The following is a 57,671-nucleotide window of genomic DNA, read 5'->3' on the forward strand; positions in this document are numbered from 1 at the left end:
ATTTGCAAATAACAAGAGTGTCTTTTTGTCTGGTGACAATTGAAAACTCTGCACTTCCAGTGGTGAGCGTTGTCCTGTTGGAGTAAGGTCTTTGGCCGCAAGAAATACTTCTCGTTTGTTGGCGTGCAATAGGTCGACAATGGCAATACCTTCTTTAGAGAAATCGTAGTATCCGTTACCATCTTCAGTCCATTGCATTTGCGCTGTTGCCGACAATAGACAAAGGAGTTGAACCGCGAATACAGCGAGTAAAATGCGTGTGATCTTATTGTACATGATTGGTTCTATAGTTTTCTATATCTTCTACTGATTTGATTAACTCGGGGCCCAACAGGCGGAAACCGTCATTGGTAATTAAGAAATTATCTTCTATCCGTATGCCCCCAAAATCGCGGTAGGACTCCAGCAGATCATAGTTAATGAACTGGGACAGCTTATTTTCTTTCTTCCACCTATCGATAAGTTCCGGTATGATGTAGATCCCCGGTTCGATAGTCAGCACGAATCCTGTTTGTAGTTCACGTCCCAGGCGTAGTGATTTAAGACCAAATGTACTCGTATCCTTAGGCTCTTGCTCGGTGTATCCTACATACTGCTCGCCCAGATCTTCCATATCATGTACATCGAGGCCCATCATATGGCCTAATCCACACTGGAAGAATAGGGTGTGTGCATGTGCCTGTACAGCCTCTTCTGGATCTCCCTTCATCAGTCCTACGTCCACAAGACCTTCAACAAGATGTCTTGCCGCAAGCAGATGTACATCCTTAAATTGTACCCCTGGTTTCAGACGCTCTCTTGCGCCCTCGAAAGCTTTTAGTACGACATTATATAAGTCCCGTTGGCATGCGGTGAAGTGCCCCGAAACTGGGAAAGTCCGGGTGAGATCTGCGGCATAGCCCATTGCCGTCTCCGCACCCGAATCGTTCAGTATCATATCGCCTTCTTTTAGGAAGTTCTGTTGATAAGCATTGTGAAGAATCTCTCCATGTACGGTCATTATTGGTGGATAAGCAAAATTACAGTTGTGGTCATACGCGTAGTGTTGGATGGCAGCGGCGATATGGCGTTCCTGTATACCGACCTGAGCCGTACGCATAGCTAATAGATGCATTTCTGTAGACACTGCCAATGCTTTTTCGATTTCAGCTATCTCTTGGTTCTCTTTGATCGATCGTTGTGCTACCACGGCTTTGATAAATGGAACAGAGGGATTTATTTCCTTCGGGTTGACCTGCAATAATTCGCCGAGCAATAGTTTGTTGCTGGATTGATACGGCGGAAGGTAGTGTATAGTCCTATCGCTTTTTTTAGCTTGTTGTAAGTATGATGCCAATTGTGCGAAAGGAAGAGTTTCCTGCACCCCACATTTTAAGGATTTGTCTTTCAGCGATTCCTGCTGTCCGGTCCATACGATATCATCTATACTCAGCTCATTGCCAAAAATGATCGTTTTATCATTGTCTATATCGATAATGGCAGCTAGATAAGGAGCAGGGATGCCAAAGTAATATAAAAAAGTACTATCCTGACGAAAAGGATAGGTGTTATGCTCGAAATTAATAGGATTCTCAATATTCCCTAAGAAGAGCAGGACGCCACTGGACACTTGCTTTTGAAGCGTTGATCTTCGGGATTGATAAGTCTGTACTGAAAACATAGTAATACCTGGATTAAGTGTTTGAAATAACGGAGGTAAAGTTTGGAAAAAAAAGTGAGACTTATAGTCTATATATCAAACACGACTTCCTAAGTAAACTTACCTGAAAATTTACTAAGGCTTGCCCCGTGGTGAGTTTTTAACTCCGCGATTATAAAGTAATAGTTATATTCGTACTTGGTTTTCTCGTAATGGATATAAGTAATCAGATCGAATTTTGCCAGAAAGTCTATAACAGCTATCCTGAATTCATAAACAGGCTCTTCATACCTAATAGATGTTGAACTCCATAAGCTGCTTAATGTACATCTATTCCGTCAAAGTAGATTTCCGTTATTGCGGTGTCATTGTGTTTGTCTCCTCTGTAAACCTCCATGATCTCGAATTTTAAAACCAGATCCGTTCCATCGCTATTATGACCGAGTGTCCCTACTTCGAAAGCCTGATCTGTCCGGCTGTCTTCTAAGTTTAAGATGCCGATTGTTTTTCCATTAGCATATAACCTCAACTTTTTTACGCGATTGTTGTTTTTCCAAGCCGCCTCAGACTTCATATAGCCATTCGAGATGATGACCTTTGTAATTCTTGGACTTTTGTTCTTAAAATAGTATTCTAAATACTCTCCAATTCCTTCATCGGCTTTTCCTTCCCCCCATGCTGTTTTATAGTTTAGGTCATTTGCGCTGGACGCCTGATAGGAGATTCCGTTTTGTTCACGCAGTGATGAAGATGCTTTGACAAGATAATTTCCTCCGCCACAATACCAACTGCATCCTCCATCTATAACATCCCATATACTCTCGACGACTTCGCCGTATTTGTCTAATAAGATATCCAGTTCGGCCTGTTCTTTTGTGCTTAGTTCAGGTTGGAGTAAAAGCTGATTTTGTCGATTGATTTCCTGTTCTGTCTTTGCACTAAGATCGACCTTGACGATCTCTTGTGGAAAGTAATTTTTTATCCCCTGTTGTGCATGGGCAAAATGAAGGATAAATAAGTTGATAGGAATAAAGAATAACCTCATGTGACTATGTAAAACTCATTTTTTTAAACTGATGAGCCTCTGTGAGATTCAAGTTCAAAATAGTTGCTTTTGACTTTGCAAATAAAATGCCATAGTTTACTGTGATGCTTTGTTTTTTAGAAAAGATATACGAAACTTGCTGCGGTCTGATAATTAGGTGTATATATACTTAACAATTGTTATCTTATAAAAGTGTGTGTAAAGCTTCTTATCGAATTGGTTAAGCAGACTTCGGTAGAACTTGAGAATGATAAAATCAGCTGTGCGGAAGTCTCTGCCAAGGTCTCGCGCAAGCGTATCATTGCAGATTTTCGTAGCAAAGAGAATGCATTGCTTCTGGCCGAATATTTTGTTTCAGACTGAATGATTCTAATTTTTAATAATTTCAAATTACTAGTTTAAATAAAAGCCTTTATATTTTTGACTAGCTTTGCATTTGTGAAGAAAATGTTTGCTATATTGTTTTTAATCACGTACATGCTTTCTACAACAGAGCTTATCCAGTTGTTGAAGTTGCCTGTACTGATAGAGCATTTTGCAGAACATAAAGCGCAGAATCCTGATATAACGTTTACAGCTTTTATCACGCTCCATTATAAAGGTGATCATTTGGACAATCATCCTGAGGACGACGATTATGATCAAGATAAAAAACTTCCATTTATCACCCATAGTAATGTGCTGACAATCTGTTGTACCGGAGTACCCAACTTCTTATTTGAGGTAAGGAAAAGAATTCCCCAATCTGGTACGTTAAAGAGACAGGTTCATAACGATCTTTTTAAGAGCAACACCTACTTGTCTGCAATCTGGCAACCGCCGAAATACGCTTAGTTTTTTATTGGATTGAGTTACACTCAAATTTGTTGATATCGTCTTATATAGAGGAGATGGTAGTTGCATAGTTGATTAAACGAATAATCTACTACCTGCTCCGACTTATATCTATTACAATATCAGCATCGCATTATTCCATTTTATTACTAATAGTATACAGATAATATGTTACATCAGATTATTGAGTTTTCCATACGGAACAAACTCATCATCGGGCTGTTGACGCTTGCTTTGGTCGCTATAGGCCTGTATGAAGCAACGAAGCTACCTATTGACGCTCAGCCCGATATTACAGACAACCAAGTTCAGATCATCACTGTAGCCCCCTCATTGGGTGCTACGGATATTGAGCGTTTAGTTACATTTCCCATAGAGCAGTCCAATAGTAATATCAGCGGTATTAAAGAAATCAGGAGTTTCTCCCGCTTTGGACTTTCACTGGTCACCATTGTATTCGATGATAATACCGATGTATATTGGGCTAGGCAACAGGTGTCGGAGCGTTTGCAAGCTGTTCGAAGTGAAATCCCTGAAGAGATCGGAGTTCCTGAGTTAGGCCCTATATCTACTGGTCTAGGCGAGATCTATCAGTATGTGATACGTGCTAAAGAGGGGTACGAAGATCGTTACGATGTTACGGAATTACGTAGCATTCAGGATTGGATTGTGAGGCGTCAGCTTCTTGGTGTAAAAGGAGTTGCGGAGGTGAGTAGTTTTGGGGGAAAGCTTAAGCAATATGAAGTTGCTGTCAATTCCAACCAGTTGCAGGCCCATGGTCTGACCATCTCCGATATATTCACTGCATTAGAAAATAACAATCAAAATACAGGCGGTGCTTATATAGAAAAAGGGCCTACTGTATTATACATCCGCAGTGAGGGGCTGATCGGAAATAAAGAAGATCTGGCTGATATTGCCATAACCTCCCTGAGCGACGGTACACCTATTTTGCTGAAGGATGTTGCTGAAGTGAAAATAGGCTATGCGACACGGTATGGAGCAATGACTTATAATGATAAAGGCGAAGTATCTGGTGCTGTAGTCATGATGCTCAAAGGGGCGAATAGCAGTGAGGTCATTAAAGATGTAAAAGAACGCATCGAAAATATCAAAAAGACACTGCCGGAAGGCGTGGTGTTGGAACCATTTTTAGATCGGACGAAAATGGTAAATAATGCAATCGGTACGATAGAGACAAATCTTGCCGAGGGAGCTTTGATCGTCGTCTTCGTGTTGGTCCTGTTTCTCGGCAACTTTAGAGCAGGTTTATTGGTTGCTTCGGTTATTCCTTTATCCATGCTCTTTGCTATCATTATGATGAATCTATTTGGCGTCAGTGGCAATTTGATGAGCTTAGGTGCATTGGATTTTGGACTGATAGTCGATGGAGCTGTCATTATTGTAGAAGCGGCTCTACATCAGCTTCATTATGATAAGAAGTTTGTCGGTACCAGAGCCATTTCGCAATCAGAAATGAACAAAGAAGTAGGTACATCAGCTACTAAGATGATCAGTAGTGCCGTGTTTGGACAGGTGATTATTCTCATCGTATACCTTCCGCTATTTACACTGGATGGTATTGAGGGCAAGATGTTTAAACCTATGGCACAGACTATAGCCTTTGCACTGATGGGAGCTTTTATTCTTTCCTTGACCTACGTACCTATGATGACCTCCCTGATTTTAAGCAAGAAAATAAAAGGAGAGCCCACCTGGTCTGATAGGGTAATGAGACGTATTGAAGCAGGACATCAATATTTACTGGATAAGGTGCTACACTTCCCTAAGTTGATTATCAGTGTTGTTCTTCTCCTGTTTACAGGGGCAGTCATTGTCTTGTCCAATCTTGGAGGGGAGTTTATCCCTGCGCTTGAAGAGGGTGATTTTGCGGTGGATACTCGGGTGTTGACAGGAAGCAACCTTCAGACTACGATAGCATATACACAGAAAGCTGCTCACCTGCTCAAAGAGCAGTATCCAGAAGTAGAAAAAGTCGTTACGAAAATAGGAAGCGGTGAGGTACCTACAGATCCGATGCCCATGGAAGCCAGCGATATGATGGTTATTCTAAAGGATAAGAAAGAATGGACTTCGGCCAAATCATTTCCTGAGCTCGCTGACAAGATGAGTAAATCGTTGGAAGCTATTCCAGGTATCAGTACAGGTTTTCAGTATCCTGTGCAGATGCGGTTTAATGAGTTGATGACAGGCGCTCGTCAGGACGTCGTCTGCAAGATATTCGGAGAAGATCTAGATAGTCTTAGTCACTATGCTTCCCGTTTTGGAGAGCTTATCAAGACTGTAGAAGGAGCGCAGGACTTATATATCGAACCCATAACGGGGATGCCGCAAGTTATTATTAGATATGACCGTGCGCGTATAGCCCAGTATAATTTAGATATAGCTACCGTTAATAGGGTTGTAAATACCGCATTTGCCGGACAGCGGGCTGGAATGATTTATGAAGGTGAGAAGAGATTTGATCTAACTGTTCGGTTGGGGGAGAATCAGCGCGAAAACCTAGAGGATATCCGTAATCTACTCATTCCCCTGAATAGTGGGATGCAGGTTCCATTGTACCAGCTGGCCGATGTCAGCATAGAGAATGGACCTGCCCAGATTCAACGTGAGGATGCCAAGAGAAGAATTGTTGTAGGCTTTAATGTTCGAGGTCGAGATGTACAGGGGATTGTTCACGAGCTTCAGGCTAAAGTAGATAGACAGATGAAGTTCTCACCTGGTTACTATGTCACCTACGGTGGTGCATTCGAGAACCTGAATAAAGCAAAGGATAGGTTGATGGTTGCTGTTCCGATATCACTCATTTTGATTTTTGTTCTTTTGTATTTCGCTTTTCACTCCGTCAAATACAGTGTCCTAATCTATAGTGCTATCCCTTTGTCAGCTATCGGAGGTATTTATTTTTTGGCATTGCGTGGCATGCCTTTCAGTATTAGTGCAGGTGTTGGTTTTATTGCCTTGTTTGGTGTTGCTGTGCTCAATGGAATTGTGTTGGTGACCGAGTTCAACCGTCTCAAGGAAAATGGCGAAACTGATTTGAGCCATATCGTTATTCGAGGTACCTGTATCCGCTTGCGTCCTGTATTGATGACTGCATTCGTAGCATCGTTTGGTTTTCTGCCCATGGCTATCAGTAATGGGGCAGGGGCTGAGGTACAGCGCCCATTAGCGACAGTAGTTATTGGAGGATTAATGGTGGCTACATTTTTAACCTTATATGTCCTTCCTATTTTATACATTTTGTTCGAACGGTTCGACTTTTCCAAAATAAAAGTGCGTTTTGGCAAGCGGACATTAGCTGTTTTCTTTTTTGTAGGGATGAATCTAAGTCTTTACAGTCAGGATATCTTATTAGACAAAGCATTGGAAATAGCAGCAAGCAATAATCTGTCTACCAAAAGTCAGGTCTTGCTGGCAGAATATCATGCCAAACGAATTGCTACCGCGAATAGCCTTCCACAGGCGGCTCTACGTACGACATTTGGAAAAATCAATGGGACGGTTTTCGATAATAATATCGGTCTATCGCAATCCATCAGCTTTCCGACTGTATATACACATCAAAGAAGGGTCCTACGTGCAGAGTGGGATTCGGCTGTTATCGGTGTAGATCTTAGTATCCTTGAGGTCAAAAGAAATGTAACGCTGTTATTTTACTACATCCTCGTGTTACGCGAAAAAGAGAACATGTTAAAAGAGCTGGATCACATATATGTTCGTTTTTTAGAAAATGCTGATTTACAGTTGGAAAAAGGATTGAGCAACCAGTTGGAGCGAACTACAGCTGTGATACAACGCGAAAATATTCTTGTCCAGTGCAAGATGTTATCTGCAACAATTGAGACAGCCAAAATTCAATTACAGTTACTATTAAATAGTGATACCTGTTATGAACCGTCAGCTTCTGATATAACCTATAAGGCAGCGATAGGTGGCTCCGATTCAGTTTTGGCCCGGCATCCTCAGTTATTGCTGCAAGTTCAAGAGATTGAAAAATCAAAAGCAAATGTAAGATTAGAGAAATCAAGGCTTTTGCCGGAGTTGTCTGTGGGTTATTTTAACCAAAGCTTCAAGGAACTAAATCGGTCACGATTTAGTTCGGTAGAGGTAGGGATCGGTATTCCTCTATTTTACGGAGGACAGAAAGCGCAGATTAGAGCCGAGGAGCAAAGAGTAAGATATGCGGAAAACGAGCTTTATACAAAAAAAATGCAGTTGGAGAGTGAGTATGCTGTACTGTTGCAACAATTTAAGACTCAACTCGCTGTAGTGACCGTATTTGAGCATACTCAATTGCCTGCAGCAAGACAAATAACTGCTCTTTCTCAGGAACAATTTAAAAATGGGGAGATCAATTATCTAGAATGGGTAATGCTCAATAATCAGTCTGTCCAGATACAGAACGATTACTACAATGCTGTCCTGCAGTTCAACGAAACTGCGATTCAGATTCAATATATCATTTCAAAATAAACAAACGATGAAATATTTAGCACGTATTTTAATAATTGTACTGTTCTACAGTTGCAATGGGAAACAGGTTACTGATGAATCAGCTGAAATGACCGAAGCCGAAAATATCCTTGAGCTTTCGGATACACAGTTGGCATCTTTTACCTTGTCATCAACCATGATACAGGAGAAGAAAATTACACAGACACTTAAACTAAATGGTAAAATAGAGGTTCCTCCTCAAAATTTAGTTTCTGTAAGCAGCGCATTGGGCGGCTATGTCAAATCGACCAAGTTATTACCAGGGATGTTCTTCAAGAAGGGTGAAAGAATTGCCGAATTAGAGGATAATCAGTTTATTCAACTTCAGCAGGATTATCTCATTGTGAAAAATCAAATGGAAAATGCTGAATCAGAATACCTCCGTCAGCGCGATTTAAATCAGAGTAAAGCCAGTAGTGATAAAGTATATCTACAGGCTAAAGCCGACTATCATACACTATTGATCAACCGACAGGCATTAGCTCAAAAGCTAAACCTCATTCATATCAATCCGGATCAGTTGACGGTTCATAATATTAAGCAGACAATATCAATCTATGCACCATTTGATGGATTCGTGTCGCAAGTATTCGTCAATACGGGCAAATATGTGTCACCATCAGAGGTTCTGTTTGAATTAGTAAACCCATCTGATTTGCACCTCAATCTAAAAGTCTTCGAAAAAGATTGGGACAAAATGAAAATCGGGCAACAATTGACAGCATATACCAACAGTGATCCGACTAAGACGTACGCAGGGCAGGTTATGCTGATCGGAAAAAACATCTCAACAGATAGAGCCGTAGATGTCCGCATTCGTCTTAATGGAGGGGGCACAGCCCTTATTCCAGGGATGTATATGAATGCTGATGTCGTGATTCCAGAAAGCACAGCTCATGCGCTTCCAGAAGAAAGCGTAGTCGATTTTGAAGGAGGCAAGTATGTTTTTGAGATAATAGATAATCACAAGTTCAAAATGAGAGCTGTACAATGTGGAGAGCAAGGTGATGGTTGGATCTCGATCACTAATAGCGAGCAGTTGGACAAAAAGAAAATTGCAGAGCAGGGAGCATACACCCTACTAATGGCACTAAAAAACAAAGGCGAAGAGTAGTATGAAAATAGGAATGATTTTTATTGCTTTGATCGACATAGGGTTGGTGATATCTCTTTAAAGCCACTTGGTCGTCGCAACTAAGAGGAAAGGGTCGTAGAGAAGCATCAGATGAGGAAGATTTATCGGTAAAGGGGGCATTGCTGCTGAACAATAATTGTAAAGATATCAAGGGAGGTTATATCATCTATAACCTCCCTCGTGTATTTAGAATCGGTAGCCTACAGATAGTCCAATGACTCTATTTTTGGCATCGAGCTCTTTGCTGAGTTTGTTGATACCGTGGTTGTATTTTAGATCGATGGAGAATTGCTTGATATCGGTGCCGATATTGATCAGACCATCGTACGTTATATTATTGAAATTATCGGTATATGCCTTGTTTTTCTTTAACTGATAGTTTAGCTGTGCTCCGATAGCTGTTCTCAAGGTAATATTGTCTGTTTCTATAACGCGATACCCCAGTTGGATAGGTAGGTTCAGTTGATAGAATTTAGGAGCGTATTCCGTATTGTCGATCTTGTAGGCGTATTTGTATAGGGATATTCCAAGATCTACCTGCCCGTAAAGACGTTCTTTGGTACGTACGAATGCGCCTGCCTGAACACCGAACTTCGAATCAGAGCTCTTTACTATACCCGAGCCAAAAGATGGCATATGGTACTGACCACCGATTTTAACACCAAAATCCACTTGTTGTGCTTTTGTTTCCTGATTAAGACCGAATCCCATTGCTGCCAGAAGCAGGCCATACGTTAATTGTTTTTTCATTGTTATTGATTTAATATATTTTTCTAATCTGTTTATATATATGATGCTCGAACTAAAGTATACCCTTAGCTTTTTTTTATTTTTATTTCCATCGCTTGTGTGACCATAGCCACCAGCTGGGATCCTGCTGTATGCTCTTTTCCAGTTTTCGGGTATAGGAGGTGGTGATATGCCCGTCGGGACTATCTGTTGCACGCAGGCAGATGGGCTGTAGGTTGGCTTTCCATTTGTGGTTGCCTATGGCCTGTAGCTCGATGTAGGCCACGTATGCATCAAGGCGCTTGGCAATACGCTCGGGACCCATAAACATATAGGAAGGCTGCTGTAAAAAATCAATGGCCAGCCCATTGGCTTGCCCCGGAAACTGATCCGCTATAAATAGTGTAATAGAAGGGTGGCCCGTTTGGTCTAGGAGGATTTTGGCAGCCTGCTGGGAGGGAAGTAAGCGTAATCCGTATTGGCCCCGTCTTCTTTGTAGGAAGCGGTCTACCCAGCGGTTTTTTTGAGGTTTGTACAGCGACTGTATGGGGAGTCCTAGCTGTAGTGGCAGTTTGCCCAGTATCTCCCAATTGCCATAATGGCCAAGCAGTAGAATGATCTGGCGATCCGCACGGTATTGCTGGTGCAGTGTACGGTACAGATCGGCCGAAAGGATGAGTTCTGGACGGCTAGGGAGTAATAGCTCTACGATCAGACGGCACATATTGCGGTAGAACCGCTGATGTTGCAGCGATAGCTCCTTGTAATCCGACAGTGGAAAGGAGCGGGCGAGATTCTGGGTGACGACTGCGCTACGGTAGCGTAGTATCTTACCAATCAGAAATCCTCCAAAATTATATATCCTGTTCATAAGTGCCTTAGTTTTCGCTAAACTCATGTACCATACGGATCAATAGGGCCAGAAGGTAGGTCACCATACCGAAGAGGAGTACAAGGATCGTGATAAAGAAGAGTAGTAGCATAAGATTACTTTTTATAGTTTTGACAATTAATAGCAGCTATACCCTTACTTTTATTTTGAAAAAGTGCGGAAAGATGATGGAAATGGAAGAACAGATAAAAAAAAGTAAAAAATAATAAGGGGGTAAGCGCTATAGACTGTCTTAGCTATGTAAGTTGTAGTAAATGACTAATTAAATTGAATGTATGTCTTTGCAGAAAGAAACAAAGTTTGAGCAGGTATTCCGGGAGCATTTTAAGGCTTTGCATGGCTATGCCTACAAAATTCTAGAAGACTCGGATGCTGCGGAAGAAGCTGTGCAGCAGGTTTTTTTACGGTTTTGGGAAAGGGACTGGGAAAATACCATCCATACTTCCGTCAAATCGTATCTCTATAAATCGGTTTATTACGAATGTCTGAATGTCTTGAAAAGGGGTCAGTTGAAGCAGCGCTACGAGGCTTATCAACAGCGGAGCGGAGGGTTGGATACGCATATCGACGGTACAGATACCGAGCTGAAGAAGCAATTGCATGTCGCACTGGAAAAATTGCCGGAAAAAAGCAGAGCGGTGTTCGAGATGAGCCGCTTTCAGGAGCTGAAATACCATGAGATAGCCAAAGTGCTCGAGTTATCGCTGAAGACTGTCGAAGGACATATGACGAAAGCGCTGCGGCACTTGAGGGTTCATCTGGCGGATTATTTAAATGTTGTTGTCTTTTTGTTAATCAATGGATTATGAATAAGGAAGAATTGATAAAATATATAAGTGGTGATTTGAATGCGGAGCAGCAGGTTGTGGTAGAAGCGTGGATCAGGGAGAGTGCCGAAAACGAAAAGGAATATACGGATATGAAAAAGATATGGGAGTGGAGCGGTGCTTCGGATCAAAGTCCGGAGGTGGACGTGGATCGCGCCTGGGCCGATTTTGTAAAGCTCCGGGACGAACAGCCCACTAAGGTGCTGGTATTAACGGAGGAGAAGCGCTCCAGAGGCTGGAGGCCATGGATGGTGGCGGCAGCGATAGTGATGCTATTGATGTCTTCGGTAGCTGTTCTGAAATGGACATTGTCTACTGATCTATCCCTGGATTCGAACGATAGGTTGCAACAGGCAGGACTGCCGGACGGTAGTACGGTGTACCTTAATAAGAAGACGGTATTGGATTATAAAAAAGGCTGGCTGGCCAAAGAGCGTACCGTGGTGCTTAGCAAAGGTGAGGCTTTTTTTGATGTGAAACGGGATACGACACAGCCTTTTGTTATCCAGAGTGGGAATAGCAGGATTACGGTGCTGGGTACAAGTTTTCATGTGCGCAGAGCGGATGGCGAGACGGAGGTCATTGTCTCTTCGGGATCGGTACGGGTGGATCATGCCGGCAATAGCGTACGCCTGAAGCCTAATGATAGGGTGCTGATCCAAGATACGGCACGTACGAAAGTGAAGGTGGATACAGTGGAGGATCAGCTCTACAAGTATTACATCCATCAGCAGTTTATTTTTGAGAATACACCACTGAGCCGCGTGTTTGAGGTGCTGGGTAAGGCGTTCGACCAAAAGTTTGTTGTGGTGGATGATAAGACCAAAATGCTGCGCTATACAGCATCATTCGAACGGCAGACATTGAACGAGATGCTGGACGTGATATTGAAAACTTTTGAATTGAAAATTGAGAAAAAAGGTAATGTATATTATATTAAAGGATAACCCGGTTATGTTCCAGTTTATTAAAAGCTTTAGGTTGATGCTTTATTTTATCCGTAAAGCGAAGTTATTTGTGGCCCTGTCTCTCTTAATGATAACTCAGACTGATGCATTTTCACAGGCAAAACTAGCGCAGGTGGTCAAGATGCCTGCTTATGGAAAGACTTCTGTAGGACAGCTCTTGGAGCAGCTACAGCAGGACAAGGGGCTGTTATTTTCTTACAATAGCCAATTGATTGACTTAGATAGCGTGGTCCAGGCGAATGCGCATAATGGGGTGTTGATCGATTACTTGGAGCGCTGTCTCGGTCCACGGTATTCCTTTAAGGAGACGGCTTCGCATATTATTATCAGCCGCTCGGATTGGCGGATGGTGGTCGAGCAGGTGGATATCGATCTGAAGCAGCATAATAAAACCATGATCTCGGGGTATGTGCGTGATCTGCGTAGCAATAAGCCTTTGTCTTTTGCGAGTGTATATGATAAAGGGACCTATCTGAATGCAACGTTGACGAATAAGGATGGATTTTTTGAACTAGACGTCAAAAAGCCGGACAGTAAGGTGATCATCGGGCTTAATAAGGAAAACTATAGGGATACTACGTTGATTCTTTTGTTGCCGATCGATGTGTCCAAAGACAGCAAAACGAAGAAAGTGGGCTATTATGTATTGGTGGATTCGAACCGTAATATCTACAAGACTTTCTTAGGTGCAGCATTCAGTAATGCATCGCAGCGCATACAAAGTGCTAATCTGGGTGGGTTCTTTATCTATAGCCCGTACCAGATGTCGTTGACGCCGGGATTGAGTACGCACGGTTTCTTTAATTCGCAGATTGTGAACAAGGTGTCTATCAATATATTGGGTGGATATACAGCCGGTGTGGATGGTGTGGAATTTGCCGGGGGCTTCAACCTTAATCAATACAAGGTAAGGGGTGTACAGATGGCCGGAGGGGTGAATGTAGTCGGCGGGGATGTGTCAGGTGTGCAGATCGCTGGAGTCGGCAATGTGGTGTTGCGTAATGTGAAGGGGGTACAGATGGCCGGTGGCTGGAATAAAGTGGATACCGCCCGGGGGCTACAGCTCGCTGGAGTGATCAATATGGCGAAAGAGGTGAAGGGCGGACAGCTGGCCGGTGGAGTCAATTATGCAAAGGATACCGTACAGTACCAATTGGCCGGGGTAATGAATAGCGGAGGTGTAGTGAAGGGGATACAGATGGCGGGAGGGATTAATATTGCGACGGAGACCGCGGGAAACCAGATGGCAGGGGTTATCAATATAGCCAAGAAAGTCAAAGGTGTACAGGTCGCTGGTTTAATCAATATTGCAGATAGTAGTGATTACCCTATTGCGCTTTTTAACTGGATAAAGAATGGAAGGAGGCAGCTAGGGCTGTTTGCCGATGAGAGTGGCTTTATAGGTGTAAACTTTAGATCGGGAGGCCGGGTTATGTACAGTATCTTGGGGATGGGTACCTATCTGGATCATGATGCTTATAAATATGGGGTGGAAGTCGGATTGGGGGCTACTCTGCTGGAACGCCACAGATTTGCCCTATCGGTCGAACTGTCGCAACGGATGCATATGGATAAGGATATGGGATGGAAGGATGCTTCGCGCAGTTCGCTGCAATTGATTCCATCGTTGTTATTGTCTTCACACTTCCGTGCTTATGTCGCGCCATCTCTCAATTATTCGCAGGCTGCGGAGGTTGCCGACCAAGATGGGAAACCGCTGTGGAAGCTGTGGAAAGCGGATGCGAAAAATAATACATTCCATGGTGGACTGACCGCTGGTCTGGTCTATCAGTTTTAATGTTAATAAATCCTAATCATTTGGTATTGATTAAATTATATTCGTATATTATCCGTTGAGAAATAAACCCTGTATTAGCAGGTTTATACGAATTAATAAGACTATACGCTGGTAGCTAGTGCTGGCGTATAGTCATTCAATATCCAATTATATGATAAACTCTCCAGGGCTTCTTTTTAGGGAAGCTATTGAAAAGGAAAAACCTTTGCAGGTGGTCGGGGCTATCAATGCCAACCATGCCCTGCTGGCCAAACAGGCCGGATTTCAAGCTATTTATTTATCGGGAGGTGGCGTTGCTGCCGGTTCATTGGGGATACCCGATCTGGGTATTACCAACTTACAGGATGTTCTTATTGATGTAGACCGCATTACGAATGTATGCGACCTACCGCTTATGGTGGATATTGATACGGGGTTTGGTCCATCGGCATTCAATGTGGCTCGTACGATCAAGTCGCTGATAAAAGCAGGGGCCGCCGCCGTACATATGGAGGATCAGGTCGGAGCCAAGCGCTGTGGGCACCGCCCGGGTAAGGAGCTGGTATCGGCTACCGAGATGTGTGATCGTATCAAGGCGGCTGTAGATGCAAAAACGGATGCTCATTTTGTGATCGGTGCCCGTACTGATGCTATCGCTTCGGAAGGGGTAGACAGGGCGATAGAGCGGGCACTGGCTTATAAGGAGGCAGGAGCCGATTTTATCTTTGCCGAGGCGGTACGAGATCTGGCGGATTATCGGTCTTTCGCATCAGCAACAGGGCTACCGATACTGGCTAATATTACGGAATTCGGGCAGACGCCGTTATTTACCGTCGAACAGTTGCGCGAGGCAGGTGTTTCGATTGTTCTGTACCCGCTATCAGCATTCCGGGCGGCGAATAAAGCGGCAACGCAGGTCTATAAACATATCCGTAAAGATGGAGGGCAGCAGGCTGTACTCCAGGATATGCAGACACGCGAAGAGTTGTACCGCAGTATAGACTATTATGCATATGAAAACCGATTAGATAACCTTTTCAAAACTAAATACGATGAACGAGACTAACGAACAAGGATTTAAACCGAAGAAAAGTGTCGCACTATCGGGCGTGGCTGCAGGAAATACGGCCCTGAGTACCGTGGGGAAGACAGGTAATGATCTGCACTATAGGGGATATGATATCCTGGAGCTCGCGGATGGGGCTACTTTTGAAGAGGTAGCCTACCTGTTGATCTACGGTACACTGCCCACACAGGCGCAGCTTAATGCGTACCAGACCCAACTACTCAGTCAGCGCGGATTGCCTATTGCGATACAAAAGGTACTAAAGCAGTTGCCTACGACATCGCATCCGATGGATGTATTGCGTACTTATGTTTCAGTATTCGGGAGTCTACAGCCGGAAAAGGATAGTCATCCGCTGGCAGGGGCCCGTGATATCGCTAATCGGTTGATGTCTTCGATGGGATCGGCATTGCTGTACTGGCACCATTTCAGTCAAAACGGACGTGAGATCGCTGTAGAGACCGATGATGCGACATTGGGAGGGCATTTCTTGCGCCTGCTACATGGCACAGTACCGCCGGATTCTTGGGTTCGTGCCATGCAGATATCACTCAATCTCTACGCCGAGCACGAGTTTAATGCCTCGACATTTACCGCTCGCGTGATCGCAGGTACGGGGTCGGATATGTATTCTTGTATAGCAGGGGCAATAGGTGCGTTACGAGGACCTAAGCATGGAGGCGCCAATGAGGTCGCCTATGAAATACAGACCCGATATGCGAATCCGGATGAAGCGGAAGCAGATATACGGCAGCGGCTGGCCAATAAGGAGGTTATCATCGGGTTCGGGCACCCGGTGTATACGATTTCGGATCCACGCAATGAGGTCATCAAACGTGTCGCCCGTGAGCTATCAGAAGAAGCTGGGGATATGAACCTGTACTATATTGCTGAACGATTGGAAAAGGTGATGTGGGAAGAGAAGCGTATGTTCCCTAACCTGGACTGGTACTCGGCAGTATCCTACCACCTGATGGGCATACCTACGGAGATGTTTACGCCTTTATTTGTGCTGTCGCGCATTACGGGCTGGTCGGCTCATGTATTCGAACAACGGCAGGATGGCAAGATTATACGGCCTAGTGCAAATTATGTAGGCCCAGAAAATAGAGCTTTTGTGCCTTTAAATCAACGTTAATTCCTGTTTTAATTATATTTAGGGGAGCTCATAAGCTCTGTTTTCACTTTTTTAATTTTCACTTTTTTTAATTTTTAATATGTCTTCTATACTATCGAATGAAAGACCTCAACCTGATCAGGTGTTGGTGGATATTGCAGATTATGTGCTGGATTATAATATAACAAGTACGGTCGCCAAAAGGACTGCTTTTTACTGTTTTTTGGATACGCTGGGATGCGGCTTTGAAGCATTGACTTATCCGGCCTGTACGAAGCTTATGGGGCCTATGGTCGAGGGGACGATGGTACCAAACGGGGCGAAGGTGCCAGGTACGAACTATCAGTTGGATCCTATACAGGCGGCATTCAATATCGGTGCAATGATCCGTTGGCTGGATTTTAATGATACCTGGCTGGCGGCTGAATGGGGGCATCCGTCGGATAATCTAGGAGGAATCCTTGCCGCTGCGGATTGGATAAGCCGTACGAATGTGGCAAAAGGGAAAGCTGCGCTTAAGACGGATGTTGTTCTGGATGCGATGATTATGGCGCATGAGATCCAGGGTGTCCTGGCATTGGAAAATGCCTTTAATAGGGTTGGGCTGGATCACGTGTTATTGGTCAAGGTGGCCTCGACAGCAGTAGTCGGTAAGCTGTTGGGACTGGATCGTGAAGAGTTGATCAATGCGGTGTCCTTGGCATTTGTGGATGGGCAGGCACTGCGTACCTACAGACATGCTCCGAATACCGGAAGCCGTAAGTCTTGGGCAGCAGGGGATGCAACCTCGCGCGCAGTACGTTTGGCATTGATTGCCAAAACAGGGGAGATGGGGTATCCTTCGGTGTTATCTGCACCTATATGGGGTTTTTACGATGTGTCATTTAAAGGGCAGGAGTTTAAATTTCAACGGCCATACGGCTCTTATGTAATGGAAAATGTGCTGTTCAAAATTTCATTTCCGGCCGAGTTCCATGCGCAGACAGCGGTGGAATGTGCTATGCAGTTGCATGCGCAATTGGAGTCTTATGGACGGTCGGCAGCTGATATAGCGCGTATCACTATCCGTACACATGAGGCGGCTATCCGTATCATTGATAAAAAAGGACCATTGCATAATCCGGCAGATCGGGATCACTGTATACAGTATATGGTCGCTGTGCCTTTGTTGTTCGGTAGACTTACGGCCGAGGATTACGAAGATGCAGTGGCACTGGATCCGCGCATAGACGAGTTAAGGGATAAAATGGTCTGTGTGGAAGATCCACAGTTTACAAAAGACTACCATGATCCAGAGAAACGCGCTATCGCCAACGGGATTACGGTAGAGATGAAAGACGGAACGGTATTGCCTGAAGTGATTGTGGAATATCCGATAGGGCACCCTAGACGCAGAGAGGAAGGGATACCTAAACTGATCGAAAAGTATAAACGTAATCTAGCTCGGATCTTTTCCGAGAAGCAACAGCGGCAGATCTGCGAGTCAACCTTGGATTATGACACCTTCATCGCGATGGACGTCAATGATATGGTTGATCTGATGATGAAGTAATATTATTTATTGCAGACTTGAGGAACGAAGATAATAAGCGTCCTTGCAAATGAAATGAAGCAATCTCCTTGTGGTAAGGGATTGCTTCGCTTTATGCTATTTCGCTATCAATGGTGTAGTAATATCATTTATTGCAGACCTGAGGAACGATGATAATAGTCGTCATTGCGAATGAAATGAAGCAATCTCCTTGTGGTAAGGGATTGCTTCGCTTCATGCTATTTCGCTCGCAATGACGTAGTAATTATCGATAACTCGTTAACTTCATAACTTCTTAACTTGTTAACTCGATTAACCTCTCTCCCGTAAAGAATCCGGAATCTCCCACTGTTCACCTTTATCGGCAAATTGCTCACATTCCTGAACGAACTGAGGCAAGCCTACCTGATCGATATGCTGGAATACACCGCCGGTATGACGGGGATACCCGATGCCTAGTATAGAGCCTGTGTCCCCATCGCTTGTACTGTCCAGAATACCTTCTTTTAGGCAGCGGTAGCTGTCCAGCGCCATTACGTGCAAGAGTCTTTTCGCTATTGTTCCCTCATCGATAAGGGGAGCAGACGTTGGCAATGTCGGGTCTTTCCATAGGGCTTTTGATTCTCCGTAGTTATAAAAGCCCTTACCTGTTTTACGCCCCGATCGGCCTTGAGCAATCAATGTTTCTAAATAGCGGTATGCTCGCCGTTGGCTGTTACTCAGTGATGGGAGTTGGTCATAGACATGCAGCATCAGCGGAAGGGAGATCTCATCCAACACCGCGAGTGGGCTGGCTCCGAATCCCGCCTGACGGGCTTCTGCCTCAATCATTTCGGCAGGTATACCCTCCAGTAGCATGCTGATGGCTTCAAGCAGGTAGTTGAAAAAAACGCGTGAGGTATAAAAACCGGGACCATCGTTGACGACGATTACCGTTTTGCCCAATATATGGGCTAATTGTGTAGCCTTTTCTACCGTTTGTGGACTTGTTTCCTTGCCACGGATAATCTCTACGAGTTTCATCCGGTCTACAGGTGAGAAGAAGTGCATGCCTATAAAGTTTGTCGGATCTTGACTTGATTCGGCCAGCTCACTGATAAGAAGGGACGTGGTGTTGGAAGCAAAAAAGGCTCCGGGCCGAAGACCGGACTGCGATGCTTCAATCACCGTCTTTTTCAGGTCCATATCTTCGAAGACAGCCTCAACGATCATATCCAGGTCGTGGAATGTATCGTAATCGGCCACGGGGTGGATATTTGCTAAGAGTGGTGCCATTTGCTCGGCCTGCATTTTTCCGAGTTCGATGAGCTTTAGGCAGACACGTTCGGAATAGGATTTGCCCTGTTGTGCCTGCTCGATGGTTACATCTTTGAGCAATACTTGGATACCGGCCTTTGCCGCTTCGAAGGCAATTCCGGCGCCCATCATACCAGCACCAATAATACCTATACGGGAAAAATTAAATGGAGTGTGTGACATAGCGTTATGTATTGGTCTTGGGTTGATACTGGATGTCATCAATGGCTATCTTAGCAATGATTTCGAGCATGATCTCGGATGTGCCACCGATGATGGTCCCTACGCGTACATCGCGGTACAGTCGGGCTATCTTATAATCTTCGGTAAAGCCATAGCCACCGAATAGCTGTAAACACTGACTGACGACTCTGACAGCGAGTTCACTGGCCTGTAATTTGGCAATGGAACATTCTTTAACAGCATATTCACCCTGTTGCTGTAGGTCGCAGCAATGCTGTATAAATGCTTTGGTCGTCGTGATATCGGCTACCATCTGAGCGACACGGTGACGTAGGGCCTGAAACTCCTGTAGCTTTCTGCCAAAGGCTTCGCGTTGTCGCATATAGTCCAAGGTGTAGTCCAGAGCAGATTCTGCGGTGGCTAAACTGTGTATGGCGGCGGTGAGGCGTTCTAACTGTAGTCCGCCCATTAGATATTTGAAGCCGGCGTCTTCCTCTCCGATGAGATGGGAGACCGGTACTTTGACCTGGTCAAAGCCGAGCTCGGCAGTATCAGAGGCCAGCCAACCCATTTTTGTGATTTTGGTAGCTGTTACTCCGGGGCTGTTGCGGTCGATAAGGAGCAGGCTGATTCCCTTGTGTCCTTTTTCGGGACTTGTTTTTACAGCGGTAATAAAGAAATCGCCGTAATAACCATTGGTGATAAAGGTTTTTGAACCGTTGACTAGATAATAGTCTCCTTCCCGACGTGCTGTTGTTTTGATGTGTTGGACATCCGATCCGGCTCCCGGCTCGGTGATAGCTACGGCACTGATGAGATCGCCGCTCAATACCGGACGTAGGTATTTTTGTTTCAGTTCTTCGGATGCATGTTTCAATAGGTAGGGGGCCGACATGTATTGGATGACTAGGGCGGATATGGTAAATCCACCCGAAAAGCAATAAGACAACTCTTCGCAGAGTATCATGGAAAAATAGAAGTCCAGGTCGAGTCCGCCATATTCTTCGGGATAGTTGAGCGCCATAAAGCCCATATCGCCCATTTTCTTCCAGATCTCGCGATCTATCTGTGCTTGCTGTTCCCAACGATCGACGTGAGGAAGGATTTCTTTACGTATGAATGTACGTAGTGTCTCTCGGAATGTTTCGTGTTCTGCTGTCAATAGTGATGCCCGCATATACGTTTAAGTTTACTGGTTATAACCTCCCGATGGTGTTTTGTTAATAATTCGGGATAATTGCTAATTTAGCCAAAAAGGTTTTGTATTTCCTATTTATTTTGATATTTAATACTAAATTTGTTGCTTATCACAATGGAGCGCTTCGTTTGCACACTGTGAGTGTTGGGGCAATCCCAATTATAAACTTTTAAATAATCATATATAGGGTTTTACGTTATGTCAAGAAGAGTATTTATCGTTGCTGCACAGCGAACTGCCATAGGTGGTTTTGGAGGTGGATTGTCCGGTCTGTCGGCCACAGATCTGGGTGCTAAAGTCGTCGAACACATTTTAAAAGATATTCAGGTGGAAGCCAATGAGGTGGATGAATTGTTGATGGGAAACGTTATACAGGCGAATCTAGGTCAGGCTCCGGCAAGACAGGTTGCGAAAAAAGGAGGACTGCCTGATCATGTGCCGGCAACGACCATTAATAAGGTCTGCGCGAGTGGCATGAAAGCAGTAGCATTGGCAGCACAGGCCATTCGATTGGGAGATGCCGATACGGTACTGGCCGGTGGGATGGAGAGTATGAGTCAGGCGCCATACTATGCGACATCAACAAGGTGGGGAGCCAAGTTTGGCGATCAGACACTGGTGGATGGACTTCAGAAAGACGGTCTCTCTGATGCATACAGTCAGGATGCGATGGGGGTATTTGCAGAGTTGTGTGCGGATAAATATTCGATAACACGGGAGGCGCAGGATGCCTATGCTATTTCTTCATACCAGCGCAGTAAGGAGGCTTGGGAAGCGGGTAAGTTTAAAAAGGAAGTTGTCCCGGTGACGATACAGGGACGTAAGGGGGATGTGACGGTAGGACAGGACGAAGAGTTTGGTCAGGTGAATTATGATAAGATTCCTTCGCTGAGACCGGCTTTTAAAAAGGACGGGACGGTTACAGCAGCAAATGCATCGACAATCAGTGACGGTGCCGCGGTGTTGCTTTTGATGAGTGAAGAGAAGATGCACGCTTTGGGACTGAAACCATTGGTGGAGGTGATTGCCTGTGCGGATGCAGAACAGGCACCGGAGTGGTTTACGACTACGCCGAGCGTAGCGACGGAGAAGGTGCTGAAAAAGGCTGGATTGACGATTGCTGATATTGATTTCTTCGAGTTCAACGAGGCTTTTTCGGTTGTAGCTTTAGCTAATGCGCAGCTATTGGGTATTGATCTCAACAAGGTAAATATATACGGCGGAGCGGTATCTTTAGGACATCCGCTGGGGTGCTCGGGTGCTCGTATTCTCGTGACGCTGAGCAGCGTGCTGGAGCAGGAGCAGGGGACCTATGGTCTAGCCGCGATCTGTAATGGTGGTGGTGGTGCTTCGGCGATGATCCTGAAGCGCGTATAATTAACCAAGGGTGTCTGAACTACTTTCAGACACCCTTGCTTTGTTCTGCTTCTTAATCGTTACCAAGTTGTCTTGTTGTAGGCTGCGTCCCAAAACTTAAATTCCATCCGGGAGGCAGTTACGTAGGCGTCCAACATTTGCTTACGAATAGCGTCTGTAGTACGCTCGGCAGCAGCATTGACATAACCTAATGCTTTTTGTACACCTATACCAAATTCAGGTCCACTGTAGGTATCGATCCAGTTTTTGTAGGGATTGTCTGCACGGGTCTGTGCGCTGATGATGTAATCACCGACTTCTTTGTAAATGACAAAGCAGGGCAGTACCGCTGCCAATGCGACCTCTAGAGGATCAAAGGCCGCTGTGCTTTTTAGAAAATGTACATAATGGTGGCATACGGGTTCGAGATCGGCTGTTACGCTATCTTTAGGAATGCCAAATTGTGTAAAATAGCTTTCGTGGAGCGCTCGCTCCACTATCAGTGCATTCTTGCCGAAATCGAAAAAATCCAATGCCTGGTCGTTGTCCGTGCATTTGCTGCCCATGTAAGCAAGTACACGGCCATAGTGCTCGAGATAGCGGGCATCCTGTTGCATGTAAAACTGAAACTTAGCTAATGGTAGTGTGCCGTTTTTGAGCTCGTGTATAAAAGGCATGTCCAATATTTCCTGATATAAAGGCTGTATGGTTTGCCAAGCTTGATTAGTCCATGTCATATGATATGAGTTTCTGAGGGTTATGAAAATGATTGAGGGGGCCGCTGCCGTGACCTATAGCGAGGTGCTGGCTGCCCTGTATGGCTTTGTTGACATAGTCAAGCGCATTGCTGACAGCGGTCGGAAGGTCCTCGCCAAGTGCTAAATAGCTCGCTATGGCCGAAGACAGGGTGCAGCCCGAACCATGGGTATTGCGTGTTTTTATTTTTGTGGTGTCAAATTGGATGTCCTGATCTGCACGAAGGAGTATGGAGGAAAGGTCATTGCCCGGAAGATGTCCTCCTTTGACAAGCACAGCCTGACAGCCCATTTGAAGGAGCTTTGCTCCGGCCGTACGCATCTTTGCCAGACTGTCCACGGGTTCGTTGATCAGGACAGCAACTTCGTCCAGATTGGGCGTGATCAATGTGGCTAGCGGAAATAACCTATCAATACAGGCCTGTATGGTGTCTGCTTGAATCAGGCGGTGTCCACTGGTGGATACCATTACCGGGTCAAAGATAATCGATCCTCTGTAGTCTTTTAGAAAATCAGCGATAAGTTCTACCAGAGCGGTGCTGTGTACCATACCGATTTTGATAGCAGTAGGATATATATCTTCAAATATGGTCTCGAGTTGATCTTTTATCGCTTGGGTAGGTATCTCGTAGATGCTTTTTACGCCCTGCGTATTCTGTACGGGTAGGGCTGTGAGTACATTCATGGCGTAGCAGCCTAATGCGGAGATGGTTTTGGTATCTGCCTGTATGCCTGCACCACCACTGCCGTCAAAGCCGGCAATGGAGAGTACGGAGGCTACGGTGTATTTCTTTGTTTCCATTACAATAGCTAGTTTTTGATTTTTTGCTTTAAGGCGAATGCGGCCTCTCTGGGATTGTCACTGTGGCATATAGCGGATACGACGGCCATACTGGAGGCTCCGGCCTGGTGTGCCTGGGCAATGTTGGATTCGTCGATATGGCCAATGGCGATCAGTGGTAATGGTGTCAGAGTCTTCAGCTGCCTGATGCCGGAGATACCCCATTCGGTAATCGTGTCTTTTTTTGTATCTGTACGGAACACGGGGCTCACCCCTAGATGATGTACATACTTGATCTCGGGAGAATCCAACTGTGAGAGGGATTCTATAGACCATCCAATGCGAAATTTGGTTCCGTATCGGGCTACAATCTCACTGGGAGGGGTATCTTGCTGTCCGACATGTATGCCCCAAGCATCCACGGCAGCGGCTATATCAACAGCATCGTTGATAACCAGGGGTACTCGGTACCGATCTGTTATTTCCTTTAGCGCCTTTGCTTTTTTAATAAACTCCTGATGATCTGCATTTTTTTCGCGCAGCTGTATCATATCGACACCACCAAGGATGGCCTCCTCAGCAACCTGAAGCCAAGGTAGGTGTATGCAGTCCTGTTCGGAGAGAACCAGATACAGGGGGTACGGAAAGTTAATCTCTTCGGGCATAGCGCTGTATACTAAGTTCGCGTTGTAAGGTGGGGGTATCCAGATTGTACAGGGCGTCTAACAAATGCATTTGTAAGCTTCCGGGACCTTTAGCGGTTCGTGCGGCTAGCTCGCCTGTCAGGCTTAGTACAGCGACTCCGGCAATAGTTTCTTCGACGGTATCGTTGCGGAGACCCAAAAAGGCCCCGATGAGCGCCGAGGAGGTACATCCCAGTCCTGTAACTTTTGTCATCATGATATGGCCATTGTGGACTTCGATGATTTCGTTGGCAGAGACGATATAATCAATCTCTCCGGAGACACATATGATGGCATTGTAGCTGTTCTGAAGCTTAATAGCCGCTTGGAGGGCGGTGGAACTGTGGGCAGTACTGTCTACGCCTTTTGTGGTAGCCTGGCTGAAGCCGGCTAGAGCCAGTATTTCGGAAGCATTGCCCCGGATGACGGTCGGTCTTAGGTTCAAGAGCTGTTGGAGCGCGTCATTACGGAGTGCGGAGATGCCGGCACCGACGGGGTCGAGGACCCAGGGGCATCCTATGATTGTGGCATGGGATGCGGCTTGATACATGGATTCGATCCATGATGCGCTAAGTGTGCCTATATTGATCACTAAAGATCTGGATATTTCTACAACGTTTTTGACCTCGGCAGGACTGTGTGCCATGACTGGAGATGCGCCCAATGCCAGTAAGGCATTGGCGGTGTTGTTCATCACTACCAGATTAGTGATGTTGTGTACCAGAGGATTGAGTTCTCTTAGTTCCTCTAGTTGTTTAATGATAGAATGTGCCATGCGTAAGCCTGATTTAAAAAGATATATGTTTTTAAAGGCTTTAAGGAATTGTTGGCAGCAATATAATATATTGTGCCTTTTGGATAGGTTCTTGCTTTTCCCTACGACGGTACCAACCGTGTCAGGTTCAAAGGGTCTATCTCAGTCCATAACAATGGACACCCCTAAAGCCAAGGTAAAGATAGCCTTTTTTAGGAGGAGTCGGTACTTATCTCTGTCATATTGGAGTCAGTTCGCTGGCGGAATGATATCAGAAATCACTGGAAGCAGGGAGGGAAGAAGCTAACGGAAATTGTTATTTTTGTAGCTATATGATGTACTGGAGAATGGTCTTATTGCTACTGGTTGCATGTTGTGCTAAGGTGAGCGCACAGGAAATAGATGTCGCTGGGTTGATCGGTGTATGGAAATTGGAACGGTCGGGCTTTATCGAGGCGGGAACGGAGGTGATTAAGGATTTTGATGCATGCCGTCTGTCTCGGAATTTTGTGTTTAGATCGGATAATACGGTGGACTATACCTACTATGAGGGAAATCTGGATACCTGTTATGTAGCGGAGGTGGAGACGTATCAGTGGAAGTTGGAAGGGGATACATTGGTGCTCGAGTCGCGGGGATATGTTGGATATTATCTCTTGAAGATGGAGGAGAAGGGGGACCTAAGGATGGAGGCTGTCAAAGAGGAAAGCACGGCAACGGGGGATGAAATGCTAGATAAAATGTTGAATACGGTACATTTTGATGTGTATCGCAAACAATCAAAACCTGTAAACTGTGCGGACTGCCGGGTGGTTTTGAAATTATAATGTAAGGTAAAATAGATATGAAGAGACTGTTTTTTTGTTTGGCCCTGATGTGTGCATTGGGTCTTGTGAAAGCGCAAAAGTTGGAGGTTAAGATCGTGCAGGATGGTGCAACGGTGTTGCCTAAGGATGACGTGTATGTGCTCTCTCCAAAGACATTTTCCTTTGAGATCAAGTCTGCCGGAGTGGAGGGCTTTTTGGTAGGGGTGACGACAGATGAGTATATTTATAAGTCTGCATTGGGCGAAGCCGACCTGGAGGTGATGTGGTTTGACGAGACGGGGATGGCTGAGTCTTTGTTTAATGCCGATAAGGAGGTGTTTGTCAACGATGAAGCGCCAAGCTATTGGTATTTTACTTCAACAAAAGATCATCGCTTTGATGTAGAGGCTAAAGGAAATGAGAAATTGTGGCAGGCGACCCGGACCGTCAATAGCTTCTATTTTATGGACACGCAAAAAACGGTAGCTGTCCGAAATATGAAGCGGCCGGTGTATTTGTTCTTTTATACTCCGACTTATGATGAGTCCTATAATCTACTGGACAAAACCTGTGTTTTTAAAGCGCAGCTGGTGTGGAAGTAACACGGATGGTTTTCTCAATGTGTTGTATATGATACGTTCATTGCGGCAGTGTCAAAGTCTTTCATAGATGTAGGTTTACTGCGTTTTTTAACATGCAAAAGTGAATCAAAATCGAGATTCAATAGTTCTTTGTCGACTATGTACACTCTTTTTTTGTCGGAGCTCCTTTCTCCATAAAGGGTTATTTTAAGACGTTTTTTCATATAGTATATATATAATTAATTTCATGAGCTCGCCAACGTGGTTTGCTCTTAAATTATTGTCGATTTTTTCCTATAATGTTACCTCATTATAGGATGTCTCTAATTAGGCGAAGCAGTGTTTTCTTTCTACTGATGCTATTTAGTGTTTATTAGGTTCGTATAGATTACTCGTTTTTATCATACAGGTTTTTAAATATGAAGTTGTATTTGTTTCAGCAAATATGCTTAATATTCAATTAATAAGAGCAGGTAGTATGGGTAGTATTAGGGTAGTTTGTTGCTTTTGTCCCCTTAATGTCCTTGTGTAATCATCTTCCGAAAACTCTCATTTATCATAAGTCAATATTGTAAACTAGGTTAAAACAGCTACCTTTGGGTTTCAAAACTTAATTTATTGCTTATTTATCTCCCTTTAGGTAGATTGGTAATGACCATATATGTTGTTAATGAAGTTTTTTGTTTTTTTGTTTGTAGTTTTTCTTAGTATTGTCCATAGTTCTTATGCTTTCTCTAAAGACTTTGATCCTACCGCCCTTGCGACAGAGATTGCTGACTTTAATGATAAACAAGAGTTTGAAAAAGCGATATTAAAGCTGGAAGCTATTTTAGATAATAAAAATTCAACCTCTTATGAGCGTTATAATGCCTATTTACAGAAGTCCTTAATTTATAAAAGACTTTATAATTATACGGGTGCATTGAAAAACCTGGATCTAGCTATAATGGAGCCTGTCGCGGATAAGTTTAGAGAGCAGGTCGATTTTAGGGTTCAAGTAGAACGTTTGTTTGTTTATTTTGATCTCCAACAGCAAAAAGAGGTAGATCGGATTTTCGGATCTATAGACCAGAGTAAATTGAATCTCCTGCCTGCAGAAACGCAATCCTTTTTTATTTGTCTACTAGCTATCAGGTCTATGAAAAGCAAGGATTATCTAGCCGCTAATACACAGCTAGATCAGGCCATTGAAATCCAAAAAGCTGATAACCCTAAGAATCTTCCTAGTATCTATCGTATCAAGGTGGCATTGTTTCAAGAAATGGGCAATCACAATGCTGCACTGAAAGCTTATGAAGAGGGGATGTTATATGCCAATCAATACAATATGGCGATTTATAGAATCATAATGGAGGAGACCATTACAAGGTATTATGAGCATATTAAGGATTATAGGAATGCCCTATATTCGCAAAAGCGGGTTAGTATAGCGCGTACGAATTATGACGCTAATAACCAAGTCGGTAAATTGAATTTGATAGAAAATGATCTTTTGCAAGAACGTAAGGATTTGGAGATAAAAAGCGAACGTTATCTAAAATACTATCTAATTAGTTTTACGTCCGTTTTGCTGCTTTTACTCATACTGCTGTATCTCCTCTATAGAAGTAATAAACAGAAGCGTGTTTTGGTTGAACTGGATAACGAAAGGATGCGTGTTACCTTACAACAGCTTACTTCAAAGAGTGAAGATGTACAGAAAGATAGTGCAACGCTGGGAAATTTTTCGTTTACATCCCGACAACAGGAGATTATTGATTTAGTCAATCAAGGTAAGACCAATAAAGAAATTGGGTTGGTTTTGTTTATTTCGGAGAATACAGTAAAATACCACTTGAAAGCGATCTACGAAATACTGGGTATCGATCGACGATCCGCGTTGAAAGCAAGCTTTTCGTCGACCCCCAAAGTCGATTAGTTATTATATTAAGCACGAACTAAGCCATACTCGATGGCTAGTTTTATGGTTGAGCTTAAGTTGGATGTCTTGAATTTTTCGATGAGGTTTTTGCGGTGACTCTCTACTGTGTGTGGACTGATAAATAGCTTTTCAGCAATTTGAGCAGTAGTGAGTCCCATAGCAGCTTCAACTAGTATTTCTTTCTCTCTGCGGGTGAGCTTTGGTACGCTGCTAAGTCCATCCTTCGCTTTTTTATCAATTATTGTCTTGGTCTGCGAACAGGTAAATCGATTGCCATAGAGTACAGTCTTGATCCCGGTTAAAATCTCTTCTACTCCGGCATTTTTCTGGATATAGCCAAGGGCGCCTTCCTGAAAGGCTGTATTGATGACAGCATACTCGTTGTGCACGCTCAGGATAATGATCTGCATTGTTGGATATTGGCTGCGGAGCGGCTTGATGAGGTCTATTCCATTGCTGTCCGAAAGATTAATATCGAGTAAAAGTACGTCTATGGGGTGGTGCTGTAAACCGTCTTTTAGGGCTGTACCGCTTTCGTAACATCCCATAATCTGTAGGTCTATATCTTGAGATAAAATGTTTTTTAAACCCTCTAGCAATAAGGGATGATCATCGGTGATTGCGATTTTAATCATGTGTAGTCTTTTTAGGAAAATAAAACTCGATACTGGTACCTAGTTCTACGCTTGATTGAATATGCAAATTGCCATTTAAAAAGCGTATTCTAGAGTTGATATTGTGCAATCCTGCACTATTGTTGTTTTTTAATTTATCTATTTCAAACCCTCTGCCGTCGTCTTCTACGGTAATGCTGTAGCGCTCTTCCTCTTCCACCAGCTGTATAATAATCTGATGTGGAGAGGCATGCTTGATTGCATTGTTGACCAGTTCCTGGATGATTCTATAGGTAATCAATTCCTGTTCCTTAGTCATGGGAAAGGTGTAGTGCAGAAATTGCACATCGATTTCGATGTTGTCATTGGACATGCGGGAAGCATAATCTGCTAGAGCTTCTTCCAGACCATAGTTCTGTAGGAGGTCTGGCATTAGATTGTGGGCTACCCGTCGTAGCTCATCCACAGCTATATCAAGTTGGTCGATTGATTTGGAAAGCTGGTTTTTTACGATGGGGTCGGACTGCTCCGTAATATGGGATAGATGCAGTTTTGTACCAGAAAGGAGACCACCTAGACCATCGTGTAAATCTCGGGCCAGGCGTCCCCGCTCTTGTTCCTGTCCATCGAGCATAGCTGTTAAAGTGGAGATGTTGGATCTTTGCTTTTCCTTCTCTAACTCAAGATTATGCAGTTTTTCGCGTTGTTTCATATGGCGGGTGCGTTGCCTGTACGCATACAGCAATACCAGGAGTAGCAAAAAGGAAGCAATCATGAGGACCGTGTAAAAGCGGTTTATATTTTCGCGATAGGAGAGTTCCTTGCGATAGTTTTGTGCTTCATTGGCTCTTGTCTCACTTTCTAACTTGGAGAGACGGAGGGCCTGTCGCTGTTGGTCCCCCTCCATGCGGGAAAGCTCTAAGCGTTTGAGGTTATTCTCGTCGCGTAGCTTTAGATTTTCTAGTTCTTGTCTCTGCTGTAGATCAAGGACTTGCATCAATTGTAGTTTCTGCTCCTTCTTCTGGGTTTCTAATTGGAGATTCTGTAGCTCTTGCATTTGCTTTTCTTTCTCGTATTGAGCCTCAAGACGCTTGCTTAGACCTAATTTTTCTTTGTTATAGATGCTTTGAAAGGTTTCTACGTAGAGTTTGTAGTAATGTAGGGATTCTTTATAGTCTTTGTCCCGTTCACAAATGTCACTCAGATTTTCATATATACTCAGCAAGATGTGTTGATCGGCAAGAGGATCATTACCAATCTCTTCTAGCGAGGATAGGAGAAAGGCTCTGGCTTTATGAAAATCACCATCTTGTTTAGCGAGTTCGGCCTGTATACCATAAGACGAAGCGATATGGTTTCGTTGCTCCGAAGCCTGCCCTTGTGATTGTGCTAATTGTGCGTAATATCGGACCTTCTCCTTGTACGTGTTGGGATAGAAATGTAGATAGAGATTGGCGAGGTTGTTGGCGACAAAAGATAGATTGGATACAGTAGCGAAAGACTGTTTGTTTTTGTCGTATAGATCTATTGCCTGTAGATAATACTTCTCGGCCAGATCTCGGTGTTTTTCTTGATGGGGGCTTTGCGTAAATTGTTGTTCGTACATATACCCCATGGACATATAGGCTTCAAAGATAGCCGAAAGATCTTTTTGCTTAAGGGCAAGCTGAAGTGTCAAGGTTCCGTATTTTTCCTGTAGTTCATATTCATTCCAATTGGCATATATAGACGTTAATTCCTTATATACAGAAGATTTTCTGGAATCTAAAGACGTAGAAAGAGGAGCTTTGTCAAAGTACTGTGAAGCTTGCAAGAAATTACGAACGGCTTCAGCCTCTTTATTACTTCTGGCAGCGAGCCAGCCTTCACCATATTTTACATAACCTTTAGTCTCTAAATCGGTTGTTTTTGTCGCAAAAAGTCTGGCCTTTTCGATATTTGTTTCCGAGGTGTTGACGCGTTCTAAAATACGATTATTAATAGCGAGGACGGTGTAGAGATATGCCGCGTATTTTCCTTCAGGGAGCTTCGAGGCCTGTTTGATATTTTCTTCCAGAATAGCGATTGCTTTGTCCTGTTGGTTGTTAAACAAGAGTGCTTGAGCATATTTTCCTGTTAATTGGAAACGTGGTATGCTGGCTACTTTTGTCTTATCATAATCTGCTTTTAGTTGTTGTAATAAATCTTGGGCGTGACTGCTGTGCGGACATAAGAAGAGGAATGTCATGCAAAAAATGCATATAACGTAATGGAGGATATGTCTTATCACTTTTTCTTTCATGCCAAATAGCATTGATTTCTTCAAATCAGTAAACGAATATAAGTTTTCTATTGGAAATAAAACAGCGCCGCTGTAGTGGTAGGGTGTGGATAACCGCTGCGTAGAAATAGACTCTTCCGCTAATTGCCTAGCGGAAGAGTGCTGTTCATTTAGTTTTGTGCTACATCGATACGTTGGCCTTTTGTATTGATGTAGTATATGTCTTCTGTTTCTTCGTCTTCTGCTACGGCAGCCATGTCGTCAGAAAAGGTATTTGCGAATGTAAATTTAAAAGGAATGACCGTTTTTCCATTTTCATCAATATAGCCATATTTACCGTCTTTTTGCGCTAAGATGACATTACAATCCAAGGATAGCGACAGAAAGTCAAAACCACCTACTACTTTTTTCTTCTGTGCAATACTGTTTAAAACATACTTTTCATCTTCTATGGTAGTGAAATTATGCTTGTTGTATTCAAAGATGACATCATATTGAACCGGAACTACTATTTTCTGATTTTGATCGATCAAACCACTTTTGTCATTTAGAGTGATTGTTGCATACCCTTGATTGAAGAACGAGATCATATCATACTTTGCAGGGACATAGATTTTTCCGTCCTTGTGGAGTAAGCCGTATTTTTCGCCTTGGCCGAATAGGTATTGCTGTGTACCCTCATCATAGCTGAGGTAGTCATATTTGCACGGGACCAATAGTTTGCCGTCTTTGTCTATGGCGCCATATTTCTCCTTGTCGTCGATAACGACGGACACATTATCCTCCGTAAATGCACTTATATAGGTATATAATGGTTGTGTGATTGCATTGCCTTCGCCATCTCTCATCCCGTATAATACACCTTCTTCATCAGCGTACACGAAGCGGTCTTCGGTAAGCTGCTCATTCATACCATTCATGCCTTCGTCTTCCATTTCTGTATAATTGTCTGGTATTTCGTAGAAACTGTTGTCGACATTTTCAGAGACAACATTGGTGGCTTTGAAAGCGTAGTTACCCAGTTTCAATGATAGGACGGCTCCTTTGAGTTGTTTGAAGAAGGAAAATTCACCCCAATAAAGGTTAGGAATGTCTTCGGTATACCAGATTTCGATAGTAGTGCTCTCATCTTCTCCTGTGCCATAGTCAACTTTGACGGTCGCTAATTTACAGTTGTAACCAGCAATTTTTTTCTGTTTACCTGCTACCAGTTCTACGGGTAAAACGTACTCTTCCTCATCGTCTTGTGAGCCGTCTGCGATAATTACATACTCTTCAGAATCAGGTAGCAATGCGAAAGCTGAATTTTCATCTTTGTTTCCAACATATATGATACTTCCCATCATTGCATTGTCCACTCTGAAGTGACTTTTATTGACCCATGCTTTGATAAGTGATTCGTTGTTTTCTGTTGTCGAACCCGCGTCAGTTATGACGCGATAATCAATCCGAAATGATTTTTGGGATTGTGCCCAGATACTTGTACATAGCAGAAGTACCATAAAAAGGGTTAATGTGAATTTTTTCATCTTTCTGTATAAATTACGAGGCAAATATGCTAATAGTTTCGTCTTTTTTATATCCCCGATAACAGGTAATTTTTATGTGTCTAAGAATCAAAATATTGTTTTTCAGCTGTCGAATGAATGGTCAATTTTAGTTTCTGGGTGTTTTTTCTTGGAAGGATATAATAATGAATAGTACTTTTGTATATGAATAAGATTGAAGAAATTATTGCCTACATTCAAGACGAGCGAGAGCAGCTTCTACAGCACCCTTTGTATTCTAGAATTAAGAATATTGAAGATCTCAGGCTATTTACTGAAACGCATGTCTATGCCGTATGGGACTTTATGTCACTTTTGAAGAGTTTACAGAGACGTTTGACCTGCGTACGAGTACCTTGGATGGCCTCGGATTATCCCAATACGAGGTATCTTATCAACGAAATTGTACTAGCCGAAGAGTCAGATGAATCTATTGATGGCACTAGATTGAGCCACTATGAAATGTATTTGGATGCTATGAAGGCAATGGGGGCGGATACTGCTGTTATCGAACAATTCATAACAGTCATTAAAAGTGGGATAAGAGTCGAAGATGCTATTAGTAAACTCGATGTGGATACGCGTATCAAAGAATTTTTAGGGTATACCTTTGATCTCATTTTTAATGGAGGTGATCATGAGGTGGCAGCAGCTTTTACTTTTGGCCGCGAAGATTTGATCCCTGGTATGTTTAATGCAATATTAAAAGAAATACAGATCCAATTTCCCGATGCAGACTTAAAGAAGTTTGTTTACTATTTCGAACGTCACATCGAATTGGATGGCGATGAACACGGGCCATTGGCTATGCAGATGATTGAGGAACTAGGTGGCGAAGATAAAGTAAAATGGAACGCTATAAAGCAGGTTTCGAAGGAAGCGCTAAAGAAAAGGATTGCTTTATGGGATGCTATATATGATTCTATTAAAAAATAAAAGGCTTTCAAACGGGGAGAATGAAAACCTTTTGTAACCAATTATAAACCTAAATTATGATAGTACAAATATAAGTGTAATATGTACACTTGCCAAATTTCTATTTATTTTTTTGTTCAAATGACATGGTACTGACATTTGACCTTTATTGTTATAAATGAGAGTCGTTTTTTTGTTGTTTTTTTTTCTGTTAAGTCAGTTTTCTTCCTTTGGACAGACGAACCGGTTGTTGTTTAAAACGGCATTTGGAGATATAAAAGTTGTGCTTTATGATTTTACTCCAAAACACAGGGCGTTGATTCTTAACGCTGTAAAAGAAGGAATTTATGCTGATGCATTATTTAACCGGATAATAGATGGTTTTGTTGTACAGGGAGGTGAGCATGATATGGATATCGAAAAACGGGAATCTGCCGACTTATTGGGTGTAAAGCCCCGTCTGAACCCCGAGTTTGACGAGCGAGCATTTCATAAAGTGGGGGCTTTAGGAGCTGGCCGTGATAATAATGTCTTGAAAGCCTCATTTTTAAATCAAATATATTTTGTCGTTGGGAAACCTGTTTCTGATAAAGATTTGGAAGAATTAGAACATAAAAAAGGAATAAAGTATACCGATTGTCAAAGAGATAATTATCTAAAATATGGAGGACAGCCTAGATTGGATCTGGACTATACTATATTTGGTGAGGTTTACGAAGGGTTGGATGTTCTGTTAAAAATCAGTAAAGTTAAAACTGATAATCTTGATTATCCTTTAGCGCAGATACAGTTTGAATTGACAGTGATAGAGTAGTGGACTTTAAGTACTATCCGCTTAAGGCAACATCTAAGGTCATCATAATAACAAAACCTGCAATAAAACCGAGTGTAGCCATGTCCGAACCTTTGTTTTGTTGAGCCTCGGGAATAACTTCTTCGACGACAACAAATATCATAGCACCCGCAGCAAAGGCTAAGGCATACGGAAGTATGGGGGTAAAAGCGGCAACGGCTAAAGCGCCAACTACTCCGGCAATAGGTTCGACGACAGCTGAGAGCTGTCCATAGAAAAAACTTTTTCGTCTACTCATTCCCATTCTTCTTAAAGGCATGGCTACTGCGATGCCCTCCGGAAAATTCTGTAATCCTATTCCAATCGCTAAGGCTATCGCTCCGCCAATAGTGGCTTCTGGAATTCCCGCTGCTACCCCCCCAAATAGTACGCCTACTGCAAGACCTTCAGGTATATTGTGAAGCGTAATCGCTAATACCAGTAGGGTGGTCTTTTGCCAAGGTGTTTTGATCCCTTCTACTTGTTTGAAATTTACATGCAGATGGGGAAGTATTTTGTCTAATGCAAATAGAAAGCCTGCACCGCCTAGAAATCCTAATACAGCAGGTAGCACCTTTTCGAATCCCTCACCATCACTCATATCTATAGCGGGTATCAATAGACTCCATATACTAGCTGCTACCATGACACCTCCCGTAAAGCCAAGCATGCTATCCATGAATTTTTTATAGGTGCTTTTGGTGAAGAAGACAAGCGACGCACCGAGTGCGGTTACGAGCCATGTAAACAGGGTAGCGTAAAAAGCAGCCCATACGGGATTGGAACGTTCTAAAAAAGATATAATGGAATCAAACATAGTAGCGGGGTAATCTTAGATTCATTTGCCCTACAAAAGTAGTAAGTTAGATAATACGAATAAAGTTTTTCTTTGATAAATATATTAGTATACTCTAATATTTTGTAGATTTGTATATGAACTCATCCGTAGAGGAAAATTACCTGAAGGCTTTATTTATGTTGTCCGGAACAAAAGGAGAAGCTACCGTTAACGAGGTCAGTCGTTTTTTGGATATAAAAATGCCAACGGTGAATAGTATGATGAAGCGACTTTCAGAAAAAGGGTTGGTAATTCACGAAAATTATAAACCTCTTAGATTAACTGAAAAAGGAAAGTTGGAAGCTGCTTTGGTTGTGAGGAAGCACCGTCTGACTGAAATGTATCTTGTGGAAAAGATGGGCTTTGGTTGGGAAGAAGTACATCATATCGCAGAGCAGATTGAACATATACATGCTCCTGATTTTTTTAACAAGATGGATGAACTGCTGGGGTATCCAACTGTCGATCCTCATGGGTCGCCTATTCCTAGTAAGGAGGGAAGCATAATAGCAACTCCTTATATTCAGTTGAGTGATTGTCTGGTCGGCGATAGGGTTGAGCTGATGGCTGTTGGCCAATCTTCCGCTTCTTTACTGAAATATCTCAATACACGTGAGTTGGCCTTGGGGGCATTGATCCATATTGATGAAATCGAACCTTTTGATCGCAGCATGCATGTCAGCTATTCGGACCGTACGTCAGTTGTCCTTACCTCTTTGGTGTGTGATAGCCTGTTAGTACGCCGGGTCGAGAGTTAATCAAGTGGATTGGATCTGACTATACTTGCTTTTTTTACGTGCATTTCTTTATTTTGGGCTTTTAATAAGCGAACGCTATGTCTGATCAATCCTCTACATCTGGCTTTTCAAGTTATGAAAGAACAGTTGTTTTCCTTTTAGCTATCACACAATTCACGGTAGTACTCGATTTTATGGTGATGTCCCCTTTGGGTGATATGCTTATCAAGTCTATGGATATGAATGCTTCCTCATTTGGAAATATTGTATCTGCTTACGCCTATAGTGCGGGAATATCAGGGTTATTGACGGCCGGAATCGCTGATCGCTTTGATCGCAAGAAGCTACTTGTTTTCTTTTATGTAGGCTTTGTTATAGGAACAGCATTTTGCGGTATTGCTGATAGCTATACTACTATCGTCGCCGCTCGGATTATAACGGGGCTGTTCGGCGGCGTGATAGGATCCATCTCGATGGCAATATTGACGGATGTATTTCCTTTACAAAAACGCGGACGGGTAATGGGATTTGTTCAGATGGGATTTGGAGCGAGTCAGGTGCTCGGAATTCCTATAGGTCTATATATTGCTAATCACCAAGGCTGGGAGGCTCCATTTATCTATATTGCTGGATTTTCAGTTGTGATACTATCATGTATTATATTTTTCTTGAAGCCTGTAAGCGCACATCTGACTATGGATCGCAGGGATAATAATGTGATTTCACATCTGCTTAGGACACTTAAACGTCGTGCTTACCAGAGGGGTTTTCTGACAACATCCTTATTGTCTCTAGGTGGATTTATGATGATGCCTTATGGAACTATTTTTGCTGTTAACAATCTTGACGTCCACGAAGATCAGTTGCCTGTTCTTTTTATGGTATCTGGTCTGGTATCGTTGTTGTTCATGCCGGTGATCGGCAGATTGAGCGATAAGTTTGATAAGTTTAAGCTTTTCGGTATAGGAAGTTTATGGCTTATTGTTTTCTGTATTATTTATACTAACCTTAGCGGAATTCCTTTTTGGATGGTCTTGATGTTGAACACAGGTATTATGTTGGGTGTGCTTTGTCGTATGGTACCTTCCATGGCATTGATCTCTGCCGTGCCCGATGACAGTGACCGTGGAGCGTATATGAGTATACAGTCTTCGTTACAACAGATTGCTGGAGGGATCGCTGCCACGATGGCCGGACTGATTGTCTACCAAAAAAGCCCTGCAGCGGCATTAGAGCATTATGATATGGTTGGCTATGTGGTCTCTGTCTGTGTCATACTAACCATAATTCTAATGTTCTATATTAATCGCTATGTGCGTCTTAAAAGTGAAAAGCAGCTTCTATGATAAGTCCTAAACCGTAGGCATGTAACAACGACGTTTTATCAGCTATTGCTTTTTAACATTAAAATAACAAACCATTATAGCTTTATCCATTTATAATGGATATGTTTGCCGCCTTTAGCCTACAAGCAGGTTCTATAGAACCTGCTTGTAGGCCATTTTTATAATAGGGAATTACAAAGAAGTGTAATGATAGCAGATATCCAGGACAAAGAGGTCGATAGCCTTTACAAAACAGGTATTATTCAACAGACTGCTTATTGGTCTACGGTTAAAAAGCTACAGGGGTTGGACTCTCAGGCTTTTAATTTTAAAACAAAATTTTCTGATCTTTATAGTGATAGTGATGATACGAGCTATTTTGTAGGGGATTTTTTAGTGATTTTGCAAGCTGTGGATGAAGACCACTGTATAGCTTATGTGCCTTACGGTCCTGAAGTAGAACCTTCGGAAGAAAATCAGGGCTTTTTTCTAGAGCAGCTCTCTGAAAGCTTACGCTCTCAGTTGCCGCACAACTGTATCATGATTCGATATGATCTTTCCTGGGAGTCCCACTGGGCTAAAGATGATGATTGTTATGATCTACACGGTAATTGGTTGGGAGTGCCAGAGCGACGTATACAGGAGATGAGACTCAACTTCAATACGGAGCATTGGAATCTGCATAAAGCCAATACAGATATATTACCATCCAATACAATTTTTATGAACCTCAAACACAACGATGATGTATTGTTGGGGAATATGAAAGCAAAGACCAGATATAATATTAATCTGGCAACACGGAAAGGTGTATATATCCGTTCGTTGGGGTTAGAGAGTTTAGAGATTTGGTATGATCTATACCGACAAACTGCAGAACGCAATAACTTCTTTCTGCACGATATCAGTAATTTCAAAATCATTCTTTCAGCTCGTGCTAATGATACACTATCACCGGCAGAGGTTTATCTTTTAGTGGCAGAGGTAGAAGATAAACCTTTGGCTGCGATGTTTTTGGTTGTTGCCGCAAATAGGGGGACCTATCTCTATGGTGCGTCTGCTACGGAAAATAGGAATTATATGGCTACTTACGCACTGCAATGGCGTGCTATGCAGATTGCTAGAGAGAAAGGATGTACGGAATATGATTTTTTTGGGGTGGCTCCGCAAGCAGACCCTTCACATCCGATGTATGGTCTTTATCGTTTTAAATCGGGGTTTGGGGGGGATGTTTATCATCGATTGGGGTGTTGGGACTATCCATTGGACAAGCAAAAATACCAATACTACATCGCTATGGAATTCAAGAACCAGAGCTATCATTTGAGCTAGCTTCCGAAGATTTCGGAACGGAAATATATCTTGTAAAAAAGGCCTGTAACATATTGTTACAGGCCTTTTTTTATTTATAGTAGTGATTTTTATTCGTGATGTCGTTACAGTTTGTTATTGGTGTATAAAATTAGACCAATCGCTCTTCTCTTCGTAATCCATCAGTGGGTCAGCCTGAGTTCCTGCAGACCATTGTCCAGCCAACATGCTCAAGTCCATTTGCATGTGTTGGCGTGTTATTTCTGTCATTTCATTGCTGAAACCAAGGTGGTTAGATTGGATTACAAACTGAAAGCAGACTATTCGCGCAATCATTCTTCCCAATGTTACCATCTGCCTTTGCTTAGGCTGGTCAGCGATGCTAATGTCTAGGCTGGCTGCAAATACTCCTGCAGCATGTCTCGTCAGTTCATACCCTTTGAGATACTCCAGCAGGTTGTTAACTTTTGTTTTACGCATCGTACGAACGATCGCGTCGGCTACTTGTGAGTAAAGCATTTCGTTAGAGCCTTCGAATATCTGGAAAGGTCTGCTGTCCACTACGCTACGTCCGGCAATGTGATCCAGTCGGTATCCATTTGCACCAGCTAACTGTAATGCTATCTGTGCAGACTCTTGCATAAGGTCTGTAACTAAGGCTTTAACACTGTTGGCATCCACCGCATTTCCAAATAAATCGGCACTAATAGAGCTCATGCCGCTACTGTATGAACACATAGCCGAGCATATGGTGAATGCTGCTTGGATACGCGACAACTGATATTTAACAGCATCTATCTCACCTAAAGGCTGTCCCGACACACGTCTTGTCTTACAGTGTAGTAAGGTTTCGTCCAGTAATCGTTTGATAAAGCCCATCCCCATACCTGGGAACTGCAATCTGCTACGGTGTAGCGTATCCAGCATTAACTTGATACCGGTACTTTCTGTAATCAGTTTTTGGTTGGCTGGAACTTTGATGTCAATATCATTGAGACCATAAGGAATAGCGTAAAGCCCTAAGTTATTAAACTTCTTTTGAACGATTATCTTTTGTTCTTCAATAGCGTTGTCCGTTACAAAGAAATCAATATCTCTGGCCAACTCACCATTGGCTACAGTTTTCCGCGCAGTAACCAACCAAAAATCAGCTGCACCTGTTAGCCCTTGCCAATGTTTTTGTCCTTTGATACTATAAGTGTCGCCTTGGAGGTCATGAGCCGTACGCATACTGAGTGCATCACTACCATATCCTGGTTCGGTAATCATCAAGCCCCCCATTGCTTTGTCTTCTAAGAAACGTTTGAAGATCCCCGGATGCAATGTCCGATCTGCATATTTGGCAAAAGGTTCAAGGAACAATGCGATATTGATACCAAACATTAACGATAGCGATAACGATTCGTAAGATGCTGCGGATAATACGCCCAAGCATTCTTTGACATGTACACCTCTGCCTCCGTGTTCTTCTGGAATAGCTACCGCTAAAGGGTTCATGGCCATTATCTCATTTAGAAATGTAGGAGGCAACCCCCTAGATAAGCTGATTGAGTTATAATCATATTCAGTATTGAACAAGCTAGATAACCGCTCCTTGAAGGATTTTATATACAAATTGAAATCTTGATGTACACCGGTTTGCTTCAAAAGATTAAGCATAACAAACGTTTTTTAATTGAAAATATGAAGGGATAAACTTAGGTTGTAGTCTAGCACAAAATCAAACATTGTTCTTTTGTTTGATCAAAAGGAATAGACATATTATAAATCTAAGTTCCATCCGTTTGATACAAAAGTAGGGTATTCTATGGATATAGGTGTGTCTAATCCCGTATCAATACTAGGACAAATCGTGCATTCGGGAGTGCCACTATTTTGCACTATTGCGGTATTCGGTAGGCGACATTCCCACCACTTTTTTGAATACGCGTGAAAAATAAGAAGGATCTGAAAAATCCAGCTCATAGCAGATATCTGCAACACTCTTGTTGGATTCAAAAAGCAACAGTTGCGCATGCATAACGGAAATTTCCAAGATAACTTCTTTAGACGATTGCTTGAATACAGAAAAGACGCAGCGATTTAAATAGTTTGTCGATACCGCTAGCTTATCCGCGTAAAAGCCTATATGTTTATGTTTTTTAAAGTTCTTGTGTACCAAGCGTTTAAACATCATCGCTATTTCTTGGCGTCTGCTCAGTAATTTATCAGAGGATGACAGTTTGATAACTTTTAAAAGGATAGACTTTAAAAGTGTATCATTGAGTTCCTTATAAGCGTCTGTAGCGTAGAGCTCCTTGTAAAGGAGTTGGCACAGCAGGTTTATATCAGTGTTGTCTTCATGAGATAGGTTGATGAGGGGAGAAATGCTGAAAATATTTAGAATTTCCTGTGCCCTGAAAATGGAAGTCATGGCACTTTCATTGATCAGGATGCAGTGTCCCTTGACTGATCTGTCTGCAGTCTTTACAGCAGAGATGTTGCCATAGCTGCTAATAAGGATTGCCGGTGCTTCTACCATATACTCTTTAGGACCGATTTGATAGGTGAAGTAACCTTCGGTAAGATGTACCAATAAGTTGTAAGCTAAGAATATGGGCGGTGTCGGAAATTTGATGAATGGAGCGATCTCGTTAAGCTGGAACACTTTAACAGGGAATTGCTTGTATTTTAAATGATCTAGGCTGCCCACCATGAAGCGTTCTACATACTCGTCGGCATTTACTTGTTTCTCCATTATTCCTATATGCTTAGTGACTCTATTTGCCTATTGCCTAAAACTAAAAAATCTTTCTGACATATCCACAGCACATTTGTTTATAATTATCTGTTCGGAACGCCCGCTCCGCTCTAAACGGGATCGTTGATGCGAAAAACGTAAAATCAGCTTGTTTTAGAAAAAAAGCATTTACTTTGCAGAAATTATAAAGAAAAACTGTTGATGGATTATTTTAAGGATCTAGCTAGACTTTTACAGATAGAGTTGTCTTTTGATAGAGAAGAGCACGGGCGTTTGCTATCGGTCAGGAGTATCAGTGATCGAAAAGCATTAGGTATCACTTGGTACCCTGTGCAGATCACGGATAGTGGTCTTGGCCGAGGTGACTACCTGCAGGTGACTTTTAATAAAACCAATGATTTTGAAAATAGTCATAGATTTCGTTTTGGGATGCCAGTAGCACTTTTTTCTAATCACGATTCTCAGCAAGACCGCATTCAAGGTGTCATAACGTTTGTAAACAAGCAGCAAATGCGGGTTTCTTTCCGTACGGAGGAACTACCCGAATGGGGACGTAAGGGAAAACTTGGCGTAGACCTCATGTTTGACGAAAATTCCTACCGTGAGATGAGCAACGCGATGAAAGAAGCCGAGACCCTCGCCAACGACCCTGTAAAGGGGGGGCTTGTTCGAAAGCTGATTGGGGTGGAACCATTAAGCTATACAGGGGTAAACCATAGCTTTGAAGACGCGATATTAAATCCCAGCCAAAATCAAGCTGTACAGCAGATTTTGTCAGGAGGAGATCTGACCATCCTGCACGGGCCTCCTGGGACAGGTAAGACGACGACATTGATTAAGGCTATTACAGCTTTGTTGAACAATAGCGGTCAACAGTTGCTGATCGTGGCGCCGAGCAATACCGCTGTGGACGTACTGGCCGAACGACTTGACCGCTTAGGTATAAATGTGTTGCGCATAGGTAATCCGGTCCGTGTATCCGACAGATTGCAGGACTTGACACTCGAAGAAAAATCGAATAAGCATCCTGGATATCGGGAAGTGAAGGCACTAGAAAAGCAAGCTCGAGCCTATACAGATATGGCTCATAAATATAAGCGTAGTTTTGGACGGGCCGAATACGAACAACGGAAAGCTTTGCTGAATGAAGCCAAGAGGATAAGAAAAGATATAGATCGTATACAGGACTACGTCATAGAAGATATCTTAAGCAAAAGTCAGGTTATTGCCGGTACTTTGGTCGGTGCCAACCATTCCTACATCCGCGACCGCCATTACCATACGGTTATAGTCGATGAAGCGGCTCAGGCATTAGAACCTGCATGTTGGATACCTATATTAAAAGCAGACCGCTTGATCCTAGCAGGAGACCACTGTCAATTACCTCCTACCGTAAAGTCGGAACAACGGGAGAGCAAAGCTCTTTTTCATACACTGTTTGAAAAATTGGTAGAATTGTATCCGGAGTCGGTTTCATTTTTGGATACGCAGTACCGGATGAATCAGCAGATCATGGCCTATCCAGCTGTTGCGATGTATGGAGGGAAGTTGAATAGTGGAGCTGTAGCTTCACAATGGACATTGGCAGGGGATACCAAGCCCCTGATGTTTATTGATACGGCGGGTTCGGGTTTTGAAGAACAGGAAGAAGACGGAGCTATCTCCAATAAAGAGGAAGCTCATTTTTTGATAAACCATCTCCACGGTTTACAGTCGGACCTGGTTGACAATAATCAAAATATCCCTTTACCGAGCGTTGGTATTATTACGCCTTATCGTAAACAAGCCATTCTGATAGCAGATATGTTGACGGAGAGCAATTCTAAGAAAGAATTAAACGTCCAAATAAACACGATAGATGGCTTTCAGGGACAAGAAAAAGATATTATATATATCAGCCTTGTACGTAGCAATACAGCAGGCAATATCGGTTTCCTATCAGATGTACGACGTATGAATGTCGCGATGACTAGGGCTCGAAAGAAACTTATTGTTATAGGAGACAGCAGTACAATAGGGCAATATGATTTTTATAGGGAGTTTTTTCAATATGTAGAGTCAATAGAAGGTTATCATAGCGTATGGGAATGGAGCCCGATATAGATTCAATTCTTTATTGTACCTCCAGAGATTTTCCCTCTTTTTCTGGCATAGTTGTTTTCACTTTCGGTCGGGAAAAACTAGGTTGTTCGGTCGATGTTTTATTGGAATGATTGTCGACCCAAGGTAACCCTACCGTAAAAATAGACCCCTCGTTAGGAGTACTATCAATATTGACGACTCCATGGTTCCGTTCAATAAGATCTTTGCAGAGAATTAGACCTAACCCTGTCCCTGGTTCATCCACAGTACCTAATGATTTGCTTTGGACTACATTAAATAATAGGGCGGATGTAGAAGGATTAATACCTATTCCCTGGTCTTTGATATGGATATAAGTAAGTTTCTTGTCCTGCGAAGAGAAGATGTCGATTTCCCCTGTTACGTAACTGAATTTTATTGCGTTACTTATAAAATTACGAAGAATAATTATTAAGTGATCCCTGTTGACGAGGACTTGGTCTTTATCTTTTATATATACGGTGATCTTCAGTTGTTTGACTATAATCTGTTCTTCAAAAGCCGCAAGTATTTCTTTGATAACAGGTTGTATGAGCACAGGTGACGGGGCTGCAGCAATCCCACGCAGACTATTGCTACCCCATTGCAATAGGTCATCCAATACTTGGTTCTGTTGAACTATACGTAAGTGAAGTTGTCTGATAAAATCAGCAGACACACTATTATCCAGAACTTGTTGTTCAAGTGCAAGGACCATTGTTTCTAGTGTTGCAAACGGGCTTTTGATGTCATGTGCAATGATGGAGAATATTTTTTCTTTGTCCTTGTTGATGGCTTGTAGTTTTTGTCTTTGATCCTCAATTTTTCGCATGTTACTGTAAATAATTTTGAGAAAAAAATTGACCGAAACAACAATAAAGATAAGCGAACAGATGATGTTGTATAGAACCCTAAATATCGGCACCGGTTGCTCAAAAGAGTTTATATCTGGATATATATAGATCATTACCATTGCCAAAGTGACTGCCGAAGCAAACAGGATGTGGATACGTCGATCGTCATACAACAGGGTGGAAGAAATCAGTATGCACAGTAAAAAATACTCTGCCCCATTTTGATAAAGTATAGCACCTGCAAAAAAGAAAATAAAGTTACTCCCCAACAACATCAGCTTGGCATAGTTGGGTCTGCGATAGTATTGAAAAAACAGCACTGCAATGTCACATAAACCGTTTGACAGATTTATCAGGGCTAGGATAGGACGATGTTCGATAAAGTTGGTTATAGAAAAATATATAGCAGGTAAGATACACAGCAATGCTATGAGGTTTACCATATGCACCCTCTTAAAATCCATATAAGACATAGACGCGTCCGTGCCGATATGCGTTAACATATTCCAGTAATTTTGGATGCGTTTCATAAGCTTATAGTTCAGCACGTTGGCGTAAGAATTAAAAAAGTGATTATATTTCTATTTTGGATTTTTTTAGTAGATATTCTAGTCAGTTATTAGATGATAAATATTTAGCTATTACATGATCGAGTGCTATTAATTTTCCTAATTTAGACTATATGTTTGATCAAATATAAGCAGCAAATCGGATATTAGTAAAGAAAAAAATAATTTTAAAACTGTGGTAAGATGAACAGCTCAGATTTACATGATGAACGGATAGCAAATATGGTATTTGCCTCTGTATATCCACATTACTTAACAAAAATAGAACGAAAAGGTAGGACACGTCAAGATTTACAGGAAGTTATCTTTTGGTTGACAGGATTGGACGAAGTGAAAATCGAAGACTTAATCCAAAAGAAAGCGACTTTCAGGGAATTATTCGATTGTGCAACAATACATCCCAATGCTTCTCTGATCAAAGGGCTTATTTGTGGCTATCGGATCGAAGAAATTAGCAATCCCTTGACACAAAAAGTAAGGTATTTGGATAAACTGGTGGATGAGCTGGCAAAAGGTAGGGCACTAGATAAAATATTAAGGACGATGTGACCAACAAGAGATATGTTCATACCTCTTGTTGGTGGATTTTTATGACCTTATTGCTGAGTGTATTATATGCCTTGGAAAATAAAAGGTTTGGCATTAGCGAATTGCATAGAGGTCTCTCCGGCATAAATCTGATTTTTATCCAAAGCGAGTTTCTTAATATTAGCTTTTGCGTTAAAATCTAATTTCTTAAAGTCTACCCATATTGCATTAGGGCTTAAGGCGTCTTCAAAGTAATACACCAAGTTCTTCTGATCGGATACGGTACGCCATCTTGTTGTTGAAAGATTGGGGAATCCCTCTGTAGAAATACCATAAGGTACGGAGCATTGTCTGATGACACTAAATGCACCCGCAACAGCTACTCTGGTGTTATCCGTCTGAGGAATCGCATTGATATAGTATGAAGCGCGGACAAATCTATCTACAGCTTTGTTTGTTCCAGGTAAAAATATATTACCTGGAATAGTTTTCCAGTATTTGTTGATAGCCAGTTGTTCTTCGAATATAGGGTCATTGGTCATTACTGTGTACGAAGGATCATGATGGATGACCAATTTTCCGTTGATGTATTCCAAGATGGCATTGTCGCCACTGGCATCAGAAATTGATAAGTGCACTGTCGTAAATTTGTCTGTACCGGGAATGAAGTCCGTGACAACTACAAAATCTTCTTTACGGAACTCGTTCACGGCTTCGGCTACCGTGCTAAAATTGTCTAGTGCATACTGTGCCCACAATGATATGGCTAGCCCTTTTTTTCCTGTTCCATCTTTTTCAAATTTTGGATACTGAGAGCTCACCAGCCACAGCATGTTAGCGACCAATCCTTTTTCGTTCATGCCGTCAGATACCGCTATATCCCAAGAGCTAGTTACTACACTACCATATTTCGATATCCATTGTATGGTGTTGCTACCGGTACTTCCATGACGGGCGATATCTCTCGGGAATAACCATATGTTGGCTGCTATTTCGAGAGAAAAGTCCATGTTACGGGCGGTGAGGATAGTATTGTTGGGTCCTTTGTAGACCACTCTTGACATGCCTCTGTTTTAGCAAAAGGACTCCATAGTGCTGTGGCTAACGCTACTAGGTAGCCGGTTTTTTTTCCAATGTTTTTCATTTGTCTATTTTTTAATAATCGAGTCTAATAATAGAACTTAGGTAAATTGCAAAAAAATGAGATCGTCTAAAGCTGACACCGCGCCGGATGCTTACCGCATTTGTATTTATTTCGGTAATGTCTTATCGTGAAGAATTGTAGGATCTATGTGGTGTATTTTTTTAAAGATTGCTTCGTGAATTTCGTTTTTTGATAACCAATTCGAATTACCCATGAAGCACTCAATTTCGTGAAAGTTGGGTTGCTCATCCAAGAGGTTGAGGTATTCATTGTATACATTCCGTTGTAATTCTAATGAATCCTCATGGATATCTTTCTTACCATTTAAATAGGCCCTATCGGCTCCGGTTCTTGAAGAGTTTAAGGAATTTTCGATATGACTAAAAGGCACGTTTAAGAAGAGTGAAAGATCTGGTGAGGGAAGTTGATTATGCTTAAATTCAAAATCAATAATCCATTTTTTTAACTCTCTTTTATCAGTGGTTTCTTTTGTTTTTGCACATTGAAACGCAATGTTAGAATTGACATATCTATCCATAATGATCAGATATCCCTCACTTAGCCACTCATTCAATAAAGCTTTATGCTCATTCCTGTCTTCTGCAAATAAAAGAGCCACTAATTTAGGATGGACATGTTCTAATGAACCCAGTTCACCTCTTAGATATTCTGCTATCAGCTTACCATATTCCCCTTGGTTTAGCATGGGGAAATGTATGAACTTGTGTTTTATGTCTAATTCATTCAGTCTTCCAATTAGTAAATCAATTTGGGTTGATTTGCCCGAGCCATCTAATCCTTCGATAGTAATTATTTTACCTTTCATTGTCATTTAAATCAAAAAAAACTTGAGAACTAATCTATCTGGATATTTAGTCGTACAGTTTACAGCAAAACTACCAATATTTTTGAGTTTTTTGAACCCCAAGGCATTTTATCTAATTCTTTTAATCACGATCATTCTCGGTTCTATTTTTGTTTTTTTATATATTAGTATCATTTTATAACTTTTAGAAATAATAACGATGAGGAATACCCTGTTAGTTTTAATATTACTTTTTGTAATGAAAATTGATAGTTATAGTCAGCAGGCTGCAGCTTTGAATAGAGAAGTTATAGAAGCACAGATGCAACTTTATGAACATAAGATAGATGCGAAGATTAAAGAATTGGATTTAAAAGAAGATAATTTAGAGTTAAGTAAGCAAAATGTTGCTGATATAATAAACTTTCATAAGGAGGGAATGGAAGAGTTTCACCGAACTTTAAACTATCTGCTAGTACTGATGGGGATTATAGTTTCTGTTGTTATTGCTGCTGCTGGATATTATCTAGAACGTTTCAATAAACGCAAGTCTCTAGAGCTCAAGAAAGATATTGACGCTTTACGGCAGTCCATGGAAGAGAGTCTTGAAAAAATTAAAAAGGAATCCGATCGAGAGCTGGATTTAATCCGTGCAGAAGCGAAGCGACAGATGGGTCATTTTAAAAACGGATAATCGATTCTATTCATTACATTGGGTATATGTTATTTCTTTATGTGCTTAGGTCTTATCTGACTGACTGTTGAACAGTCTTATTTCCATAACCTTCTTGATTCTATAAATAGTTCTATTTGATTGATTATCAGTTGTGTTTTTTTAAATACGTCTTTTGACCAGAAACGGAATACGGTATACTCCAAGTCGCGTAGAGCACGGTTTACCTTTTCGTCCTTCTGCATGTTACGCTCGATTTTTGGTATCCAGAATAAGCGGTTTGATTTAATCCGCTCCCTGTTGATTTTCCAATCAAAGCCGTGCCAGAATTCTCCGTCTACGAAAATGGCTAGTTTATATTTTTTGATTACAATATCAGGGCGACCAGGTAGTGACTTGTCATGTAACCTGAAGCGTATATTTTTAGACCAAAGCGCTTTTCGGAGAATCAGCTCCGGTCTGGAGTTTTTCCCCCTGATACGTGACATATTATAGCTCCGCTGCTTGGAGGTATAAAAGCCCAAGGATTCCTCAAATCGGGGAACTGCTATGTGGTCGATGTCATCATAACTATGCATTATCCAAAGTTACGGCTTTCAAATTTTATTAAAACAAAGTTAAAGTAGTTATTTGGGATTTAAGGTTTATTTATATATATTGATTTAATGCGTGATTTATTGTATTTTACATTAAATCTATTAACAGTAACCAATGGGCTTAAAAGAGAAAATAATAGACCAGTTGAGCATGTTGATTTCAAATAATGTAATTGGTGATATTCAGTATAGAAACAGACTTAACGGATTTATAGGTGAGCTGGATTTTAAAGAATTTATGGCATTACATAGGCCTCAGCTTTTATATCTTGATGGTGGTATTTTCTTGCCCACGATAAAAGACTCCTCTTATCTGGATTCTCCGGTGTATTTTACGGTGACCTCTCTTCCTACTGCAGCGTATCTTGAAGTATACAAATGTATTTCAACTATCAATTGTAAAGGGATGTTCCTTTTGCAGTGGGATCAGGATGAAATTGAAAACTGGCCATCTATTGATCTTTTAAATAATGGTCAGAAACTGTTGGTACCTCGATTCCTCATCAGTAGATATGAAAATGATGAGTTTATAGAGGTTCCACTGTCCGATTTTCTTTCTTTATTTAAGATACAAAATTATGTATATACAGATAGAGTTCCCGTTAAACTCAAAGCGCATTTTGTGGATCTTTTAAAAAGATTCGATGTAAAGCCTCTGCTCGATTTATATTTGCAACGGGTTGTATTTGATGGACTCATTGGCTTCAAGTGCGAGCGCGGTATCCCTAGTGATATTGATCAGATTATATTTTCTGATAAGACAGAGCAATACTTCTTTTTAGAAGTAAAGGAGAAAGATCTTTCAAAGAGAGAGCCTGTTGGATTTGGAATGGATGTCCCCCGGATCATATTTTTTGAAACACTTCAGAAAAAAACAGGAATTGAAACCTTTTATTTTGTCAAACAAATCAAGGACCAGATATCCCGTCAATTTGTTAATTGGAGGTTTATATCCATTTCAGATTTTAGAACACACTGTAACACGACTGTTGTGGAAGGGGGGACTGGAATGAGGTCTGTAAATTCTAATAATCCAACATTAATTTGCCCAGAAAAGCACTTTGGTGTTTTTAAATAATCGCTTTCCCGATGAGAATAAAAGTTCACTTATATCCGATTGACTTATAAATCGATTTTGGCGACTTTGCAGCATGGATATCAAAATAAAAGTAGGTTTGAAGATTAAAGAGTTAAGAAAATCTTTGGGCTTAACTCAAGAAGCTCTGGCCTTTAAAGCTAATATGGACAAAACTTATGTCAATGAGGTTGAAAATGGTAAGAGAAATATTTCTATCGTTAATCTTGAAAAGCTTATTATTGCGTTGGAATCAAGTTTTGAGTCTTTTTTTTTGTGAAAAGTCAAAGTTTGAATAACAGATAATACAGAGTCTAATTTTATTATGATAAAAGGGTATAGCGTGGAAGAAAAAGCGAAAAGAAAAAACTCTAAAAAGTCTGAGGGTATAGAAAAGTATGCCGATTCAGATTTTAATTTTATAGATCTCTTTGCTGGTATTGGCGGATTTCATATAGCCATGCACAGTGTGGGAGGAAAATGTGTTTTTGCCTCTGAAATCGATAAGTTTGCAAGGATCACATACGAACACAATTATAGGAGGTGGTCACCAGAATTGTTTGAATCAGGTAATTTTAATAAAGATATTACAGATCTAGATTTAGATTACAATGTCATTCCATCTTTTGACGTTCTCTGTGCTGGATTTCCTTGTCAACCATTTTCCCATGCTGGGCTAAAAAAGGGATTCGGAGATACCAGAGGCACATTGTTTTTTAATATAGAAGAGATTGTCCGTACCAAAATAGAGGCTGCAAATAAGCAGGGAAATAATAACTTAATTCCAAAAGTCCTCTTTTTGGAGAATGTAAAGGGGTTAAAGAACCATGATAAAGGAAGAACATTCCAGACGATAAAACATAGTTTGGAAGAATTGGGCTATGAAGTCCGTGCGGAAGTGCTCAATAGTAGAAATTTTGGTGTACCACAGAATAGAGAGCGGATATTTATCATCGCATGGTATAAAGGACTTGTTGCAGCGGATGATTTCAAATTTCCTTGGGGTTTGGATCTTGAAGGTAAGCCGATTTTTGATCGTAATCTGAGAGATCTCGAAAGTATGCATACGAACTTGGGACAGATTTTATTAGAAGAAAAAGAACTTGCTGCATTAGAATCCCAAGCAGGTCGGACCTATACAATTTCGGACAAATTGTGGAATGGGCATCAGCGGCGTAAAAAGGAACATGGTGAGAAGGGTAACGGTTTCGGATATTCTCTATTTCGGGATGATTCTCCCTATACAAGTACTATTTCTGCACGTTACTACAAAGATGGTTCTGAGATTCTGATAGATCAGAGTATGTTGGGCAAGAGACCCAGAAAACTGCATCCCATTGAAGCAGCCCGTTTACAAGGATATCCAATAGATGAAAAGAATAACGATGAGCGCTTCGAAATTCCCGTTTCTGATGCTCAGGCTTATAAGCAGTTCGGTAATTCAGTTTCTGTACCAGTCATCAAGACACTGGCTCAAGAAATTATTAAACAATTATTGAAGAGTCTTTCCTAATATTTTTTATCGTATGTTCGGAATAGGTGATTTAAAAAAGATAGGTGGTTTGTTGAGAGTAGCATAGCAAAAAATACAACGTGTTTTGCAGTTTGGGGAACGTATATTTTAAAGTTATATTTCCTCTATATCTATAAGTAAGTTTCTCAATGGCTGAGGAGAGATCAATAAACTGCTTCTATATGCGACGCAATTATATTGCATGTAAAAGGCAATTTATCTAAGTTTGTAATATGAACAAATCAATTTTAATCTTATTATGCTGTGTAGCTAGTGTAAGTTCGCTATATAGCCAAAAAATGAACACTATCTGGCCCGATTCTATTGCTACCGGAAGTCAAGGGAAATTTCATGTACAGGGAGTGGCTGTAGACAGTACAAATAGCTGTGTCTACTTTTCGTTTACCAATAGCTTGATCAAAATGGATCTTTCGGGCAAGTTGATAGGTAGTGTGGTTGGATTTGCTGGACATTTGGGAGATCTTGATTTTAAAGACGGAAAGGTGTATGGTTCCCTGGAATATAAGAGTGATGGTATAGGAAAGGGGATAAGCAATGAATTAGGATTAGATATCTCGAAAGAGAATGGATTTTATATAGCCATTTTTGACGGTTCTAAGATTGTTCGTCCAGCTATGAATGCCGAGAAAGAGGATCTTTTAAAAACGGTGTATCTGGCCGAGCCGGTTATGGATTATGAAACTTCCGTTAAAGTAGGAGATGCGATTAAAGAGCACCGTTACGCTTGTTCGGGAATTGATGGTCTTACATTTGGACCTGCTTTTGGTACGAAAAAAGATAAAAAGGAATATCTCTATGTAGCCTACGGGATTTACGGTGATACGACTAGGGATGATAATGATCATCAGGTTATTTTACAATATGATATAGATAATTGGGATAGTTATGGTCAGATGCTGTTGCTGAATAAATTGCATCGTTCGGGACCTAAGAAACCTAAGGCAAAGTATTTTTTAAAGACTGGAAATACCACTTATGGTATTCAAAATCTGGCCTATGATGCTTATTCTGGAAATTTTTTTGCTGCAGTTTATAAAGGAAAGAAAGCGATCTACCCCAATTATGATCTGTTTGTGATCGATGGTAAGCGTAAGCCAACAAAAGAGATTATTAGCTCGGACAATAAACAGGAAAAAGTCGCTATGGTACATCTTGTCGAAGGAGATAATAAGGATACCGATTCAGGCATATCTGGATGGTATTTTCAATGGGGGGCAACCGGTTTATGTCCGATAGGAAATGGATTGTTTTACATCTCTCACAATAAGAAAACTAGCGATGGCGAACAGCAAAGTACTATCCACAAATACAAATGGGTCGGCGAAGTAAAGTCTCCTTTTAGAATGATAGAGAAGAAATAGATTCTGAGCAACTTCCATTGGATGCTAACAGAAATATTCAACTAGAGTTTGGGGAGATAAAATAGTTACAAGCCGTTCTGAACTTCTTTTTGTACGGCTTGTGTTTTTCTAAATCATATCGTAGTATTTCGATGTAATGCAGAGCATAAAACAAGAAATGCTAAGACAAGTCGCTAATAGGACGATCATATGCTTAGCCCCGAGCTATATCGGAAGGAAGAGAATTATTTCTGACTTAGATTAGTTTTTGCTCCATCGCGATTCGTACCAGTACTGCAGTATTCTTCGCACCTAGTTTTAGCAGAAGGTTTTTTCGGTAGCTTTTGATTGTTTCGGGGCTCAGAAAAATTCGGTCTGCGATTTCACCGTTGGTGAATCCCTCTGCAATCAGTTTCAACATCTCTCTTTCGCGTTGGCTGAGCCAGATGTGTGTTTCTTTGGGACGTTTCATCAAGAGATTGATCTCATGACAAAGGAAGGTGTTTCCATCTGCTACGGCTTGTATACCCGCTAATACTTCTTCAGCCATAGCGTTCTTAATGAGATATCCTGAGGCTCCATTGTCCAACATCTGCTTTACTATACTATATTCGTTGTGTGTGGTCAGTGCTAATATTTTTATTTGAGGATATTGCTGTTTTATTTCTTTACAGAAATCAAGACCACTACTATCCGGCAGCCCTATATCCAACAGTAAAACGTCGGGTTTCCAAAAGCCGAGCGAAATCCTGCATGTAGAAGCACTGTGTGCTATACCAATTACAGTGGCCATGCCAGATTCGTCGATAAGCCCCTGTAATCCCTCCGTGAGGATTTTATGATCATCTACAATCGCTACGCTAATCATGCTGTTCATTTTTTGTGAATTCAAGTTCTATGTGAACCTCGGTTCCCTGTTCTGAGGTATAAATATCCATTTTTCCCTGAAATGCGTCGACCCGTTGACGGATATTTTTTAACCCTATTCCATGGTTTACAACATCTGGATCGAATCCATGACCATTATCCTGTACCATAAAAGATATACGGTCCTCTTCTTGAAGTAACTGTACGTTGATCTGAGTTGCTTTGGCGTGTTTCAGTGCATTGTTGACCAGTTCGTGGATACAGCGGTACACCATTATTTCCACTTTTTCGGAAAGTCGGGTTTCATTACCGAAATAATGAAAACGCGTTAGAGGAATAGCTGTACAAAAATCGGAGAGTGAAACCCTCAATCCGTGTCGCAACAGGGATTCGGGCATCATATGATGTGCTACACGGCGTAGCTCCTGTATAGAATCGTCGAGCATACCCAGTGCTTTCTGAAACCGAGATACATCCATCGCTTCCAATAGGGCATCCCCTTCGATCTGCGGAAGATTAATCTTTACAGCAGATAACATACTGCCCAATCCATCATGCAGATCCCGAGCCAAACGTGTGCGCTCGGCCGCTTCACCATCTAAGGTGGCCTGGACTGCTACAAGTTGCTTTTCTTGTTCCAGACGGTGTGCTTCCTGTTCAGCGAGCTTTCTCCTGCTTACAGCCAGTCGATAGCGTACAAAGGCGAGGCCTAACGCGATGAGAAGAATTGTGCCTCCCGCTACACCGAGCGAGATATAGAGCTTCCGCTGTTTCTCTAACGCTTCTATTTTAAGTTCTTTTTTTTCCGTTTCGTATCTGACTTCTAGTCCAGACAACGAGTTTTGATAAGACGCATTAGCATGTTTATCAAGTACCTGGCGATAACTCTTTAAATATTGCTCTGTAAGTTTTGGCTGTCCCATGTAGGCATTTGCTTGGAGCAGATTAGCATAGGCGTTCATTGCCACGTTCGAGTCTGTAGAGTCGGTTTCTAGGCTCTCCAATGCGTATTTAGAAGAGCGGCCATAATCAGTCAAATAAAAGTAAGCATTGGATACATCGATCAAAGCATATGCAGTTAGATTCGGAAATCCGAGAGCCTTGGTTTTTTGTAATGCATGTTGAGCCATCGGAAGCGCTATTTGGGGCTCGCCGTAGAAGTAATGTATTCTAGCCAACATTTGCAGGGCAGAAGCCTCATTGAAGTCGTCATTCAGTTCTTTGCTGATTCGTAGGGCTATTTCTCCGTATCTGAGAGATTCTTCCTTTGTTTTATTCTGATGTAAAGCTATGTCACTTAATGATATATAGATATTGGCCAATGAGGCTTGATTATTTTCCTCTATAGCCAGTTTCTCTGCCTTTTTAAAATATACCAAAGCAGGTGTATAATTTTTTAGTATCTGGTAGATACCTCCTATGTTTGAATAAATACTACCAAGACTTTTAGTGTCATTCCGGCGTTCCATTAATTTGGCGGCATTTAAGTAACTTTCCAGAGACCTATCGTACCAACCCTGTACCTGATATATGGCGCCTTGGGTTACAGCGATGATCGCTTCAAATTTACTATCCTTGAGCTCGTGCGCGAGCGGCAGCGCTTTTTGGAGATACAGTTGGGCGGAATCATAACGGCCGCCTCTATAGTATCCGGCACCTATATTGGAAAAAAGTTTGAGCATTCCTTTCTTATCTCCACTTTTTTCCGCCAATGCCAACCCCAGTTTGCCATAGTTTACGGATTTATGAAAATCCAAATCCCTATAAGCTATCGTTAGCAAATTGTAAATATTTATCTGCTCTGCTATATCCTGTGCCTTTTTGAGTTCGCGCTCTAAGGAATCTACAGACTGCGTGTTACCATGGAGTGGTGAAAAGCAGCCTATACATACCAATAAAAAGCTGCATAAGGATCTTGTAAATATATCTTTTATTAGCATATGTGTTGATTTTCAGATTTATAATAAGCCAAAGATAGCTACAAACAAGGGTTATAAAAAACCCCCTTTAGGGGATAGCAGTGAACTTGAAGGTCGTGTAATTTTGACTTGTATAATTGATAACAGTAGCATAAGCTATAATCAACTTGGTTTGGACATAATTATAAACAATAAAATGAAAACGATGAGAACAATATTTTGGATATGCTTTATGATAGCTGTTTGTGGTGCCTGTGATCAAAGTAATGAGGGAGTGGAAACTAGAGCGTCGGATATGGGGTATGCCACGGGGAAAGTGACCGATAACAAGGGCAGACCTATTTCAGGTGCTAGAATAATATTGGACAACACGGTGTTTTATGCTTCTTATATACATGGGACTACAGATAAAGATGGCGCCTACCGTATAAAGTTACAACCTGGAGCTTGGCGTACTCTAGCCTATGTAGATCGCGTTTACAATGGACAGAAGTATAGTATGGAGCTTTTTCCTCATGTTACGGATGTATATGGCGATGAGGGGGCTGTCCGCGACTTTATATGGAAATTAGAAGGTGACATGCCTTGGGAAGCAGATGCCTATTATGGAGGTACAGTGGTGCTGACCACTGACTATGGATTCTACGAAGATGAAGAAAACATGGAGCTTACTTTTACACCTATAGGGCCATTGATTGATGGATCTGCTGGGCGTGTTCTTACGTTACACTACGGTGAGAAGAAATGGATACACCGCAGCGAACTCTGGGATATCCCTATAGGTAGGTACAGGTTGACGGCTGTACTAAAAAAGAATGGGAAATCTATTCCTTTGAGGATTGAAGATTGGTATAAGCGGAATGGCTTAGTTCGAGAATTTCAATTGGATTTTATTCCCAATCCTTCAAACGGAGTCAATAATTCGGCATCCATTGTAATTGGATATTAAACAAAATATTAAGAACATGTATAATTATAAAACAATGAAAACAACAACATTTAAGATGTTATGGCTATGCTTTATAGCAATAGCCTTGGTCGCTTGTTCAAAAAAAGAGGACTGTGATCCCGAAGATGAAAATAGTCTGTGTTACGCAGGATTACCAGCAGGAAGTAACCTGTTATTGCTCGAAGAGAAAGCGAATGGCCGTACGGAAATGAGGTTTGAGTACAATGATCAAAATAATGTTGTCGTACGGTATGTGCATGGGGTAGACGGAAGTATGACAATAGAAAATTTTACTTATAACGGAGATAAGTTGACGAAAGTAGAGCGGAGATCGGATGGCCGACTTGTCATGAGTGAAGAATATTTTTATAATGTAGGAAATAGACCTAGCACAGGCCTCCAAAAGAACAATAAAGGAGAGATCGAGAATAATATTGTTTATAACTATTTGGGGGATCGCGTAACCGAAACATTTTTTAATAGGGAGGGTGAGCAGGTCGGGGTGAATACCTATATATTCGACAGTACAGGTAAGAATATTATTAAGCAGGTATCCAACATTCATAATATGAATCTTTTTACTCTTGAGTACGCCGATTACGATGATAAGCCATGTCGTTATACAAACTATCCTTGGGCATGGAAGGTTGGGTCGGTGAATAACGCGCAGTTCTACTCATTAACTACAAATGGAGTGGGAGATGCAAATTCAACTAAAAATGATGTATGGAAATATACCTACAATAATGCTGGATATCCTACGAAGGCCGAGGTATATGAAAAAGGATCCGGTACATTGCTAGAAACGCGGACATTTACTTACAAAAGAGCGAATTGATTCTTGTAGATAAAATAAAATGAATAACTGTCATTAAACGTCAAATCATAACAAAATGAAAAGAACAATCTTTATTCTTTGGGCAATCTGTATTGCTACTTGGGCACAGGCGCAGTCCTTTCAAAAAGAAACTATAGCTATCAATGCCGGGATTGGGTTGGGAACAGCCTTGGGTGGATTAGGCAAAGCCCGCCCTGCCATCAGCGCTTCCGTAGATTACGGCGTCTGGGATATTGGTGGACCTGGAGTCATTAGCCTAGGGGGCTATGTAGGCAATACGGGATATAGATATTCGAGTGGAGCCTACACCGCAAAATGGAATTATGTAGTTATCGGAGCAAGGGGTGCGTATCATTATCGGGGTTTTAC

At 41.9% G+C, this 57,671-nt stretch carries 52 protein-coding genes and 1 riboswitch (2 of these 53 only partly in view); of the genes, 29 read left to right on the plus strand and 23 right to left on the minus strand.

Annotated elements, in window-relative coordinates; genetic code table 11:
• The 3 genes from JKG61_RS02260 to JKG61_RS02270 form a co-directional block, all read right to left on the minus strand.
• Positions 1-276: the 5' portion of a S9 family peptidase gene (locus tag JKG61_RS02260; RefSeq protein ID WP_202101361.1), read on the minus strand. The gene continues 1,899 nt to the left of window position 1, outside the view; the window shows 276 of its 2,175 coding nt (coding positions 1-276); it begins with the start codon at positions 274-276; its stop codon lies off the left edge, out of view.
• The gene (locus tag JKG61_RS02265) at positions 266-1,660 is read right to left on the minus strand and encodes an aminopeptidase P family protein (RefSeq protein WP_202101362.1); all 1,395 of its coding nucleotides are present in this window, start codon (positions 1,658-1,660) and stop codon (positions 266-268) included. Before JKG61_RS02265 ends, JKG61_RS02260 begins: the two co-directional genes overlap by 11 nt.
• Positions 1,661-1,958: 298 nt before the next feature.
• The gene (locus JKG61_RS02270; RefSeq protein WP_202101363.1) at positions 1,959-2,684 is read right to left on the minus strand and encodes an NADase-type glycan-binding domain-containing protein; all 726 of its coding nucleotides are present in this window, start codon (positions 2,682-2,684) and stop codon (positions 1,959-1,961) included.
• A 192-nt stretch (positions 2,685-2,876) separates the two neighbouring features.
• Here JKG61_RS02270 and JKG61_RS02275 point away from each other — a divergent pair, with 192 nt between their 5' ends.
• The 4 genes from JKG61_RS02275 to JKG61_RS02290 all read left to right on the plus strand — a co-directional run bounded on the left by JKG61_RS02275 (position 2,877) and on the right by JKG61_RS02290 (position 9,150).
• Complete coding sequence (locus JKG61_RS02275) at positions 2,877-3,047, plus strand: hypothetical protein (RefSeq protein WP_202101364.1); 171 nt, start codon at positions 2,877-2,879, stop codon at positions 3,045-3,047.
• 114 nt (positions 3,048-3,161) lie between these two features.
• Entirely contained in the window at positions 3,162-3,518 is a 357-nt protein-coding gene (locus JKG61_RS02280; protein WP_144062710.1) for a hypothetical protein, read from the plus strand.
• Between the two features lie 168 nt (positions 3,519-3,686).
• Positions 3,687-8,015, plus strand: coding sequence for a CusA/CzcA family heavy metal efflux RND transporter (locus tag JKG61_RS02285; RefSeq protein WP_202101365.1), 4,329 nt, complete (start codon positions 3,687-3,689; stop codon positions 8,013-8,015).
• A 7-nt stretch (positions 8,016-8,022) separates the two neighbouring features.
• Positions 8,023-9,150 carry an efflux RND transporter periplasmic adaptor subunit gene (locus JKG61_RS02290; protein ID WP_202101366.1) on the plus strand — a complete coding sequence of 376 codons (1,128 nt, stop codon included), beginning with the start codon at positions 8,023-8,025 and terminating at the stop codon, positions 9,148-9,150.
• A 207-nt stretch (positions 9,151-9,357) separates the two neighbouring features.
• Here the strand turns inward: JKG61_RS02290 and JKG61_RS02295 are convergent, their stop codons facing one another.
• Positions 9,358-9,921 carry an outer membrane beta-barrel protein gene (locus JKG61_RS02295; protein WP_202101367.1) on the minus strand — a complete coding sequence of 188 codons (564 nt, stop codon included), beginning with the start codon at positions 9,919-9,921 and terminating at the stop codon, positions 9,358-9,360.
• Between the two features lie 82 nt (positions 9,922-10,003).
• A complete protein-coding gene (locus JKG61_RS02300) occupies positions 10,004-10,771 on the minus strand; it encodes a lysophospholipid acyltransferase family protein (protein WP_164112429.1) in 768 nt (255 codons plus the stop codon).
• A 296-nt stretch (positions 10,772-11,067) separates the two neighbouring features.
• Here JKG61_RS02300 and JKG61_RS02305 point away from each other — a divergent pair, with 296 nt between their 5' ends.
• The 6 genes from JKG61_RS02305 (at position 11,068) to JKG61_RS02330 (ending at position 18,099) form a co-directional block, all read left to right on the plus strand.
• Positions 11,068-11,601, plus strand: a complete 534-nt coding sequence (locus tag JKG61_RS02305) for an RNA polymerase sigma-70 factor (protein ID WP_237249344.1) — start codon at positions 11,068-11,070, stop codon at positions 11,599-11,601.
• On the plus strand, positions 11,598-12,566 hold the full coding sequence (locus JKG61_RS02310; RefSeq protein WP_202101368.1) for a FecR family protein: 969 nt from the start codon (positions 11,598-11,600) through the stop codon (positions 12,564-12,566). The genes JKG61_RS02305 and JKG61_RS02310 overlap by 4 nt, the downstream gene beginning before the upstream one ends.
• A 37-nt stretch (positions 12,567-12,603) precedes the next feature.
• Positions 12,604-14,385 carry a peptidase associated/transthyretin-like domain-containing protein gene (locus JKG61_RS02315; protein ID WP_202101369.1) on the plus strand — a complete coding sequence of 594 codons (1,782 nt, stop codon included), beginning with the start codon at positions 12,604-12,606 and terminating at the stop codon, positions 14,383-14,385.
• 151 nt (positions 14,386-14,536) lie between these two features.
• Positions 14,537-15,430 carry a methylisocitrate lyase gene (prpB, locus tag JKG61_RS02320; RefSeq protein ID WP_202101370.1) on the plus strand — a complete coding sequence of 298 codons (894 nt, stop codon included), beginning with the start codon at positions 14,537-14,539 and terminating at the stop codon, positions 15,428-15,430.
• Positions 15,417-16,568: a bifunctional 2-methylcitrate synthase/citrate synthase gene (gene prpC, locus JKG61_RS02325; protein WP_164112424.1), complete on the plus strand. Its 1,152-nt coding sequence runs from the start codon at positions 15,417-15,419 to the stop codon at positions 16,566-16,568. Before prpB ends, prpC begins: the two co-directional genes overlap by 14 nt.
• Positions 16,569-16,647: 79 nt before the next feature.
• A complete protein-coding gene (locus JKG61_RS02330) occupies positions 16,648-18,099 on the plus strand; it encodes a bifunctional 2-methylcitrate dehydratase/aconitate hydratase (protein ID WP_202101371.1) in 1,452 nt (483 codons plus the stop codon).
• Between the two features lie 291 nt (positions 18,100-18,390).
• Here JKG61_RS02330 and JKG61_RS02335 read toward each other — a convergent pair whose 3' ends face one another.
• Together JKG61_RS02335 and JKG61_RS02340 are read right to left on the minus strand one after the other, a co-directional pair.
• Positions 18,391-19,557, minus strand: coding sequence for a 3-hydroxyacyl-CoA dehydrogenase family protein (locus JKG61_RS02335; RefSeq protein ID WP_237249345.1), 1,167 nt, complete (start codon positions 19,555-19,557; stop codon positions 18,391-18,393).
• A gap of 4 nt (positions 19,558-19,561) precedes the next feature.
• Entirely contained in the window at positions 19,562-20,734 is a 1,173-nt protein-coding gene (locus JKG61_RS02340; RefSeq protein ID WP_202101373.1) for an acyl-CoA dehydrogenase family protein, read from the minus strand.
• 219 nt (positions 20,735-20,953) lie between these two features.
• Between JKG61_RS02340 and JKG61_RS02345 the strand changes: the two genes are divergently transcribed.
• A complete protein-coding gene (locus tag JKG61_RS02345) occupies positions 20,954-22,132 on the plus strand; it encodes a thiolase family protein (RefSeq protein WP_202101374.1) in 1,179 nt (392 codons plus the stop codon).
• Positions 22,133-22,191: 59 nt separating this feature from the next.
• Here JKG61_RS02345 and JKG61_RS02350 read toward each other — a convergent pair whose 3' ends face one another.
• Genes JKG61_RS02350 through thiM form a run of 4 tightly spaced genes read right to left on the minus strand, consistent with a single transcriptional unit; the run spans position 22,192 to position 25,105 of the window.
• Entirely contained in the window at positions 22,192-22,848 is a 657-nt protein-coding gene (locus tag JKG61_RS02350) for a TenA family protein (protein WP_202101375.1), read from the minus strand.
• Positions 22,835-23,668 (minus strand): bifunctional hydroxymethylpyrimidine kinase/phosphomethylpyrimidine kinase, encoded by an 834-nt coding sequence (gene thiD, locus JKG61_RS02355; protein ID WP_202101376.1) that lies wholly within the window; start codon positions 23,666-23,668, stop codon positions 22,835-22,837. Before thiD ends, JKG61_RS02350 begins: the two co-directional genes overlap by 14 nt.
• An 8-nt stretch (positions 23,669-23,676) precedes the next feature.
• Positions 23,677-24,312 carry a thiamine phosphate synthase gene (gene thiE, locus JKG61_RS02360; RefSeq protein WP_202101377.1) on the minus strand — a complete coding sequence of 212 codons (636 nt, stop codon included), beginning with the start codon at positions 24,310-24,312 and terminating at the stop codon, positions 23,677-23,679.
• Positions 24,296-25,105 carry a hydroxyethylthiazole kinase gene (thiM, locus tag JKG61_RS02365; protein ID WP_202101378.1) on the minus strand — a complete coding sequence of 270 codons (810 nt, stop codon included), beginning with the start codon at positions 25,103-25,105 and terminating at the stop codon, positions 24,296-24,298. The genes thiE and thiM overlap by 17 nt, the downstream gene beginning before the upstream one ends.
• A gap of 81 nt (positions 25,106-25,186) precedes the next feature.
• Positions 25,187-25,281: riboswitch (TPP riboswitch) on the minus strand.
• Between the two features lie 135 nt (positions 25,282-25,416).
• On the opposite strand from thiM, the gene JKG61_RS02370 reads away from it, so the two are divergent.
• The 3 genes from JKG61_RS02370 to JKG61_RS02380 all read left to right on the plus strand — a co-directional run bounded on the left by JKG61_RS02370 (position 25,417) and on the right by JKG61_RS02380 (position 28,389).
• Entirely contained in the window at positions 25,417-25,911 is a 495-nt protein-coding gene (locus JKG61_RS02370; protein ID WP_202101379.1) for a lipocalin-like domain-containing protein, read from the plus strand.
• Between the two features lie 17 nt (positions 25,912-25,928).
• Positions 25,929-26,492, plus strand: a complete 564-nt coding sequence (locus tag JKG61_RS02375; RefSeq protein WP_202101380.1) for a hypothetical protein — start codon at positions 25,929-25,931, stop codon at positions 26,490-26,492.
• A gap of 649 nt (positions 26,493-27,141) precedes the next feature.
• Positions 27,142-28,389 (plus strand): helix-turn-helix domain-containing protein, encoded by a 1,248-nt coding sequence (locus JKG61_RS02380; protein ID WP_202101381.1) that lies wholly within the window; start codon positions 27,142-27,144, stop codon positions 28,387-28,389.
• An 8-nt stretch (positions 28,390-28,397) separates the two neighbouring features.
• Here JKG61_RS02380 and JKG61_RS02385 read toward each other — a convergent pair whose 3' ends face one another.
• The 3 genes from JKG61_RS02385 to JKG61_RS02395 all read right to left on the minus strand — a co-directional run bounded on the left by JKG61_RS02385 (position 28,398) and on the right by JKG61_RS02395 (position 32,795).
• Positions 28,398-29,027 carry a response regulator gene (locus JKG61_RS02385; protein ID WP_202101382.1) on the minus strand — a complete coding sequence of 210 codons (630 nt, stop codon included), beginning with the start codon at positions 29,025-29,027 and terminating at the stop codon, positions 28,398-28,400.
• Positions 29,020-29,718: a sensor histidine kinase gene (locus tag JKG61_RS23240; protein WP_394371065.1), complete on the minus strand. Its 699-nt coding sequence runs from the start codon at positions 29,716-29,718 to the stop codon at positions 29,020-29,022. The genes JKG61_RS02385 and JKG61_RS23240 overlap by 8 nt, the downstream gene beginning before the upstream one ends.
• A gap of 1,718 nt (positions 29,719-31,436) precedes the next feature.
• Positions 31,437-32,795, minus strand: a complete 1,359-nt coding sequence (locus tag JKG61_RS02395) for a WG repeat-containing protein (RefSeq protein ID WP_202101384.1) — start codon at positions 32,793-32,795, stop codon at positions 31,437-31,439.
• 183 nt (positions 32,796-32,978) lie between these two features.
• Here JKG61_RS02395 and JKG61_RS02400 point away from each other — a divergent pair, with 183 nt between their 5' ends.
• Both JKG61_RS02400 and JKG61_RS02405 read left to right on the plus strand, forming a co-directional pair.
• The gene (locus tag JKG61_RS02400; RefSeq protein ID WP_202101385.1) at positions 32,979-33,749 is read left to right on the plus strand and encodes a DUF3050 domain-containing protein; all 771 of its coding nucleotides are present in this window, start codon (positions 32,979-32,981) and stop codon (positions 33,747-33,749) included.
• 157 nt (positions 33,750-33,906) lie between these two features.
• Complete coding sequence (locus tag JKG61_RS02405) at positions 33,907-34,542, plus strand: peptidylprolyl isomerase (protein WP_202101386.1); 636 nt, start codon at positions 33,907-33,909, stop codon at positions 34,540-34,542.
• A gap of 13 nt (positions 34,543-34,555) precedes the next feature.
• Here the strand turns inward: JKG61_RS02405 and JKG61_RS02410 are convergent, their stop codons facing one another.
• Complete coding sequence (locus JKG61_RS02410; RefSeq protein ID WP_202101387.1) at positions 34,556-35,377, minus strand: ZIP family metal transporter; 822 nt, start codon at positions 35,375-35,377, stop codon at positions 34,556-34,558.
• Between the two features lie 116 nt (positions 35,378-35,493).
• Here JKG61_RS02410 and JKG61_RS02415 point away from each other — a divergent pair, with 116 nt between their 5' ends.
• From JKG61_RS02415 to JKG61_RS02425, 3 genes are all read left to right on the plus strand, one after another.
• The gene (locus tag JKG61_RS02415) at positions 35,494-36,156 is read left to right on the plus strand and encodes a metal-dependent transcriptional regulator (protein ID WP_202101388.1); all 663 of its coding nucleotides are present in this window, start codon (positions 35,494-35,496) and stop codon (positions 36,154-36,156) included.
• A 77-nt stretch (positions 36,157-36,233) separates the two neighbouring features.
• On the plus strand, positions 36,234-37,481 hold the full coding sequence (locus JKG61_RS02420; protein WP_202101389.1) for an MFS transporter: 1,248 nt from the start codon (positions 36,234-36,236) through the stop codon (positions 37,479-37,481).
• Positions 37,482-37,667: 186 nt separating this feature from the next.
• Complete coding sequence (locus tag JKG61_RS02425; RefSeq protein WP_202101390.1) at positions 37,668-38,792, plus strand: lipid II:glycine glycyltransferase FemX; 1,125 nt, start codon at positions 37,668-37,670, stop codon at positions 38,790-38,792.
• Between the two features lie 114 nt (positions 38,793-38,906).
• On the opposite strand, the gene JKG61_RS02430 is transcribed toward JKG61_RS02425, so the two are convergent.
• Together JKG61_RS02430 and JKG61_RS02435 are read right to left on the minus strand one after the other, a co-directional pair.
• Complete coding sequence (locus JKG61_RS02430; protein ID WP_202101391.1) at positions 38,907-40,430, minus strand: acyl-CoA dehydrogenase family protein; 1,524 nt, start codon at positions 40,428-40,430, stop codon at positions 38,907-38,909.
• 211 nt (positions 40,431-40,641) lie between these two features.
• A complete protein-coding gene (locus JKG61_RS02435) occupies positions 40,642-41,508 on the minus strand; it encodes a helix-turn-helix domain-containing protein (protein WP_202101392.1) in 867 nt (288 codons plus the stop codon).
• Positions 41,509-41,712: 204 nt separating this feature from the next.
• Here JKG61_RS02435 and JKG61_RS02440 point away from each other — a divergent pair, with 204 nt between their 5' ends.
• Entirely contained in the window at positions 41,713-43,614 is a 1,902-nt protein-coding gene (locus JKG61_RS02440) for an AAA domain-containing protein (protein WP_202101393.1), read from the plus strand.
• Positions 43,615-43,624: 10 nt separating this feature from the next.
• On the opposite strand, the gene JKG61_RS02445 is transcribed toward JKG61_RS02440, so the two are convergent.
• Positions 43,625-44,995 (minus strand): sensor histidine kinase, encoded by a 1,371-nt coding sequence (locus tag JKG61_RS02445; RefSeq protein WP_202101394.1) that lies wholly within the window; start codon positions 44,993-44,995, stop codon positions 43,625-43,627.
• A 222-nt stretch (positions 44,996-45,217) separates the two neighbouring features.
• On the opposite strand from JKG61_RS02445, the gene JKG61_RS02450 reads away from it, so the two are divergent.
• The gene (locus JKG61_RS02450) at positions 45,218-45,583 is read left to right on the plus strand and encodes a DUF2200 domain-containing protein (protein ID WP_202101395.1); all 366 of its coding nucleotides are present in this window, start codon (positions 45,218-45,220) and stop codon (positions 45,581-45,583) included.
• Between the two features lie 62 nt (positions 45,584-45,645).
• Here the strand turns inward: JKG61_RS02450 and JKG61_RS02455 are convergent, their stop codons facing one another.
• Together JKG61_RS02455 and tmk are read right to left on the minus strand one after the other, a co-directional pair.
• Positions 45,646-46,626, minus strand: coding sequence for a linear amide C-N hydrolase (locus JKG61_RS02455; RefSeq protein ID WP_202101396.1), 981 nt, complete (start codon positions 46,624-46,626; stop codon positions 45,646-45,648).
• Positions 46,627-46,812: 186 nt separating this feature from the next.
• Positions 46,813-47,532 (minus strand): dTMP kinase, encoded by a 720-nt coding sequence (gene tmk, locus JKG61_RS02460; RefSeq protein WP_202101397.1) that lies wholly within the window; start codon positions 47,530-47,532, stop codon positions 46,813-46,815.
• 199 nt (positions 47,533-47,731) lie between these two features.
• On the opposite strand from tmk, the gene JKG61_RS02465 reads away from it, so the two are divergent.
• Positions 47,732-48,205, plus strand: coding sequence for a hypothetical protein (locus JKG61_RS02465; protein ID WP_202101398.1), 474 nt, complete (start codon positions 47,732-47,734; stop codon positions 48,203-48,205).
• A gap of 77 nt (positions 48,206-48,282) precedes the next feature.
• On the opposite strand, the gene JKG61_RS02470 is transcribed toward JKG61_RS02465, so the two are convergent.
• A complete protein-coding gene (locus JKG61_RS02470) occupies positions 48,283-48,762 on the minus strand; it encodes a very short patch repair endonuclease (protein ID WP_202101399.1) in 480 nt (159 codons plus the stop codon).
• A 133-nt stretch (positions 48,763-48,895) separates the two neighbouring features.
• Between JKG61_RS02470 and JKG61_RS02475 the strand changes: the two genes are divergently transcribed.
• The 4 genes from JKG61_RS02475 to JKG61_RS02490 all read left to right on the plus strand — a co-directional run bounded on the left by JKG61_RS02475 (position 48,896) and on the right by JKG61_RS02490 (position 52,750).
• Positions 48,896-49,858 carry a hypothetical protein gene (locus tag JKG61_RS02475; RefSeq protein WP_202101400.1) on the plus strand — a complete coding sequence of 321 codons (963 nt, stop codon included), beginning with the start codon at positions 48,896-48,898 and terminating at the stop codon, positions 49,856-49,858.
• A 73-nt stretch (positions 49,859-49,931) separates the two neighbouring features.
• Entirely contained in the window at positions 49,932-50,135 is a 204-nt protein-coding gene (locus JKG61_RS02480) for a helix-turn-helix domain-containing protein (protein ID WP_202101401.1), read from the plus strand.
• Between the two features lie 63 nt (positions 50,136-50,198).
• Positions 50,199-51,368, plus strand: coding sequence for a DNA cytosine methyltransferase (locus JKG61_RS02485; RefSeq protein WP_202101402.1), 1,170 nt, complete (start codon positions 50,199-50,201; stop codon positions 51,366-51,368).
• A 299-nt stretch (positions 51,369-51,667) separates the two neighbouring features.
• Positions 51,668-52,750 carry a hypothetical protein gene (locus tag JKG61_RS02490; RefSeq protein ID WP_237249346.1) on the plus strand — a complete coding sequence of 361 codons (1,083 nt, stop codon included), beginning with the start codon at positions 51,668-51,670 and terminating at the stop codon, positions 52,748-52,750.
• A 235-nt stretch (positions 52,751-52,985) separates the two neighbouring features.
• Here the strand turns inward: JKG61_RS02490 and JKG61_RS02495 are convergent, their stop codons facing one another.
• Both JKG61_RS02495 and JKG61_RS02500 read right to left on the minus strand, forming a co-directional pair.
• Positions 52,986-53,606, minus strand: coding sequence for a response regulator (locus JKG61_RS02495; protein ID WP_202101404.1), 621 nt, complete (start codon positions 53,604-53,606; stop codon positions 52,986-52,988).
• Positions 53,590-55,536 (minus strand): tetratricopeptide repeat-containing sensor histidine kinase, encoded by a 1,947-nt coding sequence (locus tag JKG61_RS02500; protein ID WP_202101405.1) that lies wholly within the window; start codon positions 55,534-55,536, stop codon positions 53,590-53,592. Before JKG61_RS02500 ends, JKG61_RS02495 begins: the two co-directional genes overlap by 17 nt.
• A 184-nt stretch (positions 55,537-55,720) precedes the next feature.
• Between JKG61_RS02500 and JKG61_RS02505 the strand changes: the two genes are divergently transcribed.
• The 3 genes in view from JKG61_RS02505 to JKG61_RS02515 are tightly spaced (at most 55 nt apart) and all read left to right on the plus strand, a layout consistent with a single transcriptional unit that may run on beyond the window.
• A complete protein-coding gene (locus JKG61_RS02505; RefSeq protein ID WP_202101406.1) occupies positions 55,721-56,464 on the plus strand; it encodes a carboxypeptidase-like regulatory domain-containing protein in 744 nt (247 codons plus the stop codon).
• Between the two features lie 34 nt (positions 56,465-56,498).
• A complete protein-coding gene (locus tag JKG61_RS02510) occupies positions 56,499-57,302 on the plus strand; it encodes a hypothetical protein (RefSeq protein ID WP_202101407.1) in 804 nt (267 codons plus the stop codon).
• 55 nt (positions 57,303-57,357) lie between these two features.
• On the plus strand, positions 57,358-57,671 hold the 5' portion of the coding sequence (locus tag JKG61_RS02515) for a hypothetical protein (RefSeq protein ID WP_202101408.1). Its footprint extends 226 nt past the window's final position; only the first 314 of its 540 coding nucleotides appear in the window; the start codon lies at positions 57,358-57,360; its stop codon lies beyond the right edge, outside the window.

The sequence above is a fragment of the Sphingobacterium faecale genome (assembly GCF_016746095.1).
GTDB classification, from domain to species: Bacteria; Bacteroidota; Bacteroidia; order Sphingobacteriales; family Sphingobacteriaceae; genus Sphingobacterium; species Sphingobacterium faecale.

Bases quoted from the DNA above. Each gene is read 5' to 3' on its own strand.
- prpB (WP_202101370.1), top strand. From the start codon at position 14,537: ATGATAAACTCTCCAGGGCTTCTTTTTAGGGAAGCTATTGAAAAGGAA.
- JKG61_RS02480 (WP_202101401.1), top strand. From the start codon at position 49,932: ATGGATATCAAAATAAAAGTAGGTTTGAAGATTAAAGAGTTAAGAAAA.
- JKG61_RS02330 (WP_202101371.1), top strand. From the start codon at position 16,648: ATGTCTTCTATACTATCGAATGAAAGACCTCAACCTGATCAGGTGTTG.
- JKG61_RS02495 (WP_202101404.1), bottom strand. From the start codon at position 53,606: ATGAACAGCATGATTAGCGTAGCGATTGTAGATGATCATAAAATCCTC.
- JKG61_RS02405 (WP_202101386.1), top strand. From the start codon at position 33,907: ATGAGAGTCGTTTTTTTGTTGTTTTTTTTTCTGTTAAGTCAGTTTTCT.
- JKG61_RS02445 (WP_202101394.1), bottom strand. From the start codon at position 44,995: ATGAAACGCATCCAAAATTACTGGAATATGTTAACGCATATCGGCACG.
- JKG61_RS02300 (WP_164112429.1), bottom strand. From the start codon at position 10,771: ATGAACAGGATATATAATTTTGGAGGATTTCTGATTGGTAAGATACTA.
- JKG61_RS02285 (WP_202101365.1), top strand. From the start codon at position 3,687: ATGTTACATCAGATTATTGAGTTTTCCATACGGAACAAACTCATCATC.
- JKG61_RS02400 (WP_202101385.1), top strand. From the start codon at position 32,979: ATGAATAAGATTGAAGAAATTATTGCCTACATTCAAGACGAGCGAGAG.
- JKG61_RS02440 (WP_202101393.1), top strand. From the start codon at position 41,713: ATGGATTATTTTAAGGATCTAGCTAGACTTTTACAGATAGAGTTGTCT.
- tmk (WP_202101397.1), bottom strand. From the start codon at position 47,532: ATGAAAGGTAAAATAATTACTATCGAAGGATTAGATGGCTCGGGCAAA.
- JKG61_RS02435 (WP_202101392.1), bottom strand. From the start codon at position 41,508: ATGGAGAAACAAGTAAATGCCGACGAGTATGTAGAACGCTTCATGGTG.
- JKG61_RS02420 (WP_202101389.1), top strand. From the start codon at position 36,234: ATGTCTGATCAATCCTCTACATCTGGCTTTTCAAGTTATGAAAGAACA.
- thiM (WP_202101378.1), bottom strand. From the start codon at position 25,105: ATGGCACATTCTATCATTAAACAACTAGAGGAACTAAGAGAACTCAAT.
- thiD (WP_202101376.1), bottom strand. From the start codon at position 23,668: ATGGAAACAAAGAAATACACCGTAGCCTCCGTACTCTCCATTGCCGGC.
- JKG61_RS02270 (WP_202101363.1), bottom strand. From the start codon at position 2,684: ATGAGGTTATTCTTTATTCCTATCAACTTATTTATCCTTCATTTTGCC.
- JKG61_RS02380 (WP_202101381.1), top strand. From the start codon at position 27,142: ATGAAGTTTTTTGTTTTTTTGTTTGTAGTTTTTCTTAGTATTGTCCAT.
- prpC (WP_164112424.1), top strand. From the start codon at position 15,417: ATGAACGAGACTAACGAACAAGGATTTAAACCGAAGAAAAGTGTCGCA.
- JKG61_RS02305 (WP_237249344.1), top strand. From the start codon at position 11,068: ATGTCTTTGCAGAAAGAAACAAAGTTTGAGCAGGTATTCCGGGAGCAT.
- thiE (WP_202101377.1), bottom strand. From the start codon at position 24,312: ATGCCCGAAGAGATTAACTTTCCGTACCCCCTGTATCTGGTTCTCTCC.
- JKG61_RS23240 (WP_394371065.1), bottom strand. From the start codon at position 29,718: ATGAAACAACGCGAAAAACTGCATAATCTTGAGTTAGAGAAGGAAAAG.
- JKG61_RS02465 (WP_202101398.1), top strand. From the start codon at position 47,732: ATGAGGAATACCCTGTTAGTTTTAATATTACTTTTTGTAATGAAAATT.
- JKG61_RS02430 (WP_202101391.1), bottom strand. From the start codon at position 40,430: ATGCTTAATCTTTTGAAGCAAACCGGTGTACATCAAGATTTCAATTTG.
- JKG61_RS02335 (WP_237249345.1), bottom strand. From the start codon at position 19,557: ATGTCACACACTCCATTTAATTTTTCCCGTATAGGTATTATTGGTGCT.
- JKG61_RS02310 (WP_202101368.1), top strand. From the start codon at position 11,598: ATGAATAAGGAAGAATTGATAAAATATATAAGTGGTGATTTGAATGCG.
- JKG61_RS02265 (WP_202101362.1), bottom strand. From the start codon at position 1,660: ATGTTTTCAGTACAGACTTATCAATCCCGAAGATCAACGCTTCAAAAG.
- JKG61_RS02505 (WP_202101406.1), top strand. From the start codon at position 55,721: ATGAGAACAATATTTTGGATATGCTTTATGATAGCTGTTTGTGGTGCC.
- JKG61_RS02385 (WP_202101382.1), bottom strand. From the start codon at position 29,027: ATGATTAAAATCGCAATCACCGATGATCATCCCTTATTGCTAGAGGGT.
- JKG61_RS02340 (WP_202101373.1), bottom strand. From the start codon at position 20,734: ATGCGGGCATCACTATTGACAGCAGAACACGAAACATTCCGAGAGACA.
- JKG61_RS02450 (WP_202101395.1), top strand. From the start codon at position 45,218: ATGAACAGCTCAGATTTACATGATGAACGGATAGCAAATATGGTATTT.
- JKG61_RS02510 (WP_202101407.1), top strand. From the start codon at position 56,499: ATGAAAACAACAACATTTAAGATGTTATGGCTATGCTTTATAGCAATA.
- JKG61_RS02455 (WP_202101396.1), bottom strand. From the start codon at position 46,626: ATGTCAAGAGTGGTCTACAAAGGACCCAACAATACTATCCTCACCGCC.
- JKG61_RS02395 (WP_202101384.1), bottom strand. From the start codon at position 32,795: ATGAAAAAATTCACATTAACCCTTTTTATGGTACTTCTGCTATGTACA.
- JKG61_RS02425 (WP_202101390.1), top strand. From the start codon at position 37,668: ATGATAGCAGATATCCAGGACAAAGAGGTCGATAGCCTTTACAAAACA.
- JKG61_RS02490 (WP_237249346.1), top strand. From the start codon at position 51,668: ATGAACACTATCTGGCCCGATTCTATTGCTACCGGAAGTCAAGGGAAA.
- JKG61_RS02475 (WP_202101400.1), top strand. From the start codon at position 48,896: ATGGGCTTAAAAGAGAAAATAATAGACCAGTTGAGCATGTTGATTTCA.
- JKG61_RS02415 (WP_202101388.1), top strand. From the start codon at position 35,494: ATGAACTCATCCGTAGAGGAAAATTACCTGAAGGCTTTATTTATGTTG.
- JKG61_RS02500 (WP_202101405.1), bottom strand. From the start codon at position 55,536: ATGCTAATAAAAGATATATTTACAAGATCCTTATGCAGCTTTTTATTG.
- JKG61_RS02315 (WP_202101369.1), top strand. From the start codon at position 12,604: ATGCTTTATTTTATCCGTAAAGCGAAGTTATTTGTGGCCCTGTCTCTC.
- JKG61_RS02280 (WP_144062710.1), top strand. From the start codon at position 3,162: ATGCTTTCTACAACAGAGCTTATCCAGTTGTTGAAGTTGCCTGTACTG.
- JKG61_RS02370 (WP_202101379.1), top strand. From the start codon at position 25,417: ATGATGTACTGGAGAATGGTCTTATTGCTACTGGTTGCATGTTGTGCT.
- JKG61_RS02350 (WP_202101375.1), bottom strand. From the start codon at position 22,848: ATGACATGGACTAATCAAGCTTGGCAAACCATACAGCCTTTATATCAG.
- JKG61_RS02375 (WP_202101380.1), top strand. From the start codon at position 25,929: ATGAAGAGACTGTTTTTTTGTTTGGCCCTGATGTGTGCATTGGGTCTT.
- JKG61_RS02295 (WP_202101367.1), bottom strand. From the start codon at position 9,921: ATGAAAAAACAATTAACGTATGGCCTGCTTCTGGCAGCAATGGGATTC.
- JKG61_RS02290 (WP_202101366.1), top strand. From the start codon at position 8,023: ATGAAATATTTAGCACGTATTTTAATAATTGTACTGTTCTACAGTTGC.
- JKG61_RS02470 (WP_202101399.1), bottom strand. From the start codon at position 48,762: ATGCATAGTTATGATGACATCGACCACATAGCAGTTCCCCGATTTGAG.
- JKG61_RS02410 (WP_202101387.1), bottom strand. From the start codon at position 35,377: ATGTTTGATTCCATTATATCTTTTTTAGAACGTTCCAATCCCGTATGG.
- JKG61_RS02345 (WP_202101374.1), top strand. From the start codon at position 20,954: ATGTCAAGAAGAGTATTTATCGTTGCTGCACAGCGAACTGCCATAGGT.